Here is a 56,100-nt window from a genome sequence, read left to right as displayed (position 1 = left end):
ATCATCAACAGCCACATCGCCGCGAAGTGCCAAAGCAGGCCGCCGCCGAGCCAGCCGCCGAGCGTGTACTCGCGCGGAAAACTGAAGCCGAACAGCGGCGAGGCGTTGTAGATCTGCCAGCCCGACAGGATCATCAGGATCATGGCAAGGGCGTTGATCCAGTGCATGACCCGCACCCAGGCTGGCTGGATCAATTTGGCCGGGGTGGCCCTGACCTGCTCGTCGGTGACTGTGAGGCTCGCCATGATGGTTCCGTCCTGATCGTTCCGTCGTGATCGTTCCGTCCTGGAGATCGTGTGTCGGGAATTATACGCCGGACCGCCGGTTTTCGTTACGCCCCGCCAGCCATCGAATCGATGCCGTCAGGCTATTGTGGTCACAAAAAAGCGAGCCGGGTATCCCCGGCTCGCGGTCTAGAACCATCCTGTTCGGGGATGAAACAGGATCGCGCGGTGTTACGAGGCCGGCATCAGCACGGTGTCGACCACGTGGATGACGCCGTTGGCCTGGTTGACGTTGGAGATCGTCACCATCGAGGTGCCGCCCTTGGCGTCGACGATCCAGACCTTGCCGTCCATCTTCTTGACCGTCAGCTCCGCGCCTTCGGCGGTCTTCAGCTTCTTGCCGTCGGTGAGGTCGGAGGCCTCGAGCTTGCCGGGCACGACGTGGTAGGTGAGGATCTTGGTCAGCGTCGCCTTGTTCTCGGGCTTGACCAGATTGTCGACGGTGCCGGCCGGCAGCTTGCCGAAGGCGGCGTTGGTCGGCGCGAACACCGTGAACGGGCCCTTGCTTTCCAGCGTCGGCACCAGGCCAGCCGCCTTCACCGCCGCCACCAGCGTGGTGTGGTCCTTCGAGTTGACCGCGTTCTGGACGATGTTCTTCGAGGGGAACATCGCGGCGCCGCCGACCATGACGGTCTTTTCCTCGGCGCTGGCAGGCGCGACGACGGTCGCGGTGATGGCGAGGGCGCTGAAGGCGGCGGCAGCGAGATAGGCAATGCGCTTCGACATGGAAAGTCTCCCGATTGGATTGTGACCGGCGATGGCCGGCGTTGAGTTGGGGCAACAACCGCGACTGCGACAGGGGTGGTGCAGCAGTGCCGTCGTTGGACCGAACTACGGGAGGGTTTGGGCTGCGGTTTCGGAGAAAAATTCTTTGTGATGCGTGAAACTATGGGGCGGGATGTTCGTGTGTGAGCGCGCGCGCCACACACTCTGCCGTGGTCCCGGACAAGCGAAGCGCCGATCCGGGACCCATAACCACAGGGAGATGTTTGGCGAAAACTCGGAGTGACCAGTTTCGCGCAACCACTTCTCCCTGTGGTTATGGGTCCCGGGTTCGCGACTTCGTCGCGCCCCGGGACGACAGCGGAGAATGTGGCCCGCGCTGTGCGCCTCAATCCCTGTTGTTCGGCGTCTGGATGAAGCCGCGATTATGCGTCGGGCTGATCAGCACTTCGTTGATGCAGACTCGCGCCGGCATGCTCGCGATGAACGCGATGGTGCGGCCGAGATCTTCGGATTGCAGCATCTTCGCCTGCTCCTCCTTGCTCGGCACCACCGGGCGCAGCTTCAGGATCGGCGTCGCCACCTCGCCCGGCATCAGGCAGCAGGCGCGCAGGCCGTTGACGCACTCGTCCATGTTGAAGGAATGGGTCAGCGCCAGCACCGCATGTTTTGTCGTGGTGTAGGCCGGGCCCGGCATCTTCGAGACGTGACGGCCGGCCCAGGACGACACGTTGATGATCGCGCCGTCCTGCTGCTTGCGCATCGCCGGCAGCACTGCGCGCATGCAATAGAGCACGCCGTTGAGATTGACCTGGACCAGCTTGTCCCAGCCCTCCAGTTCCATGTCCTTCCAGCTGCGCTTGGGGACATTGATGCCGGCATTGTTGACCAGCAGGTCGATGCGGCCGTGCTTTGCGACGATCTGGTCGGCCGCCGTCTGGGCTGCAGCCGCGTTGGAGACGTCGAGCGCGATGGCCTCGGCCGCCCCGCCGGCCTTGGTGATCTTTGTCACCACGGCATCCAGGGCGTCTTTGCGCCGGCCCGAAACCACCACCGTCCAGCCGTCGGCCGCGAGTGCCTCGGCGCCGGCCTCTCCGATCCCGCTGCCACCGCCCGTTACCCAGGCCACGCGTTTCCCACCTTTGGTCATGCAAACTGTCTCCGTTGCTTCATTGGGGCGGTTTTTGCTAATCCAGCCCTCGGTTTTGACCGGCCTTGTCAGACTTGCGGTCGAGGAAATCTTGCATGAACCCAGTAGCCAACGCCAACCTGTTTTCCCGCCTGTTCGACGGCCTCGACGATCCCAAACGCCTCGCGATCGAGACGCATGACGGCGTCCATATCAGCTATGGCGACCTGATTGCGCGGGCCGGGCAGATGGCGAACGTGCTGGTTGCCCGCGGCGTCAAGCCCGGCGACCGCGTCGCCGTGCAGGTCGAGAAATCCGTCGCCAACATCGTGCTTTATCTCGGCACGGTCAGGGCCGGCGCGGTCTATCTGCCGCTCAACACCGCCTATACGCTGAACGAGCTCGACTACTTCATCGGCGATGCCGAGCCGTCGCTGGTGGTGTGCGATCCCTCCAAGGCCGAGGGGCTCGCCCCGATCGCCGCCAAGGTGACGGCCAAGGTCGAAACGCTCGGAGCCGACGGCAAGGGCTCGCTGACGGAGGCCGCGGACAAGGCCAGCTCCGAATTCGTAACCGTCTTGCGCGCGAACGACGATCTCGCCGCGATCCTCTATACCTCGGGCACCACCGGCCGCTCCAAGGGCGCGATGCTCACCCACGACAATCTGGCATCGAACTCGCTCTCGCTGGTCGACTACTGGCGCTTCACCGACAAGGACGTCCTGATCCACGCGCTGCCGATCTATCACACCCACGGCCTTTTCGTGGCGACCAACGTGACGCTGTTCGCCCGCGCCTCGATGATCTTCCTGCCGAAGCTCGATCCGGATCTCATGATCAAGCTGATGGCGCGCGCCACAGTGATGATGGGCGTGCCGACCTTCTACCCCCGCCTGCTGCAGAATCCCGTGCTGTCGAAGGAGACCACCAGCCACATGCGGCTGTTCATCTCGGGCTCGGCGCCGCTGCTCGCGGAGACCCATCGCGAATGGTCGGCGCGCACGGGCCATGCGGTGCTCGAGCGCTACGGCATGACCGAGACCAACATGAATACGTCGAATCCCTATGACGGCGCGCGCGTGCCCGGCGCGGTCGGCTTCCCGCTGCCCGGCGTTTCCGTGCGCGTCACCGAGCCCGAGACCGGCAAGGAATTGCCGCGCGACGAGATCGGCATGATCGAGGTGAAGGGCCCGAACGTCTTCAAAGGCTATTGGCGCATGCCGGAGAAGACCAAGTCCGAATTCCGCCCCGACGGCTTCTTCATCACCGGCGATCTCGGCAAGATCGACGCCAAGGGTTACGTCCACATTCTCGGCCGCGGCAAGGATCTCGTGATCTCCGGCGGCTTCAACGTGTATCCGAAGGAGATCGAAAGCGAGATCGATGCCATGCCCGGTGTGGTCGAGTCCGCCGTCATCGGCGTGCCGCACGCCGATTTCGGCGAGGGCGTCACGGCGGTGCTGGTGCGCCAGCCCGGCGCGAGCATCGATGAAGCGGCCGTGCTGAAGGGCCTGGACGGGCGCCTTGCGAAGTTCAAGATGCCAAAGCGCGTCTTCGTCGTCGACGAGCTGCCGCGCAACACCATGGGCAAGGTGCAGAAGAACATTTTGCGCGAGACGTACAAGGATATTTACGCGAAGAAATAGGGGCGCGCGGGCTTTAGGCAAAACCGCGCCACCCGTTGGCTGTCATGCCCCGCGAAGGCGGGACATCCAGTACGCCGCGGCCTCTCGTTCAATCACAATCGTCTCTGGAATACTGGATTCCCCGCCTTCGCGGGGAATGACACTAAGTGTGTCGGGCGCGTGTGCCCCATATCCTTACAGCCCGCCCACCAGGCTCAGCACAAACCTGCTGCCGACGATCAACAGATAACACCCGAACGCCATTTCCAGCGTGCGCTTCGACATCGCATGCGCGGCTTTCACGCCGAGCGGCGCCGTGACGAGGCTCATCGGCATCACCAGGACGGCGCCGATCAGCGAGACGTAGCCGAGCGCGAACGGGATCTGCAGCGCGGCGACGGCGGGATAGGTCGTTGCTGCCGGCCAGCCGGCATAGATGTAGCCGAGCGCGCCGGGAATCGAGATCAACACCGCGAGTGCCGAGGAGGTGGCGACCGCCTGGTGAATCGGGCGGCTATAGAAGGTCATCAAGAGGTTCGAGAACAGGCCGCCGCCGATGCCCATCAGCGTCGAGAGAATACCGACGCAGAAGCCGTAGACGCGCATCAAGGGGCCCTTCGGCAGATCGTCGCCGAGCTTCCACCCCTCACGCGCGAAGATGAGACGCGCGGCCGCCGACCAGGCGACGCAAACGAACACGATCTTGAACAGCCGCTCCGGCGCGAAACGCGCGATAACGCTGCCAGCGACAACGCCGATCACGATCGGCAGCCACCAGACGCGCAGGATCGCCATGTCGACCGCGCCGCGCTTGTAGTGCGCCTGGAACGAGCGGATCGAGGTCGGGATGATCACGGCAAGCGAGGTGCCGACACAGAGCGGCATGCGCACCTCGAGCGGCACGCCGGCGATGCGGAAGCATTCGTAGAACACCGGCACCAGTATTGCGCCGCCGCCGATGCCGAACACGCCCGCGAGAAATCCCGAGAGCGCACCAGTTGCAATCAGCAACAGCGCGAGCTCGAGGACCTCCTTGATATCGAGACCTGCAATCACCCTGACCTGCCCGACGACCGGCCGTAGCGCCGCCATGACGTCGCTTCCAAAACCTGCGGAGGGAGCATTAGGCGATCTGATTCCCGCGGTCGACACGCTGAACCACGCGGCTGGGGTGGAATGCAGGGTGCGCATATCCGAAGGGGAATCCAGCAGGATCGGAATTCGGATGCAGGTTAGGGCGCGTGGGCGCGGCTGGCGCGGGGATGTTGCCGCCTTCCAGCGGTTTGGACGGGATGGTCCGTTTAGAGGCGTTCCAATAGCAATTTCAATGCAACTCGGCACCCTCTCAACAGTTGAATTCTAGTTCAATTATTGGCTGGCGGACCGGCATGCTGGGATACCAAGGCCCTGATTGGGCTTGTTTCCTCAGCGCTCTAGAGCTGAATGCCAGTTCGATTTATGGCGATTTGGTGATTGCGCAGGCCAAATCGACTCCGTAAATAGAGCCGACCTTTCCGATCCCCGCGCGCCCCCCCGTTGGGCCGCAATACAACATCAAAGCCCATGACCGCACGGATCGAACGACCGCTCTCGCCGCACATCCAAACCTACCGCTGGACGCTGACGATGGCACTGTCCATCGTCCATCGCGCCACCGGCATCGCTCTCTACGTCGGCACCCTGCTGCTGGCCTGGTGGCTGATCGCCGCGGCCTCCGGCCCGGCCGCCTATGCCCATGTCCAGGCCTTCACCGGCAGCATGATCGGCCGCCTGATCGTGTTCGGCTACACCTGGGCGCTGATGCACCATATGCTGAGCGGCATCCGGCATTTCGTCTGGGACCTCGGCTATGGCTTCAAGGCCAATGAGCGGGAAGCCCTGACCTGGGGCGCGCTGATCGGCGGCATCGCGTTGACGGTGCTGGTCTGGATCATCGCCTATGCAATTGGAGGCGGACGATGAGCGCGACCGACAGCTCCAAGCGCAGCATGCGCACGCCGCTCGGCCGCGTCCGCAATCTCGGCGCGGCGCATTCCGGCACGTCCGATTTCTGGCGCCAGCGCATCACCGGCGTCGCGATGACGCTGCTGATGATTCCCGTGATCGTGATCGTGATGATGCTGCTCGGCCGCAATCAGGCCGGCGCGGCGCAGATCCTCGGCTCGCTGCCGATCGCGGTGATCCTGCTGCTCTTCATCTTCGCCAGCGCCTGGCACATGAAGATCGGCATGCAGGTGGTGATCGAGGACTACGTCCATAACGAGAAGCTGAAGCTTACCGCGATCATGCTCAACAACTTCTTCTCGATCGCCGTGGCACTGGCCTCGACCTACGCGATCCTGAAACTTTCCTCCGGAGTGTAACCCATGGTTACCGGAACATCGGCCACCACAACGAATGGCTCGGGCAACGGCGCTCCCGCCACCAACGGCAAAGCCTATCCGATCGAAGACCACACCTATGACGTCGTCGTGGTCGGCGCCGGCGGCGCGGGCCTGCGCGCGGTGGTCGGCTGCAGCGAGGCCGGCCTGAAGACGGCCTGCATCACCAAGGTGTTCCCGACCCGCTCGCACACGGTCGCGGCACAGGGCGGCATCTCGGCCTCGCTCGGCAACATGCACAAGGACGACTGGCGCTGGCACATGTACGACACCGTGAAGGGGTCGGACTGGCTCGGCGACCAGGACGCGATCGAATACATGGTGCGCAACGCGCCCGACGCGGTCTACGAGCTCGAGCATTGGGGCGTGCCGTTCTCGCGCACCGAGGACGGCAAGATCTACCAGCGCCCGTTCGGCGGCATGACCATGGATTACGGCAAGGGCCAGGCGCAACGCACCTGCGCCGCCGCCGACCGCACCGGCCACGCCATGCTGCACACGATGTACGGCCAGTCGCTGCGCCACGCGGCAGAGTTCTTCATCGAGTTCTTCGCCATCGACCTGATCATGGACGACCAGGGCACCTGCCGCGGCGTCATCGCGCTCAAGCTCGACGACGGCACGCTGCACCGCTTCCGCGCCCAGACCGTGATCCTCGCCACCGGCGGCTACGGCCGTGCCTACGCCTCCTGTACCTCGGCGCATACCTGCACCGGCGACGGCGGCGGCATGGTGCTGCGCGCCGGCCTGCCCTTGCAGGACATGGAGTTCGTCCAGTTCCACCCGACCGGCATCTACGGCTCGGGCTGTCTCGTCACCGAGGGCGCGCGCGGCGAAGGCGGCTATCTCGTCAACTCCGAGGGCGAGCGCTTCATGGAGCGCTACGCGCCGTCAGCCAAGGACCTTGCTTCGCGCGATGTCGTATCGCGCGCGATGACCATCGAGATCCGCGAGGGACGCGGCGTCGGCAAGAAGAAGGACCACATCTTCCTTCATCTCGACCATCTCGATCCCGCGGTGCTGGCCGAGCGCCTGCCGGGCATCTCCGAATCCGCAAAGATCTTCGCCAATGTCGACGTGACGCGGGAGCCGATCCCGATCGTGCCGACCGTGCACTACAACATGGGCGGCATCCCCACCAACTATCACGGCGAGGTGCTGACCAAGAAGGACGGCGACGACAACGCGGTGATCCCCGGCCTGATGGCGATCGGCGAAGCGGCCTGCGTCTCCGTGCACGGCGCCAACCGCCTCGGCTCCAACTCGCTGATCGATCTCGTGGTGTTCGGCCGCGCGGCCGCGCTGCGCCTCGCCGAGAAGCTGACGCCCAATGCCAAGCAGCCCGAGCTGCCGGCGAACTCGGCCGAGATGGCGCTCGGCCGGCTCGACCATTACCGCTACGCCTCGGGCGGCACGCCGACCGCAAAACTGCGCGAAGGCATGCAGCACGTGATGCAGAACAATTGCGCGGTGTTCCGCACCGGCGAAGTCCTCAGCGAAGGCCAGAACCTGATCGCGAAGGTCCACAGCGGCATCACCGACATCGCCGTGTCCGACCGCTCGCTGGTGTGGAATTCGGACCTCGTCGAGACGCTCGAGTTCGACAATCTGATCTCGCAGGCGGTGGTGACGATGAACTCGGCCGCGAACCGCACCGAGAGCCGCGGCGCGCATGCCCGCGAGGACTTCTCCGAGCGCGACGACAAGAACTGGATGAAGCACACGCTGGCCTGGCTGGACGATGCCGGCAAGGTCAAGATCGAGTACCGCCCGGTTCACGACTACACCATGACCAACGACGTGCAGTACATCCCGCCGAAGGCGCGTGTGTATTGATCATTGCTGTCATTGCCGGGCTCGACCCGGCAATCCATCCTTTAAAGATGGATGCGCGGGTCAAGCCCGCGCATGACGGAAGAAACCAGAGGCAGGACTAATGGTTGAATTCGCACTTCCGAAGAACTCGAAGATCACTGGCGGCAAGACCTGGCCGAAGCCCGCGGGCGCGACAGAGGTTCGCGAGTTCAAGGTCTATCGCTGGAATCCGGACGACGGCAAGAATCCGAGCGTCGACACCTATTACGTCGACACCAATGATTGCGGTCCGATGGTGCTGGACGGCCTGATCTGGATCAAGAACCACATCGACCCGTCGCTGACCTTCCGCCGCTCTTGCCGTGAAGGCGTCTGCGGCTCCTGCGCCATGAACATCGACGGCCAGAACACGCTCGCCTGCACCCGCTCGATGCACGACGTGAAGGACGGCGCGGTGAAGGTCAATCCGCTGCCGCCCCAGCCGGTCGTGAAGGACCTCGTCCCCGACCTGACCAACTTCTACGCGCAATACGCCTCGGTCGAGCCGTGGCTGAAGACGACCTCGCCGACGCCGCAGAAGGAATGGCGCCAGACCCACGAGGACCGCGAGAAGCTCGACGGCCTCTACGAATGCATCCTGTGCGCCTGCTGCTCGACCTCGTGCCCGAGCTATTGGTGGAACAGCGAGCGCTATCTCGGTCCCGCCGCGCTGCTCCAGGCCAACCGCTGGGTGTCCGATTCGCGCGACGAGGCGACCGGCGAGCGGCTCGACAATCTCGAGGATCCGTTCCGGCTCTATCGCTGCCACACCATCATGAACTGCGCCAAGGCCTGTCCGAAGGGACTGAACCCGGCCGAAGCCATCGCCGAGCTCAAGCTCAAGATGGTCGAGCGCCAGATCTGACGAGCTGCGTTGCGTGACGCCAGCGATGTGTCACGCCGTGCCCTGCCGTTGCTCGGGGTCGCGCTTCTTGACAGACCGGGCCGGCGCGCTTGCCTTCGCAGTCCCGGGCTCGGCCGCCCGGCGCAATTGGCGGTCGGTCACGCGCAGCTTGATCTCGTCCGAAGCGAGTGCGGCGAGACTGGCGAGAATCTGCTTCTGGGTGTCGTCGAGCGTGCGAGGCCTGGTGTCGATCACGCAGAGCGAGCCGAGCGTGAAGCCATCGGGATCCACCACCGGACAGCCGGCGTAGAACCGAAACCCGAGCTCTCCCGACACGGCCGGATTTTCGGCGAAGCGCGGATCGGTCGCGAGGTTCTCCGCGACCATGATGTCCTTCTGCAGGATGGTGTAGTTGCAGAACGCCCAGCCGCGCGGCGTATCGACCATGTCGAGGCCGTAGCGCGATTTGAACCATTGCTGGGTCGGGGTGAGCAGCGTCAGCAGTGCGACGGGAGTGTCGAGGCTGCGTGCCGCCAACCAGGTCAGACGATCGAAGGCATCCTCCGGCGGCGTGTCGACGAGGCCGGAGCGTTCGAGCGCCACAAGGCGCTGGCCCTCATTGGCCGGAAACGGAAAAGATGGCGGCGTCTCGAACGGGACGGGAGGCTCGATGGCGCCTCGGATCGCGGCCTCGACCGCCTCAGGCAGCGCGGATAATCCATCGATGAACCTAGTCATCCCGTTGTCGGCCGCCGCGCGACCGACAACCAGAATCTGCGTGCCTCCGAGGGCCGGATCGGAGCGCAAGCTCTCCAACAGGGTCAACCTGCCAGAACCCGAAGGTTCGTCTTCGATGACGATGGCCGCCGGGAGCCGGGAGCCGATCGCAAGCAGCGCTGCATAGACGTCGGCGTAGCGCTCGACGACACAGTATTCGATCTTCGCGAGCGCCGCTTCGTAGTCGGCTATGCGTTCCGGACGCGCAATCACGATCACCCGCGCAGAAGCGGTCATCGTCTGAGCCGGGCCGGTGATCTGCGCGAGCACGTCGCGGCGATAGACGCGTCGGTGACCGCCCGGAGTTTTCCAGGAGGGGATTGTCCCGCCTTCGATCAGAAGCTGCGCGGTGCGGATCGAGACCCCCAGGATCTTGGCAGCCTCCGCTGTCGTCAGGATGTCCTTGTCCATCGAGCCCATCTTTCCCCGCGACCATTTGCCGGCCGCGCCTGTCCCCGACCTCACAATGTCGTGCGCCCAGCCCCGTTGACAAGGGGATGTTCGTCCTATTTTGATAAATTTGATGATAGTGATAGATTTGATAAATATGATAGAGTGGCTGCGCGCTGTTTGGCAGATGCGCAGCACTCATTCCCATCCCTTCAGAAGGAGCAAGCCATGTCCTGACGCCCAAACCCCAACCCTCCGTCCTCGCCCACGCGAAGCCGCGCCTCGATCAAGCAGTCCACGACACGTCCGCTGTGGGAAAGGGGTGATCCGTGGCTCGCCCTTTCCGGTCCAGCGTGACGGCCGACAACCCGCTCCCCCTTTCCCCACCCGCGTCCGCCCGGAGCCCGCATTCCGGCCGCGCGCAACTGCCTGGAGTCATCTCATGAACGACGTCTTGCCTTCCGATCAGCCGGAGTTCGCTGATCGCGCTTCTGCCAACCAGCGCCAGCTCACCGAGACTCTGCGCCGCAGCTACGACTTCATCGTCTGTGGCGCCGGCAGCTCTGGCTCGGTGGTCGCCCGCCGCCTCGCCGAAAATCCGTCCGTCACGGTCCTGCTGATCGAAGCGGGGGGCAGCGACGAGGTGCCGACCGTGATGGATCCGGCGGCTTGGCCCGGCAATCTCGGCAGCGCGACCGATTGGGGCTTTGTCGCCGAGCCCAATCCGCATCTAGACGGTCGCACCCTTCCGATGTCGATGGGCAAGGTCGTCGGCGGTGGATCGAGCATCAACGTGATGCTGTGGGCCCGCGGTCACCGCAGCGACTGGGACTTCTTTGCCGAACAAAGCGGTGATGAGACCTGGGGTTACGACTCGGTCTCGCAGATTTTTCGGGAGATCGAGAACTGGCAGGGCACGCCCGATCCGCGTCATCGCGGCACCGGTGGCCCGGTCTTCGTGCAGCCGTCACCGGATCCCGGGCCGGCCGCATTGGCGATGCTGGCCGCGGCGAAGGAGATCGGAATTCCGACCTTCGAAAGCCCCAATGGCGAGATGATGGAAGGCGAAGGCGGGTGCGCCATTACGGACATCCTCGTCCGCAATGGCAGGCGCAACTCCATCTTCCGTGCCTACACCTATCCCTTTCTCGATCGGCCTAATCTCACGCTGCTGACCGGAACACAGGTCTCTCGCATCCTGATCGAGCACGGCAGGGCAGTCGGCGTCGCAGTGGAACGTCACGGCCGGCCCCTGCGGATCGGCGCGGCCCGGGAAGTTGTGCTCGCGCTCGGCGCGATCCAGACGCCGGCCGTGTTGATGCGCTCCGGCATCGGCGACGAGAACGAGCTCCGTGCGTTTGATATACCCCTGGTCCAGCACCTCCCGGGGGTCGGCCAGAATCTGCAGGATCACGTCTCGTTTGGATGCATTTGGGAGTACCGCGAACCGATCGCGCCGCGCAACACCGGCAATGCGGCGACGTTGTACTGGAAATCCCATTCCGCGCTCGAATCTCCCGACCTGCTGTTCTGCCAGGTCGAATTTCCAGTGCCGAGCCCCGAGACGGCGGGCAGGGCGCCTGCCCATGGCTGGACGATGTTCGCAGGTCTCGCCTTGCCGAAGAGCCGGGGCCGGGTCAGGCTTCGAAACGCCGACCCGCTTGCAGCCCCGCGCATCGAAGCCAACATGCTGTCGCATCCTGACGATCTGGACACGGCGATCGCCTGCGTCGACCTCTGCCGCTCGCTCGGCAATACAAGAGCGTTCGATCCATTGGTGGCGCGCGAGTCCATGCCCGGTCCTCTCGGCGCCGCCGAGATGGAACGCTTCGTGCGCGAGTCCGCGGTGACCTATTGGCACCAGACATGCTCGGCGAAGATGGGACGCGACGCAATGTCCGTGGTCGACAACAAGCTGAGGGTCTACGGTGTCGACCGGCTTCGCATTGCCGACGGCTCGGTGATGCCGCGGATCACCACGGGCAACACGATGGCGCCGTGCGTCCTCATCGGAGAGAAGGCGGCCCGCTCACTGCGGGAGGAGCACGAGATCTGATCGCCTGTCCCGGTCGTGCGATGGATACGGGTGTGGCGGCTCCCCGCCACACCCGCACGCGCATCTACTGCCCTCGACCGAAGAGGCGAGGGGCGGCAGTCGGCAGGCGTGAAGCTGCAACTTTATTGCGGTCAGAAACCAGCGTCTGCGGGATTTCGAAGTCGGTTCCCGTACGTCCCTTTGCTGCCGGCGAAATCAAGGCCTGCCCGGACCCGCGGTTGAATCGAGCAGGACATTCCAAGCTCTGCGTGAATTCGAGCAAAATCCTTCATATTTCGGGTGCACTTGACTCCATGACATTACAACCACTGGTTACTGCCACAAGCTGCTTCCTTCCCGGTACGAAATTCAGCTAAGTTTCGGTCTGGGACGGAGCGACTGTGCAGAGGGCGCAACGCAATTCGCTGAGACTGTTGCAGTGGATGATGGCGGCATCCCTGGCGCTGCCGGTTGCGCTGTTCGTGATCACCGCCGCGACCTCTTACACCTCGACCAGGGACGTCGCCGACCGGGAGATCGAGCGCACGCTCGACGTCGTGCATGAGCATGCGCTCAAGGTGTTCGAGACCATCGATCGCAGCCTCGCCGAGCTCAACGAGGTGGCCCGCGGCCTGTCCGACGACACCATCCGCGCGCGCGAGCCGGCGCTGCACCGCCGCCTGAAGCGGCTGAGTGATTCGCTGCCGCAGCTGAAATCGGCCTGGATCTTCGACGCTGACGGGAAAGCGCTGGTCAACAGCCTCGTCTCGCCACCGCCGGAGCTGAGCTTCGCAGACCGCGACTATTTCTATGCCCATGTCGACCAGGCCATCGGCACCTTCATCGGTACGGCGCTGACGCCCCGTCCGCCCTATCAGGGCGCCCGCTTCTTCGGGGTCAGCCGCCGCCGCGACTCCGACGACGGCCGCTTCATCGGCGTGATCCAGGCTTCGGTCCTGCCCGAATATTTCGAGAGCTTCTACGCCAGAATCGGACCCGATCCCGGCAGCTTCTTCGCGATGGGCCGCACCGACGGCGCGATGCTCACGCATCTCCCACGGCTCGACCGCGACCTGCGGCTTGATCCGACCGGACCGGTCGGCCGGGAGATCGCGGCACGCCCCGAGCGCGGCCTCATCACCGTCGCCTGGCCGTCGGACGGAATCGAGCGCCGCATCGGCTACCGGCGCGTCGCCGAATACCCGATCTATGTCAGCGCCGGGCTGGAGACCTCGGCGATCCGCGCGCGCTGGTTCGCCACCATTGGCCAGCAGCTGGTGTTCGGCATCCCCGCCACGGCACTGCTTTTTCTACTGCTGGCGCTGGCGTTCCGGCGTACCCAGCACCTCCAGGCTGAGGCCGCCAAGCGGCGCGAGGCCGAGGAGGCACTCAAGCACAGCCAGCGCCTCGAGGCGCTCGGACAGCTCACCGGCGGGGGCGCGCATGATTTCAACAATCTGCTGACCGTGATCCGCGCCTCGGTCGACCTGTTGAACCGGCCGCAGCTGACGGAGGAGCGGCGCCAGCGTTACATCACGGCCATTGCGGACGCGGTGGCCCGCGCCGCCAAGCTGACCTCGCAGCTGCTCGCCTTTGCCCGGCGTCAGACCCTCAAGCCCGAAGTGTTCGACGTCGGCGAACGGATGCAGTCGCTGCACGACATGCTTGCGCCCCTGCTGGGGCCGGCGATCGAGATCGTTATGCGCCTGCCCTCGGAGCCCTGCCTCGTCCGCGCCGATGCCGGCCAGTTCGAGACGGCGCTGATCAACATGGCGACCAATGCGCGAGACGCCATGCAGGGCAAGGGCAGGATCACCTTCAAGGTCGAGCCCGCGACGACCGTCCCGGAGACGCTGGCCGGCGTCTCGGGCCACCAGACCTCGGCAGATCATGGCTTCGTCAGCGTGACCGTCAGCGACACCGGCATCGGCATTCCGGCTGCCCGATTGGGGCGCATCTTCGAGCCGTTCTTCACCACCAAACAGGTCGGCCAGGGCACCGGCCTCGGCCTGTCCCAGGTGTTCGGCTTCGCCCGGCAATCCGGCGGCGAGGTGACGGTGACCAGCGAAGTCGGGCATGGCAGCACCTTCTCGCTCTATCTGCCGCGCGTGCCGCCGGAGCTGCTGCCGCAGCGCCAGGCGCCGAACACAGCGCCGGCGATCGCCGGCAGCGGCATGTCGGTGCTGTTGGTCGAGGACAATATCGAGCTCGCCAATTTCGCCGCCGACGGACTGACCGAGCTCGGCTACAGCATCACGCTGGTCGACAACGCCAACGATGCACTCGCCGAACTCGTCATGGACGCCGATCGCTTCGACGTCGTGTTCTCCGACGTGGTGATGCCTGATATGACCGGGCTCGATCTGGCGCAGGCCATCCGCGACCGTAGCATCGACGTCCCCGTCGTGCTGACCACGGGCTACAGCCAGGCCCTGTCGCAAGAGGGCGTTGCCGGATTCGATCTCGTGCAAAAACCTTATTCGATCGAGGAATTGTCGCGCGTTCTGCATCGGGCGGCCCGGATCCGGCGCGTGCGGGACGGCGCCGCCGAATAGGCCTTACGGAACCCCGCTGGAACCGGCTGAGTTCCCTTCGCGTTGTCCGCCCATGCACAAGCCAGCCGCGAAGCGCGAACAGGACAAGCCGCCCATCGTTGAGATCAAGGGCGAAAATGGCGACGAGGTCGCGCCGCCCCCCCCCGAGCTGGTCGAGCCCGACCCGGAGCTCTCGCCCGAGGAGGCCGAGCAGGCCCGCAAGGATTATCTGCTGACGCGGTTCTGGATCAGCGCGCGCGGTTTCTGGGGACGCGCCGGCGATCGCCTCGCTTGGCCATTCTCGATCGGCCTCGGCGCGCTGATCGTGCTCACGGTCGGCTTCCAGTACGGCATCAACGTCTGGAACAGAGCGATCTTCGACGCGATCGAGAAGCGCGATGCGGCAAGCGTCTTCCATCTCACCGCGATGTTCTTTCCGCTCGCGATCGGCAGCATTGTGCTCGGCGTCGCGCAGGTGTTCGCGCGCATGGGCATCCAGCGGCGCTGGCGGGCCTGGCTGACCGCGAGCGTGCTGACGCGCTGGCTCAGCAACGGGCGCTACTACCAGCTCAACCTGGTCGGCGGCGACCACGAAAATCCCGAATACCGGATCGCGGAGGATTTGCGCATCGCGACCGATTCGCCAGTGGATTTCCTCGCCGGCGTCACCTCGGCGCTGTTGTCGGCGGCAACCTTCATCGTCGTGCTCTGGACCATCGGCGGCGCGCTCACCGTCACGCTCGGCGGCACGAGCATCACCATCCCGGGCTTCCTCGTGATCGCTGCGATGCTCTATGCCGCGATCGCCTCGGGCTCGATCCTGGTGATCGGCCGCCGCTTCGTGCAGGTGTCCGAGGACAAGAACCAGGCCGAGGCCGATTTCCGCTACACCCTGACGCGCGTGCGCGAGAACGGCGAGAGCATCGCGCTGCTCGGCGGTGAGGAGGAGGAGCGCGACGGCATCGACCGCAACTTTACCCGCGTGCTGCGGCAATGGGCGCGTCTCGCCGGGCAGCACATGCGCACCACGCTGGTGTCGCAGGGATCGAGCCTCGTTGCGCCGGTGGTGCCGCTCTTGCTGTGCGCGCCGAAATTCCTCGACGGCAGCATGACGCTCGGACAGGTGATGCAGGCGGCCTCCGCCTTCACCATCGTGCAGAGCGCGTTCGGCTGGCTGGTCGACAATTATCCGCGGCTGGCCGATTGGAACGCCTGCGCGCGCCGCATCGCCTCGCTGATGATGTCGCTCGACGGCCTGGAGCGCGCCGAGCAGGGCGACGGTCTCGGCCGCATCAAGCGCGGCGAGACGCGCAACGACGCCATGCTCGAACTGCACGACCTCTCGGTCACACTCGACGACGGCACCGCCGTGGTCGGCGAGACTGAAGTGGTGATCGAGCCGGGCGAGCGGCTCCTGGTCGCCGGCGAATCCGGCACCGGCAAGAGCACGCTGGTGCGCGCCATCGCCGGCCTCTGGCCCTGGGGCGGCGGCAGCGTGAATTTCCATCCCGACCGGCGGCTGTTCATGCTGCCGCAGCGGCCTTACGTGCCGTCGGGGTCGCTGCGCCGCGCGGTCGCCTATCCCGGCGCGGCCGACCATTGGACCGTGGAGGAGATCGGCGAAGCCTTGCACAAGGTCGGGCTCGACCATCTCAAGGAGAAGATCGAGGAAGAAGGTCCCTGGGACCAGACCCTGTCCGGCGGCGAGAAGCAGCGCCTCGCCTTCGCGCGGCTTTTGCTGCACAACCCCGACATCGTCGTGCTGGATGAAGCGACCTCGGCGCTCGACGAGAAGAGCCAGGACAAGATGATGAAGATGGTCACCGACGCGCTGCCGAAGGCGACCATTGTCAGCGTTGCGCACCGTGCCGAGCTCGAGGCCTTCCATAGCCGAAAGATCGTGCTGGAGCGGCGCAAGGGCGGCGCCAAGCTCGTCAGCGACATCGACCTGATCCCGCGCAAGGGCAAGCGCCGGCTGCTCGGGCGATTTCTGCGGCAGCGGAAGGCGGCGAAGAAGGCGGCGTGAGGTTTTTCTCCGTCGTCCCGAACAAGCGCGCCCTAAGCGCGCGCCGATCCCGGACGACATCGGTGATGGAGCGTTGGAGTCCTCGGCAAAACCGGCTATGCATGCGCCGTCTGCAACGAGGACCGCCTGCTTGACGACCGACAACGCCCCTTCGTCCGCGCCGTTCGGCGCGTTTGCGCCAAACGCGGCGCAGGCCGCGATCATTCGCCTCGCGAGCCAATCCGGGCTGAAGCGCGGCGCATTCCGTCCGTGGATGTCGCGGCTGGTGAACCTGCTGCGTAGCGGCCCTGTCGATGTGCAATACCAGGGCGCCTCGTTCCGGCTCTATCACCAGGGCAGCGCGACCGAGCGCGGCGCGCTGTTCAATCCCGATTACAATCTCGACGAGCTCGATTTCCTGCGCCAGCACACGCCCGCGGGCGGCGTGTTCGTCGACGTCGGCGCCAATGTCGGCACGTTTGCGCTGGTGATGGCGCGACAGGTCGGCAGCACCGGCAAGGTGGTCGCGATCGAGCCGCATCCGCTGACGTTCGGACGGCTGTCCTTCAACCACGCCGCGTCGAAAGCTGCGCAGGTCCGCCTGGTGCAGGCGGCCGCCGGCGACAGCGACGGCGAGCTGATGATCGAGAGCGGCGGCGGCAATCTCGGCGCCACCCACGTCGTCACCGGCACGGCCAGCACTGAGGCGATCAAGGTGCCGTCGCTGCGACTGACGCGCATCCTCGAGGAGGCCGGCGTCGGACGCGTCGATTCGCTCAAGATCGACGTCGAAGGTTTCGAGGATCGCGTGCTGATCGGCTTCTTCCGCGAGGCGCCGCAAACGCTGTGGCCGCGCGCGGTGGTGATCGAGCACCTGTCACAAAACGAATGGCAGCAGGATTGTATCGCCGACATGGTCGCACGCGGTTATGCGATCCTGCGCAAGACGCGAAGCAACACGTTCCTGTCGCGCTGACGGGAGCAACAACGGAGGCTAGCGATGATCGATCATTTGGGCTTTTCTGTCTCCGACTATGAACGCGCGAAGGCGTTCTACGCCAAGGCGCTGGCGCCGCTCGGCTATGGCCTGATCATGGAAGTCACGGCGGAGCAGACCGGCCACGCGTCCGCTGCAGGCTTTGGCGCCGACGGCAAGCCGGACTTCTGGTTTGGTGCGGAAGGTGCCATGAACAAGCCGGTGCATATCGCGATCGCAGCCAGCGACCGCGCCACCGTCGACGCCTTCTACAAGGCGGCGATCGCAGCCGGCGGACGCGACAATGGCCCGCCCGGCATCCGCCCGCATTATCACCCGAACTATTACGGCGCCTTCGTGCTCGACCCTGACGGTCACAACATCGAGGCCGTCTGCCACCTGCCAGAGTAGGGCACGCTTCGAAACGATGCGAAACGGAACATCGGCACGGCATCGTCGTTATCGTTCTCTGGACAATGATCCCGATGATGCTGATGCCGATCGAACCGCCCGAGATTCCGCCCTCGACGCCAGGTACTCCGACCGAGCCGCCGCCGGGAATTCCGCCCGGCAATCCGCAGCCTGAAATCACGCCGCCGGTACACGAGCCCGGCGAAGCACCGCGGCCCGACGAACTGCCGGGCCGCAGGCCTGACGAGATTCCGTCGCGCGGGCCAAACGGTCCGCTGACGCCCAATCCTGCGACGGATGCGATGCCGCCGCGCAATCACAAATGAGGCGGCGCATCACATGTGAGGCGATTGCAACCCACGTCTGAATGCGCAATGAACGTCATCATAGTGAGTCGATTTCCGTGCAGAAATAAATCGGGCCGCGATCGCTTCGCCCGCCACAATCCGGCCTAACGCATAGCCGTTCATCCCAACACTTCGTCAAAGAACCTTCCGGGGAAGTTCACCATCATGACCCATCTTCGTTTCGTGCTGCTCGCGACGACGGCTCTGACCGCGATGCAATTCGTAAACACCGCATCGCATGCGCAAGGTGCGCCGCCGCTCGTGGTCGCGCAGGCCCAGCCACAAGAGACTGGCCCTGACGGAAAACCGAAGCAGCCGCCGAAGGGACCCGCTGCCGCTCCGCCGGCCGCACCCGCGCGCCCGACCGCACCGCCGCCCGCGGCTGCACCGCCTCATCCGCCCGCCGCGCCCCCGCCGGCAGCCGCACCGCCGCGGCCGGCAGCGCCGCCACCGCCTCCGCCACCACCTGCAGCTCGTCCGGCACCGCCGCCGCCACCCCCGCCGCCTGCCGCGCCGAAGCAGCCTTCGCCGCCGCCGGCTGCGGCTCCGCAGCAGCATGCCCCGACACCGCCGCCTCCGGCGCCCCCTGCAGCTCGGCCGTCACCGACACCGCCGCCTCCTGCGCCGCCTGCAGCCCGGCCGGCGCCGACACCGCCGCCCGCCGCGGCGCCGCAGCAGCACACCCCGTCCACGCCCCCGCCGCCAGCGGCTCGCCCGACTCCAACACCTCCGCCTCCACCGCCCCCGCAGCGGCTCCGTCCGCACGCCCCGCGCCAGCGCCCACGGCAACGCCGTCTCCTTCCCCTTCGGCCGCCGCGCCGGCGGCGCGACCGGGAGCGCCTGCGCCGACCACCACGCCTGCCCCGACCGCGACACCCGCACCGGGGAGCACGCCCGGCGCGCCGCCGCCGGGACGTCCCGGCGCGCCTCCGGCTGCAGGATCGCCGGCCCCGGGTGCCGCGCCCGCTCCGACCGCCACGCCGGCACCAGGCGCCGGCGCTCCGCCCCCGCCGTCCGGACGCCCGGGCCCGGCCGGCGCAACACCAGCCCCGACAGCCACGCCGGCTCCGACGGCGACGCCCGCTCCAGGCGGCACCGCGACACCCGCACCGGGACGGCAGGGCGGAACACCTCCTGCTGGCGGGCCCGCCGCAGGAACTCCGCCCGCGTCACCGCAAGCTGGCGCTCCGCCGCGGCCGCCGGCACCTCCCGCCGGCGCTGCAGCTCCGACGGTCGTCCCCGGCTCTGCGGCCGCAGCGCCGCCGCCCGACCGGGCACAATACAGACCGCCGACGGTGGCACCGGCCTTCCGCGCCGCGCCGACGGTCGCAGCACCCTTGCCGCCTCCGCCCCGTCCGCCGCAGCGTGACCTGACGCCGCTCGCGATCGGCGCGGGCGTCGTGGCCGGCGCCGTGATCGGCGCGACCATCGCCGATATGCACAACCAGCGGCGCGAGATCGTTGAGGGTGGCCGCACCGTCTACACCGAGCCGGACCGCATCATCATCCGCGATCCCGGCGGACAGGCCTACGTCCGCGGCAACGATCTCTATCGCTTCCGCTACGGTGCCCGCGACATCCGCACCGACACCGTCGGCGGCGAAACCCGCACCGTCGTGATCCGTCCCGACGGCAGCGAGGTGATCACCGTGGTCGGCCCGGACGGCTCGCTGCTGCGACGAATCCGCAGGGACCCCGGCGGGCGCGAGATCGTCATCATCGACAACAGCTACCGCGATCCGCGGTCGGTCGGCGGCTTCTATGTCGACGTGCCGCCGCCGGTCGTGAACATTCCCTATGATCGCTACATCGTCGACGCCGAGGAGGCGTCGCCGGACGTGATCTACGAGACGATGCGGGCACCGCCGGTGCAGCGGATCGATCGGCGCTACTCGCTCGACGAGATTCGCTACAGCCCCAATGTTCGCATGCAGATGCCGAGCATCGACGTCAACACGATCAACTTCGAGACGGGATCGTGGACCATCCCGCCGGACCAGGCGGCCCGGCTGCAGGTGATCGCCGACGGCCTCAACCAGGCGATCCAGCGCAACCCGCGCGAGGTGTTCCTGATCGAGGGACACACCGACGCGGTCGGCAACGAGGTCGACAATCTGTCGCTGTCGGACCGCCGTGCGCAGTCCGCGGCCGAATTGCTGACGCAGCAGTTCAATGTGCCCGCGGAAAACCTGACGTCGCAGGGCTACGGCGAGCAGTACCTGAAGGAGCAGACGCAGGGGCCGAGCCGGATCAACCGGCGCGTCACGATCCGCCGCATCACGCCGCTGCTCAACGGCGGCCAGGCCTCGCTGCCGCCGCCACCGCCCGGCACCGCGCCGCCGCGGTAACAGCACGCACAAACGCAAATGGCCGGGAGCGATCCCGGCCATTCTTGTTTTGGTTGTTACGCACGACGTTGCGGCACATCGCACCGTCGCAGGGTGGTTAGCCCTTGTCGCTCTCGAGCCGGAAGATCTGCGAGCCTTCGCTGCCCGACAGCAAACCTGTCTTTGAATAGAGACCGAGCTTGGTGCGGGTGTCGGCGATGTCGAGGTTGCGCATGGTGAGCTGGCCGATGCGGTCGGCCGGCGTGAACGCGGCGTCCTCGACCTTCTCCATGCTGAGCCGCTCCGGCGCATAGGTCAGGTTCGGGCTCTCGGTGTCGAGGATCGAATAGTCGTTGCCGCGGCGCAGCTCCAGCGTCACCTCGCCGGTGACAGCGCGCGCGACCCAGCGCTGTGCGGTTTCGCGCAGCATCAGGGCCTGCGAGTCGAACCAACGGCCCTGATAGAGCAGGCGTCCCAGGCGCATGCCGCTGATGCGGTACTGCTCGATGGTGTCCTCGTTGTGGATGCCCGTAACGAGACGTTCATAGGCGATGTGCAGCAGCGCCATGCCCGGCGCCTCGTAGATGCCGCGGCTCTTGGCCTCGATGATGCGGTTCTCGATCTGGTCGCTCATGCCGAGACCATGCCGGCCGCCGATCGCGTTGGCTTCGAGGAACAGCGCGACGGGATCGGAGAAGGTCTGGCCGTTCAGCGCGGTCGGCTGTCCTTCCTCGAAACGCACCACGACCTTCTCTGCCTTCACCGCGCAATCGTCGCGCCAGAACGGCACGCCCATGATCGGATTGACGATCTTGATGCCGCTGTCGAGGCTCTCGAGATCCTTGGCTTCGTGGGTGGCGCCGAGCAGATTGCTGTCGGTCGAGTAGGCCTTCTCGGCGCTCATCTTGTAGGCGAAGCCTTGCGCCGTCATGAACGCCGACATCTCGGCGCGGCCGCCGAGCTCGTCGATGAACTGCTGGTCGAGCCAGGGCTTGTAGATCTTCAGGCCGGGATTGGTGAGCAGGCCGTAGCGGTAGAAGCGCTCGATATCGTTGCCCTTGAAGGTCGAGCCGTCGCCCCAGATGTTGACGCCGTCTTCCTTCATCGCCGCGACCAGCATCGTGCCGGTGACGGCGCGCCCGAGCGGCGTGGTGTTGAAATAGGTGATGCCACCGGTCGAGATATGGAAGGCGCCGGACTGGATCGCGGCGATGCCTTCATGGACCAGCTGGGGGCGGCAATCGACGAGGCGCGCCTTCTCGGCGCCGAACTCCATCGCCTTGCGCGGGATCTCGTTGTAGTCGGCCTCGTCGGGCTGGCCGAGATTGGCGGTGTAGGCGTAGCAGCGCGCGCCCTTCTGCTTCATCCAGAGCAGCGCGGCAGAGGTATCGAGGCCGCCCGAAAAAGCGATGCCGACTTTCTCACCCTTGGGCAGGCTTTTCAGGATCGTGGTCATGGGGCTTCCAATCGGGTCTCAAGGGGCTGATGATGGTTGCGAACTTGACCGCGCGAATATCAAATTTCGCGAGCGTCGGCACGCATTTAATGGCTTAAACCGACGGCTCGGGGCTGGTCTTGCGGCCGAACAGGCGCTGGCGGAGCCGGTAGGCGGGCATGTTCAGCCGGGTCAAGGCGGCATCGACCGCCTCGTCCGAAAACCGCGTCCGCGGCCAGCGGTAAATAGCTGCGTAGGCGAACCAGATCACGACGAAAGTCACGAGGCCGGCGATCGAGACGTCGGTGAAGAAGTGCCCGCCGAAGGCCATGCGCAGCCCGCTGGTGACGGCCCCAAAAATCACGGCTGCGGCATAGGCGAGCGGCCGCCATGCCGGCGGCGCCAGCGCGGCCGGCGCCAGCGTCCAGAACGCGGTCGCGCCCTCGCCCGAGAAGAACGAGCAGTTGCGCGCGCAGCCGCCGCGCGGATCCCACCACGGCACGAACTGCTGGTCGCCGGCGAACTCGGTCACCACCACCGGACGCGGCCGGCCCCAATAGGTCTTGAAGGTGAGATTGGTCAGGATGCCGGCCGACAGGATGATCGTGGCCAGCAGGAACACGATCGCGCGTCCCGACACCATCAGCGGCCGGTCCGGCCTGATCATCTTGACCACCAGCGCCACGAGCGACGGCAGCACGAAGGCCCAGGCGACCCACATCGCGGCATCACGCGCAAAGCCCGCCCAGTCGTTCAGCTTGAGCGGAAACGTCTTCGTCTCGGGGTCGAAGAACAGCGACGCGAGCTTGAGATCGAGCTCGGGATAGAGGCCAAAAACGACGCCGATCACGAGCCACAACGCCAGGGCGATGAAGAGTCCAGTCCGGTTCATGGCGCGCGGTTTAGCGGAGTGGAAACGGGATGGAAACCCCAACCGGCGGTGCCCATCCTCCCCTGGAGGGGGAGGATCGGTTCGCATGTAGCGAAGCGAAATGCGAACCGAGGTGGGGTGAAGCCACGCGCACCGCTATCGCGGATAGTCTGGCACCCCACCCCGCTCGCGCTATGCGCGATCGACCCTCCCCCTCCAGGGGACGGTAAGAAACTCACCGCGCATCCGGCCGTGAATTCGACGGCAGCGGCGGAGGCGGCTTGCCTGGGCGCGGCGGAATCCGCCAGGCGCCGGCGTTACGGCCGGCGATCAGCCAGTAGACGACGCCGGCAACGATGCCCGCGCCGGTCATGATCTCCAGGTGACGCCGGACGATGCCTTCGAACTGCAACGTGTCGGAGTGGAACGGGACGAGGCCGAGATAGCAGGCCAGCCCGACGAGGCCGCCACCGACGGCATAGGCCAGCGCGCTGCGGATGTAGAGCGCCTCGGTGATCGCGACAATCACCGCCGCCGGCACCAGCGCAAAACCCGAGACGAAGATGAAGCCGAAGCCGAGCAGGATGTCGATCGTGCCCTGATCGACCGGACCGGCACCGAGATCGGAAAACTCCGGAAACAGCAGCGCGACGACGACGATCATGCCGCCGACGAAGCAGGCGGCAAGAAAGCCGACGAAGATGACGATGAGGCGGCCGATCAGGGACATCTGAGGGATCTGATGATGATCACTGTCATTCCGGGGCGGTGCGCAGCACGGAACCCGGAATCTCGAGATTCCGGGTTCGCGCTTCGCGCGTCCCGGAATGACAGTCCACAGACGCAGATGGCCGGGTCAAGCCCGGCCATGACGAGCATCGAGGACGTTGTCATCCTTAATCCGTCATCGCCATGGCGCGCAGCGCCTGGCGTTCGCGCGCCGAGAGCTTTTCGGTCTCCGACTTGAGCTGGCCGCAGGCGGCGAGGATGTCGCGGCCGCGCGGGGTGCGCACCGGCGAGGAATAGCCGGCATTGAAGATGTATTCGGAGAATTTCTCGATCTGGTCCCAGTCCGAGCATTCATAGGCGGTGCCGGGCCAGGGATTGAACGGGATCAGGTTGATCTTGGCGGGAATACCCTTGAGCATCTTCACCAGCAGTTTTGCATCGTCGAGCGAATCGTTGACGCCCTTGAGCATCACATATTCGAAGGTGATGCGGCGCGCGTTCGAGGCGCCGGGATAGTCGCGGCAGGCCTGCAGCAGCTCCTTGATCGGATATTTGCGGTTGAGCGGCACCAGCTCGTTGCGCAGCTCGTCGCGCACCGCATGCAGCGAGATCGCAAGCATGACGCCGATCTCGTCGCCGGCGCGGACGATGTTTGGCACCACGCCCGAGGTCGACAGCGTGATGCGGCGGCGGGAGATGCCGATGCCTTCATTGTCGCCGACGATCAAGAGCGCGTCGCGCACCGCGTCGAAATTGTAGAGCGGCTCGCCCATGCCCATCATCACGATGTTGGTGACGCGGCGCGTACCATCCTCGCGATCGGCCCAGTCGTTGAGGCGATCGCGCGCGACCATGACCTGGCCGACGATCTCGCCGGCGGTGAGGTTGCGCACCAGACGTTGCGTGCCGGTGTGGCAGAAGGCGCAGTTCAGCGTGCAGCCGACCTGCGAGGAGACGCAGAGCGTGCCGCGATCGGTCTCGGGGATGTAGACGCACTCGACTTCATGCGCCTTCTCCACGTTGTCGCCGCTCGGCAGCCGCAGCAGCCATTTGCGGGTGCCGTCATTGGAGATTTGCTCGGCCACGACTTCGGGACGGTCGACCGTGAAATTCTGGGCGAGATCGGCGCGGATGCCCTTCGAGATCGAGGTCATGTCGTCGAAGCTCTGGGCGCCGCGGAAATAGAGCCAGTGCCACAGCTGCTGCACCCGCATCTTGCGCTGCGCCGGCGCGACGCCGATCTCGCCGAGACGATCGGCGAGCTCGCTGCGCGACAGGCCGATCAGCGACGGCTTTGCCGGCGGCACATAGGTTTCGAGGGGAGTCTTCTCCACCAATGTTGCGTTGTGCGGCTCGGTCGTGGGGTGCATCTATCGGCCTAATTGCTGTGGTCGTTCCGGGGCAGCTCGAAGAGCTGAACCCGGAACCTCGAGACTCCGGGTTCGATGCTGCGCATCGCCCGGAATGACGGAAGAAATCTGGAACCGGCCTTATATAGCAATCGGAAGCGCCGATTGCGACCTCATGGCCCTCAGCCTTAACGACTAGGCGTTACCGCCTGCAGTCCTGGGCGATCTTGTCCAGCGCCTGGGCGAGGCCCTTCAGCGAAAACGTGTCGGTCGTCTCCGTGCCCTTGGCCGAGACGCCCTTGACCACGAGATCGGCGGATTTGCGCATGGCTTCGACCATCCGCTCCTCCTCGGCCGCGTTCTTGATCCAGAGCCCGTCGCCTTGCGTGTACATCGCGAAGGAGGCACCGCCGACCTCGATGGAGGATTCCGAGCCCGGCTTCAGCGCGTAGCCGATCATCACCGAGACCTCGTTGTTCACCTTCTCGGCCGGCCGGGTCGAGACGAAGGCATAGGCGGGATCGCGAGGCCGGTTCGGCGGATTGGTCTTCGACGACGACGGCTTGGCCAGCGCGAAGCAGACCTTCTTGCCGTTGGGCGTCGCCGAATAGGCGCCCCAGGTGCCGAACTGACCGATCAGGGTCGGCTCCGCGCCGCCTGCAACTGCCGCGGCGGGGCCCGCCGGTTTGCTCTCCGGCTTTGCCGCCGGCTTCGCAGTCGTATGAGGTGTCGGCGCAGCCGGTTTCGATGCAGACTCCTTTGGATTGGATTTGGGCGCCGGTTGCGCCGTCTGCGCCCGCGCAGAAACGGCGATTCCCCCGGCCGCCACACCAGTCATCAAAGCTAAAATCAGCCCCCGCCACATGCTGGAGTGGTTCCCTCAATATTGTGACTGGAAGATGGCCCGGCCGCGCTTTGTCCCCGGGCAGGGATAGCCGGGAAAGTCCAATTTGGGAAGGCAGTTAGCGGTATCGTTGCCGACTAGACCTTGGATCGCGCGGCACGCTGGGCGGCCCATTGCGCCTCGGTCCAGCCGAGCAGATCCTCGGCGCCGGAACTGCGCAAATGCGCGCCACCGTCGATGACGACCATCTCGCCATTGATGTAGCCGGCGCGATCCGAGACCAGGAAGCCGGCGAGGTCGGCCAGCTCGCTGTGCGCTCCGGTCCGGCCGAGGGGATTGCGCGCGGTCCAGCCTTCGTCACGGCCTTGGGGGCGGAGCTGCCCCGACGCTCCCGCGGTCGGGAACGGACCCGGCGCGATGGCGACGGTGCGGATGCCCTTCGGCCCCCATTCCACGGCGAGACTTTTGGTCATCGCCAGCAGCGCCGATTTCGCCATCGCCGACGGCACGGTGAAGGCGCGGCCGGTGATGGTGGATGTCGAGAGGATCGAGAGCACGACGCCGCCATGCTTGTTCTCGATCCAGCGCCTGCCGGCGGCAAGCGTGCAATACATCGCGCCGTGCAGCGTCGGGGCCAGGATCGCATCCGCGGCGCGGAACGAGAGGTGCTCGCTCTGTGCGATGAAAGTCGCGGCAGCGTTGTTGACGAGGATATCGAGCGGCGCCTCACGCCAGATCCGATCCATCATGTCGTCGACCGCGGCACCGTCGCGGATGTCGCACGCCATCGTCGTGACCTTGCCGCCGCTCTGTTCGCGCATCTCCGCCGCCGTTGCTTCCAACCGGTCGCGCTTGCGGCCGCAGATCACGAGCTCGGCGCCGAGGTTTAGAAAACGGCGTCCCATCGCGGCCCCCAGGCCCGAGCCGCCGCCGGTGACGAGGATGCGCTTGTCCCTGAGCAGGCTTGTTTCAAACATCGTTTGAATCCTTATCTCCGCGGAGATGGTCATTGCGAGAAGCGAAGCGAGGAAGCCGCCCAGACTATTTCCGCAGGACGGACTCTGGATTGCTTCGCTGCGCTCGCAATGACGTGAGGATAGGCCGAACAGAACGGCCAGCAAAGAATCCCGATTGTCGCCTGTTACTAAATCCGGCAGAAACGACCCAACTATAATTCACCCGAAACGCCCAGGTGCCTTCATGAAAGCCATCCTCTGTTCGCAATATTGCCAGCCCGATGATCTCGTGCTCGCCGACGTGCCGGATCCGGTGGCGGGTCCGGGCGAAGCGGTGATCGCGATCAAGGCCGCGGCGCTGAACTTCTTCGACATCCTGATGATTCAGGGCAAATACCAGATCAAGCCGCCGTTTCCGTTCTCGCCGGCCGCGGAAGTCGCGGGCGTGATCGAGAGCATCGGCCCCGGCGTGACCGATCTGAAGGTCGGCGACCGCGTCGTCGCGTCCTGCGGACATAACGGTGCGCGCGAGAAGATCGCGCTGCCGGCAGCCTCGATCGTGAAGATTCCCGACAATCTCGATTACGACCGCGCGGCCGGCATCATCATCATCTACGGCACCGCGCTGCATGCGCTAGAGGATCGCGCCAGCCCGAAACCGGGCGAGACGCTCGCGGTGCTGGGTGCGGCCGGCGGCACGGGCCTCGCCGCGTGCGAGCTCGGCAAGCTGATGGGGTTGAAGGTGATCGCCTGCGCCTCGTCGGACGAGAAGCTCGAATTCGCCAAAGCCCATGGCGCCGAGCTGACGCTGAACTACGCCAAGGAAGACCTGAAGGAAGGTCTGCGCAAGCTCACCGGCGGCAAGGGCGTCGACATCATCTTCGATCCCGTCGGTGGTGCTTACGCGGAAGCGGCGCTGCGCTCGATCGCCTGGGAAGGCCGCTTCCTCGTCATCGGCTTTGCCGCCGGCGACATTCCGAAGATGCCGCTGAACCTCGCGCTGCTAAAGGGCTGCGACATCCGCGGTGTGTTCTGGGGCGCCTGGACCCGGCTCAACCCGGCCAAGAACCGCGCCAATCTCGAGAAGCTCGTGAAGTGGACCGCGGAAGGAAAGATTTCGTCGCATGTCGATCGTACCTTCCCGCTGGCGCAGACCGCGGATGCGTTGAAGGTTCTGGCGGGACGCCAGGCTATGGGCAAGGTGATCCTGCATCCGTGAGGCTGCGTGCAATCGCGAGACGGCTTGACACACTCAACTGTCATCGCCCGGCTTCGACCGGGCGATCCAGTATTCCAGAGAGTGCAGTGATTGGACCGAGAGGCCGCGGCGTACTGGATGCCCAGGTCGGGGGCACGACAGCGATGGGTGCGGTTGGGACCGCCTGCTACGCCGCTTCTTCTTCCATCTCATCCACCCCACGCTTCAGCACGGCGCGGGCGGCTTCGCGGTGCTCATTCGTGATGTGACCGGCGACCATGCGAATGGCGGTGGCGAGCACGGCCGCGTCGTCGGCGAAGCCGAGGATCGGCATCACGTCGGCGACGAAGTCGAATGGCAGGATGAAATAGGCGATCGCGCCCAGCAGCGCGGCCTGGACATGGCGCGGGGTCTGCCGGTCGAATGCGCAGTAATAAGCGGCCAGCAGATCTTCGGCGAATGGCAGATGCGCGGCGACGCGCTTCAGCTTGCGCCAGAAGCGGCGGCGCACGCTCTCGCGATCTTCCGCGAGCCGATCAGCCGGCTCGAAACCGACGCTGTGTTCGCCAGCCATGTTCGACAAACTCCCCGTTCAGCGCGGGCGGATCACCGATCCCGGGCTGATCACAAGATGGGGATGTGGCCGATCCCTGCAAGACGCCGGCCGGCCTCAGCCGGCGATCGCGTTCATCGTCTTGGCCAGCGCGACGTCGAGCGCCGTGCCCCCGCCGGCGTCGTGGGTCGACAGCACCACCTCCACGGTCTTGTAGACGTTGCGCCATTCGGGGTGGTGATCCATCTTCTCGGCGGCCAGCGCGACGCGGCTCATGAAGCCGAACGCCTCGTTGAAATCCTTGAAGATAAAGGTCTTCCCGATGGCGTCCCGGCCCTGAACCTCGCTCCAGCCAGGTAGTCCGCCGAGCGCCTGCCTGCGCGCCTCCGCCGAGAGCCGTTCTGCCATGGCCGCCTCCGTCCTTCAGGGGAACTTTACCCTAACACCGTGCAAAGGCCCGGGTTCATACGGGATTCCCGCCATCCGCTAACCATGACGGAGATGTAACCCCGCCGGACAAGAAATTTGCTACAATTGCAGGCGTAAATCGCCGGCCAAGATGAAACTGAGCCTGAAGCGCCTGTTTGGGAGAACGATGACCGGGGGATTGGACCTGGCCGAAGCGCCCCCTCCGCCTTCGCCGCGATCCGCGGCGCGGAAGACGGCGCTGGTGTCCCTTGCCTTCGTGCTGGCAATCGTCGGCGCGCTCGCCGGTGGCTATTACTTCGCGATGCGGCCGGTGACGCTGAAGATCGCGGTCGGTCCGGCCAACAGCGATGACGTCAAGGTCGTGCAGGCGCTGACGCAGGCCTTCACGCAGAGCAAGGGCCAGGTGCGGTTGCGGCCGATCCAGACCGATGGGGCCACCGCCAGCGCGGAGGCGCTCGCCGAGGGCAAGGTCGATCTCGCCATCGTGCGGGGCGACGTCGACGTTCCCAAGAACGCGCAAGCGGTCGCGACCCTGCGCAAGAACGTCGTGGTGCTGTGGTCCGTCCCGGGCAAGGGCAAGAAGCGGGGCCCGAAGATCACCAAGATCTCGCAGCTCGCCGGCCATCGCGTCGGCGTGGTCGGCCGCACCCAGGCCAATGTGAATCTGCTCAAGGTGATCCTGCAGCAATACAACGTTGATCCCGCCAAGGTCGAGATCGTGCAATTCCCCGCCAACGAGGCCGCCGAGGCCATCAAGGCCCAGAGGGCCGACGTTTATCTCGCGGCCGGTCCCGTCAACAGCAAGATCACGGCGGACGCGATCGCCGCCTCCATCAAGGATTTCGGCGCGCCCAACTTCATCGCGATCGATTCGGCGGACGCGATCGCGCAGAACCATCCGATCTACGAAGCGTCCGAGATTCCCGCGGGCACCTATGGCGGCTCGCCTGCTCGCCCGGAGGACGAGGTCAAGACCATCAGCTTCGCCCACCACATCGTGGCGCGCAAAGGCGTGTCCGAAACCACCATTGCGGCGTTCACGCGCCAGCTGTTCGCCGTGCGCCAGCAATTGGTGACGGAATTCCCGCTCGCGGCAAAGATCGAAACGCCCGACACCGACAAGGATGCGGTGATCCCGGTGCATCCCGGCGCGGCCGCCTTCGTCGACGGCGAGGAAAAGACCTTCCTCGACAAATACAGCGATTACATCTGGTGGGGCCTGATGGCGCTCTCCGCCATGGGCTCGATCGGCGCCTGGTTCGCGGGCTATCTGAAGAAGGACGAGCGCGACACCAACAGCCATCTGCGCGAGCGGCTGCTGGACATGATCGCGACAGCGCGCAAGTGCGAGACGACCGAAGAGCTCGACCAGATGCAGGCCGAGGCCGACGAGATTCTGCGCGATACGCTGCGCTGCTTCGATCATGGCGCGATCGAAGAGGGCTCGCTCACCGCCTTCAACATCGCGCTGGACCAGTTCCACTCCGCCGTCGCCGACCGCAAGGCGGTGCTGTTCAGCCTGCCGCAGAACCTGCAACGCGCGAGCGCGCAGTTCCGGGCCGCGGGCAGTGCATAAGCCCGTGCGCGCGTTATTGCTGCGTCACATTGCCTCAATATAGCTTGCGCCGTCATTCCGGAGCGCGCGACGCGCGAACCCGGATGACGTGCCCTTCTGCGAGCGCGGAGCCATCTTCATGAACATCAGATTGTCCCGCCGCCGCTTCCTCGCCACCGGCGCCGGCGCGCTCGGCACGATTGCGATGCCCTATCTGTCGCGCGCGACCGATCGGCCGGCGGTCACGCATGGCGTCCAGTCGGGCGACGTCACCGCCAGCGGCGGCGTGGTGTGGGCGCGCACCGACCGGCCCGCGCAGATGCTGGTCGAGGTGGCGACGACCGATACGTTCAAGGATGCCCGCGCGCTGCCGCCGATCGCCGCGCTCCCCGAGAGCGATTTCACCGCAAAGATGCTGCTGGAGAACCTGCCGGGCGGCCAGGACATCTTCTACCGCGTCCGCTTCCGCGATCTCTCGCACAGCGCCGTCGAGGGCGAGCCGGTCGTCGGCCGCTTCCGCACCGCGCCGGCCGACCGCCGCGACGTCAGCTTCGTCTGGGGCGGAGACGTCGCGGGCCAGGGCTGGGGCATCAATCCGGATGACGGCGGCATGTTCACCTTCTCCACGATGCGCAAGCACCGGCCGGACTTCTTCCTGCATTCCGGCGACACCATCTATGCCGACGGCCCGATTGCATCCGAGGTGAAGCTCGCAGACGGCAAGATCTGGAAGAACGTCACCATCCCCGAGAAGGCCAAGGTCGCCGAGACGCTGGACGAGTTTCGCGCCGCGCACAAATACAATCTCACCGACGACAATCTCCGCGCCTTCAATGCCGAGGTGCCGATCTTCGTGCAGTGGGACGACCACGAGGTGACCAACAACTGGTCGCTGTCGAAGGAGTTGCCGGCCGCCTACAAGGTGCGCGACATCGCGCTGCTCGCCGCGCGCGGCGCACGCGCCTTCCATGAGATGTATCCGCTGCGCGAGAGCATCAACGAGCCCGGCCGGGTCTATCGCCAGATCTCCTACGGCCCGCATCTCGACGTGTTCATGCTCGACGAGCGCAGCTATCGCGGCCCGAACGGCCCCAATCTCGAAACCGCGTACGGCCCCGCCAGCTATTTCCTCGGTCCGGACCAGATCGCCTGGCTCAAGCGTGGCCTGCTGAATTCGCGCGCGACCTGGAAAGTGATCGCTTCCGACATGCCGCTCAGTCTCGTCGTATCGGACACGCCGAAAGGCGGCTCGGAAGCATTTGCGCAAGGCGACGGCCCGGTGCGCGGCCGCGAGTTCGAAATCGCCGATATCCTGCGCTTCATCAAGATGGCGCCGATCAGCAACACGGTGTGGCTGACCGCCGACGTGCACTATGCCGCCGCGCATTATTACGATCCGAACAAGGCACAATTCCAGGAGTTCGAACCGTTCTGGGAATTCGTGTCGGGCCCGCTGCATGCCGGCACGTTCGGCCCGAACACGCTCGACAACACCTTTGGACCCGAGGTGCGCTTCGTCAAGGCGCCAGGCAAGGACAGCCAGAACCTGCCGCCCTCCGCCGGCATGCAGTTCTTCGGTCACGTCAAGATCGACGGCGCCTCGGGCCAGATGACGGTGACCTTGCGCGACCGCGCCGACGTCGCGCTGTGGTCGACCACGCTCGATCCGAAGCCGTCCTGATGGCTCAAGCCGGATGAATTGGGAATCGATGCGCCACGGTTGAGCTAGCTAGCGCCGCGCAGCTTTAGCACCGCCTCCAGCGCCTCGCTCGAGCACGGCTTCTGCAGCCGCGGCTGGCTCGCCCATTCGGGCGGAATGCGCGCCTCGGCGCCATAGCCGGTGACGAAGACGAACGGGATCTTCAGCGCGAGCAGCCGCTCGGCGATCGCAAAGCTGGTCTCGCGGATCAGCTCGACGTCGAGCAGCGCGAAGTCGGGCGCGCGCTTCGCAATGGCGTCCAGCGCCTGGACCACCGATCCGACAGTCCGCACCCCCGTCACGCCAAACCCGAGCAGACGGTCCTCGAAATCGATCGCGATGATCGGGTCGTCTTCGACGATCAAAACGTCGGCCGGCCAGCCTGCGCCATTGGGAACTAGGGGTGCCATGATCACATCTTGAGTGGGGGGGTTTCGGATCAGGACTGCCGCGACACGATGCCTGCGCGCAGCGCATCGGAGGGTTCCCGGAACGAAACCCACCACATTGCCGTTCTCCAGTCTGTCCACTTGTGCACACAAACGGTGGACGGAACTCGTTAGGGTGGGAGGAGGATGGAGTTCACGATGGATGCGCGCATCGCCAAGACGATCGAGGTCGAGACCCGGCCGGCCAACAATCTGTTGCGACGCTTGAGCCAGGCCGACTATGCCCTGCTTGCACCACACGTGGCCGTCGATAACGCCGCAGCCAACCACTTGCTCTACAATCCCGGTGACGATGTCCAGGTCGTCCACTTCCCCTGCGGACCGGCGCTTGCGACCTTTCTGGTCCCCAACGAGGACGGCCGCGACGTCGAAACCATCCTGGTCGGCCGCGAAGGCGCGGTGGGCGGCATCGTCAGCGAGGGCTTCCTGCCGGCCTACACCCGGATCTGCGTGAAATTCGGCGGGCCGTTCGCGCGCATTCACGTCGCCAAGCTGGAAGCGGCCAAGCTGCGCTCGGCCTCGCTCCGCAACATCTTTGCCCGCTATGCCGATTGCATGCTGGCGCAGATCTTCCAGTCCACCGCCTGCAATGCGATCCATTCGATCGAGCAACGGACCGCCAAATGGATTCTCGCGGCGATGGAGCGGACCGGCGACGAGAGCAGCGTGCCGCTGACGCATGAGCAGCTCGCGACGCTGCTCGGGGTCGGGCGCAGCTATGCGAGCCGCGTGCTGCAATCGTTCAGGGCCGAAGGCGTGCTCGACACGCGGCGCGGCTCGATTCTGGTCCGCAACCGCGATGGCCTGAAGCTGCGCGCCTGCCTGTGCAACGACGCCGTGAAGATGCACTTCGAGGAGGTGCTGCGCGGCGTCTACCCGACCGAGGAGCGGGAGGCGGGGTAGCGATCCTCCTCGCCCGCGGGGGAGAAGGAGCGGGCGCGCTATCCCCCACGGCCGGAACCTGGGCTAAGATCTCCCGCATGAGCGGGGCTTTGCTTCACACCATCTTCGACATCCTGGCGTGGCTGGCGGCGGCCGCCGCCGTCTGGTGGCTGTCGCGACAGCGTCTGCAGTTTCCGGCGCAATCCTTCGAAATGCCCTACGTCGCTGCGCTGGTGTTCGGGGCGGGTCTCGGCGCCTATCTGTCCGGCTCCGCCAATCTGTGGCTGTCGGGGCAGAGCGGCATCGCGCGCTCGGTCGAGGGCGCAATCGCCGGCGGCATCGTGGCGATCGAGCTCTACAAATGGTCCGCAGGAATCACCGCGCGAACCGGTGCCCGTTTTGCGCTGCCGCTGGCGATCGGCATCGCGATCGGCCGGCTCGGCTGCTACTTCGCGGGCCTCGACGATTTCACTTACGGCACACCGACGGCGCTTCCCTGGGCCCATGATTTCGGCGACGGCATTCTGCGCCATCCCGTGCAGCTGTACGAAAGCGCGGCAATGGCTGTATTCGCCCTCATCTATGTGCTGGCCGTCGTGAACCAGAACGCCGTTGTGATCACCAATGGTTTCTACCTGGTTCTTGTCTACTATGGAGCGCAACGCTTCCTGTGGGAATTCCTCAAGCCCTACGGCACGCTGATCGGTCCCTTCACCCTGTTTCACCTGCTGTCGCTGTCCATCCTGCTCTACGCCAGCGTCATGCTGGCCACCGCGCCCAAAGCGAGACCCGTGCATGAACGCGCCGTTGCGTAAGTCGCGTCCCTATATTTTCTGGGGCCAGACCCAGTCTCTTTGCGAGACCTGCCTGAAGCTGGTGCCGACCAAGATCCAGATTCACGGCAACGAAGTCTGGTACGAAAAGCGCTGCAGAGAGCACGGCGTCCAGTCGACGCTGGTGTCGACGGATGCGGCGTATTGGCGCCTTTGCAAGGATTTCATCAAGCCCGGCGACCGGCCGCTGCAGTTCCAGCAGCGCACGGAATTCGGCTGCCCCTATGATTGCGGCCTGTGCGGCGACCACGAACAGCATTCCTGCCTGGCGCTGATCGAGATCACCGAGCATTGCAATCTCACCTGCCCGGTATGCTTCGCCGAATCCTCGCCCGCGCGTACCAAATTCACCCCGCTTGCGAAGGTCGAGAGGATGCTGGACGCGCTGGTCGCAAGCGAGGGCGAGCCCGATCTCGTTCAGATCTCCGGCGGGGAGCCGACGCTGCATCCGGATTTCTTCGAGATCCTCGACGCCGTGCGCGCCCGTCCGATCCGCCACGTCATGATCAACACCAACGGCCTGCGCATCGCCCGCGAAAAGGATTTCGTGGCGCGGCTGGCCGAGAACCGGCGCGGGCTGGAGGTCTATCTCCAGTTCGATTCGCTGCAGCGCGACGCGCTGATCAACCTGCGCGGCGCGGATTTACGAAAAATCCGCCAGCAGGCGCTGGAAAATCTCGAGCATTACGGCGTGTCGACCACGCTGGTCGCGACCATCAAGCGCGGCGTCAACGATACCGAGATCGGCGACATCGTCCGCCATGCACTGACCTGGACATGCGTGCGCGGCGTCACGCTGCAGCCGGTGCAGGATGCCGGCCGCAACGAGAATTTCGCTGAGAACACCGACCGCATCATGCTGTCGGAGATCCGCAAGCGCGTGATCGAGACCGGCGTGTTCGGCGACAAGGACATGATTCCGCTGCCCTGCAATCCCGAGAGCATCTCGATCGGCTACGGCCTGCGCAGCGGCGAGAAGGTGCTGCCGCTGACCTCACTGATCCCGCAGGAGCAGCTCGTCGCGGTGATGCCCAACACCATCAGCCCGGAGAAATATCCGGTGCTGCGGGAGAAGTTCGTCGATCTGTTCTCGCTCTCGTCGGGGCCGCTCAATACGTCCGACCGCGTCTGCGAGCTCTTGTGCTGCCTGCCAAGCTTCGAGGTGCCGGAGGGCCTCTCCTACGAGAACGTCTTCCGCGTCACCATCGTGCAGTTTCTCGACCGCTTCAATTTCTGCGTCGGCAACGTCAAGCGCAGCTGCATCCATTTCGTCACGGAGCAAGGGGCGATCATTCCGTTCGACACCTACAATCTGTTCTACCGCAACGGCAAGATCGACGGCATCCGCGCCGCGCTGGCTGTGCAGGCGACCGGAGGAGTCATGCAGGCATGAGCATCAGCGACCCACCACCGCCCCCGGGACCGCCGCCTCCTCCAGCGGAAAAGCGCAGCGGCTGCTTGACCGCGCTGATGGCGATCGCCGGGATCTTCATGCTGCTGCCGGGTCTCTGTGCGCTCCTGTTCGGCGGAATGTCGGTGGTCGAGGGTGGCCAGATCCCCTCCGACGTCGCGTCGTTGGTCTTTCTGGGACTGGTCATCGGCATCGGAGGCGTCGTCTTGATCTGGGCCGCCATCATGGGGCGAAAGGCCCCACGAGCCCGGAACGGGAGCTAAGCCCCGCAGATTCCCGGGCAAAATTCAGTCAACCAAGGCCCAAAGAACGCATTGTTTTTTGGCGGTTTTTGCATATATTGCGCCGCAACGCATAGGGTGCCCGGTCGATATGGCCGGGCTTCCTTTTTGGGCGCAAAGCGCCCTGTTTCCAGTCTTCCAGCGTTGTTTCGAGAAGAGGTCCCGGTCCGACCGGCGAGATCGCGCTTAACCCATTGTTCGACCGCAAAGAAGCTCACTCATGAACCTTCGTAACGTCGCCATCATCGCCCACGTCGACCACGGCAAGACGACCCTGGTCGACAAACTCCTGCAGCAGTCCGGCACGTTCCGCGAAAACCAGAAGGTGACCGATCGCGCCATGGACTCCAACGATCTGGAGCGCGAGCGCGGCATCACCATCCTGGCCAAGGCTGCCTCGGTGCAGTGGAAAGACACCCGCATCAATATCGTCGACACCCCCGGCCACGCCGATTTCGGCGGTGAGGTCGAGCGCATCCTGAACATGGTGGACGGCGCCCTGGTGCTGGTCGACGCCGCCGAAGGCCCGCTGCCACAGACCAAATTCGTGGTGTCCAAGGCGCTCAAGGTCGGCCTCAAGCCGATCGTCGTCATCAACAAGGTCGACCGCCCCGACGCGCGCCCGACCGAGGTCATCAACGAGGTGTTCGACCTGTTCGCGGCGCTCGACGCCAGCGAGGAGCAGCTCGACTTCCCGATCCTGTACGGGTCGGCCAAGCAGGGCTGGATGGCGGATAGCCCCGAAGGTCCGCAGGACAAGGGCATGGAGCCGCTGTTCGACCTGATCCTGCGCCACGTCGCCCCGCCGAAGGTCGAGGAAGGTCCGTTCCGCATGATCGGCACGATCCTCGAGGCCAATCCCTATCTCGGCCGCATCATCACGGGCCGCATCTCCTCCGGCGTGCTCAAGCCGAACCAGCAGGTCAAGGTGCTGAACGCCGAGGGCAAGCTGGTCGAGACCGGGCGCATCACCAAGATCCTGGCCTTCCGTGGCCTCGAGCGCACGCCGCTCGACGAGGCCGAAGCCGGCGACATCGTCGCCATCGCGGGCCTGACCAAGGGCACCGTCGCCGACACCTTCTGCGATCCGAGCGTCGAGGTGCCGTTGCCGGCGCAGCCGATCGACCCGCCGACCGTGTCGATGTCGTTCATCGTCAACAACTCCCCGCTCGCCGGCACTGAAGGCGACAAGGTGACCAGCCGCATGATCCGCGACCGTCTGTTGCGCGAGGCCGAGGGCAACGTCGCGCTGCGCGTGGTCGAATCCGCTGACAAGGACGCGATGGAGGTGTCCGGCCGCGGCGAATTGCAGCTCGCGATCCTGATCGAAACCATGCGCCGCGAGGGTTTTGAGCTCTCGGTGTCGCGTCCGCGCGTCGTCTACCAGAAGGACGAAGCGACCGGCGCCACCATGGAGCCGATCGAGGAGGTCGTCATCGACGTCGACGAGGAGCATTCCGGCGTCGTCGTGCAGAAGATGAGCGAGCGCAAATCCGAGCTGATCGAGATGAAGCCCTCGGGCGGCAACCGTCAGCGCCTGGTGTTCTACGCGCCGACCCGCGGCCTGATCGGCTACCAGGGCGAACTGCTCACCGACACCCGCGGCACCGCGATCATGAACCGCCTGTTCCACGGCTATGCGCCGTACAAGGGCGAGATCCAGGGCCGCCGCAACGGCGTCCTGATCTCCAATGACCAGGGCGAAGCGGTGGCCTACGCCATGTTCAAGCTGGAAGACCGCGGCCCGATGATGATCGAGCCGGGCTGGAAGGTTTATCGCGGCATGATCGTCGGCGAGCACACCCGCGACAACGACCTCGAGATCAACGTGCTCAAGGGCAAGCAGCTCACCAACATCCGCACGACCTCGAAGGACGAAGCCGTGCGCCTGACCCCGCCGATCCGCATGACCCTGGAAAAGGCGCTCGCCTATATCGAGGACGACGAGCTCGTCGAGGTCACCCCGAAGTCGATCCGCCTGCGCAAGAAGCACCTCGACCCGAACGAGCGCAAGCGCGCCGAAAAGGCCAAGGAAGCGGTGGCGTAAGGCCGCGGCACACACTCACTGTCATGCCCCGGCTTGACCGGGGCATCCAGTACACCGGGGCTTCTCGGCTCACCAACGATCGTCTCTGGAATACTGGATCGCCCGGTCAAGCCGGGCGATGACAGTTGTGCGTGTGGCGACTTCAGCACTCTTCACGAACGTGCTAGAGCCCGCCCATGACTTCCTTCCCCTCCTCCGTCGACGTCGCCATCATCGGCGCCGGTGCCGCCGGCCTCGGTGCGGCGCATGCGCTGGCGGGCCGCGGCCTCGCCGTGATCGTGCTGGAGGCGCGGGACAGGCTCGGCGGCCGGGCCTGGACGGTGCAGGCCTCGCCCGAGGTGACGTTCGACGTTGGCTGCGGCTGGCTGCATTCGGCCGACAAGAACTCCTTTGTCGCAATCGCGCAGCAGCTCGGTTTCGAGCTCAACAAGGACCTGCCGCCCTGGCGCGAGCGCGCCTATGGTAATGCGTTTCCGCAAGCCGAGCGCGACGATTTCATGCGCGCCATGGACGCGTTTTACGAGCGGCTGTGGGAAGCCGCACAAAAGGGCCAGGACCAGCCCGCGAGCCGGAGCCTCGAGGCGGGCAATCGCTGGAATCCCATGATCGACGCGATCTCGACCTACATCAACGGCTGCGAGCTGAAGGACATGTCGACGCTCGACTGGGACGCCTATGAGGACACCAATTTCAACTGGCGCGTCCGTCGCGGCTATGGCGCACTGGTTGCGACCTATGGCGCGCCCTGTCCGGTGGCGCTGAACTGCAAGGTCACGCTGATCGATCATTCGGACAAGCGTATCCGCATCGAAACATCGCAGGGCACGCTGACCGCGGACAGAGTGATCGTCACCGTGCCGACCAATCTGATCGCTGACGAGACGATCCGCTTTTCACCGCCATTGCCCTCCAAGGTCGGCGCAGCCGCCGGCCTGCCGCTCGGCGTCGACGACAAGGTGACGCTGGCGCTCGACGACGCCGAAGCCTTTCCCAGGGAAGGCAATCTGCGCGGCGCCACCATGCGCACCGAGATGGGCACCTATCACATCCGCCCGTTCGGCCAGCCCTGTATCGAAGGTTTTTTCGGCGGCAGCTTTGCCCGTGCGCTGGAAGGCGCCGGCGAAGGCGCCATCGCCGCGCACAGCATCGACGAGATATCAGGCTTCCTCGGCAACGATATCAGGCGCAAGCTGAAGCCGCTGTACGAGTCGCGCTGGGCGCGCGATCCCTTTGCGCGAGGCTCGTATTCGCACGCGCTGCCGGGGCATGCAGGCGACCGTGCCGTGCTGGCCGCACCGGTGGATGGACGGCTGTTCTTTGCGGGCGAAGCGACGTCGCCGACGTTCTTCACGACGGCGCATGGGGCGCGAGATAGCGGGGAGCGGGCGGCGAAGGAAGTGCTGGCGGCTTTGGGCAAGCCCTAGCCGCACACGCCGTCATTGCGAGCAGCGACTTGTCCGCCGAACCCTCGGCGGAGGCGGAAGCAATCCAGAATCTTTCCGCGGAGGGATTCTGGATTGCTTCGTCGCAAGAGCTCTTCGCAATGAGGTGATGAGAGAGTTGCCCAACTCAACTCACTCGATCACCCGCGCCCGCAAATCCGCATCCGGTACGAAGCACGCATCATACTTGCCAAAAATGCGATAGCGATTGCGCGCGACAAGGCTGTAGACGAGATCGCGCAGCGATTTCGGCACGGCGAACAACGCGCGCACCCAGCCCCAGCCGGGAAGCTGCGACAGCACTGTCAGCGCTGCATCTGACTTCATGAAGACCTCGCCGCCATGGACGACTGCGTTGGTATCGGGATCACCGGGATCGATGCCGAACGTGCGCGCGAGCTTCGCGCCGTAATCCGACTGGATCGGCGCGAACCGAAACCGCTTCGCCCTGTCACGCTTGGCGACGAACCGGACCCAGCGCGAGCAGAAGATGCAAACGCCGTCGAACAGGATCACGTCATCGTCGGGCCATCTTGGCATCAACGATGATCCCATGATTTCTTGGTGGCCATTGGCCCGCGCTGGTTCACCGCCCGCGCGAGCTCGCCGCTTGCGGCTTTCACGCCGGCTTCGGTTTCGATCATCCAATGGCCCTCGCTGCCGACGGCCGGCAGCGAGCGAAACTCGGCCTTGCCCCCACTGCCGCGAAAGGCATCGACGAGTTTCTGCGAAAACGCCGGCGCGAAATAGCTGTCATTGGCGGCAACGAGCCATGTGACGGGAATGCGCGCGGCCTTGCCGAACTCCGCTGCGGCGGCAAGCAGCGTATGGGGCGCGCAGATCCGGTTCGGCTCATCATTGGCATGGCCGCCGCGCCCGGGCGCAAACACGGCGATCGCGGAGATCGCTTTCGGATCGGCATCGGCGAGCGCCAGCGCCCCCCACCCGCCGGCGGAATGACCGATCACGATGGCGGCGTCCTTGCGAATGAAGTCCTGCTTTCGCAAATGCTCCAGCGCGAGCCGGATCTCCTCGGCCGTGACACGGCCTGAACGCGCATAATCGGCCTCGTCGCAGCCGCCCTGGTCCTCGACATAGCGGCCGCCGGTCGCGCCGTGGCCGAGCCGCTCCGGCACCAGCACGGCAAAACCGCGCGCGACAAGATAGGCGGCAAGCGCCCTGTATTCCGGCTGCGGCATTTGGGCACGACGCAATCCGTTCTGCGTCGAGGCGTGCGCGATGACCGCAAGCCGGAACGGACCTGCGCCGGCGGGACGAAACAGCAGGGCATGCGCGGCAATGTCGGTATCCGGCGACGGCACGCGCCACTGTTGTCGGCGAAGCGGCTCGCCCTCCTCGCCCGACGGGCCAAACGTGACCTGAGCGCACAGAGGCGGCGCAGTCAGCAAGGCCAGCAGAGACAGGAGCGCGATGGTGGTGAGGAGCCGCATCAATGGCCGAGGGCGAACGCGAACAGCGACAGCCACACTAATAGGAACGAATCACCATGGGCGAACTTTCTGCGTTGCCATTGCCGTCCGCTCGTTGCCGCAACAGGGGTTTTGCACCGACACACGGCACGCCAGTGCCCTCGGAGTTGGCGTCCTGTCTTTTTTCGGTACAACATGATTGAGAAACTGATGCACAAAGTCCACACGTTAACCGATAATTAACGATAGCTCTTGCCGCCGGCGCGGCGACTTGGTTTGATTGCCTCCATGAGCACAACTCTGATCGAGGTCCGGCCGGCCAAAGCTGCAGATGCAACTGCGGTGGCGTCAACTCATGACGAAGCCTGGCGCTCGGCCTATCAGGGCATCATTCCCGGCGCCGAGCTGGAAAAGCTCATCAACCGGCGCGGTCCGCAATGGTGGGATAGCGCGATCCGCAAGGGCAGCCGCGTCAGCGTGCTGGTGTTCGGCGACAAGATCGCCGGCTACGCCAATTACGGCCGCAACCGCGCCCGCAGCCTGCATTTCGACGGCGAGATCTACGAGCTCTATCTGCGACCGGAATTCCAGGGCCTCGGCTTCGGCCGTCGCCTGTTCGCTGCCGCCCGCCGCGACCTGGTGCAGAGCGGGTTGAAGAGCATGGTGGTGTGGGCGCTGTCGGACAACGACCCGGCAACCGAGTTCTACCGGGCGCTGGGCGGCCGCATGGTGGCGCGCTCGTCTGAGCGTTTCGGGCCGAAGGCACTCGACAAGGTTGCCTTCGCTTGGACCAATTGAGCTGCTGAAAGCTGAAGCGGCAGCGTTTTCCTTCCGTCGATACCGTTTGCCTTTGCGCCGGTGACTTCGGGATTCATTATTTCACAAAAACGCGATGGATCAGCGGGCCAAGCCCGCGTATGACAGCGCCAAAATCGCTGCCGGGCGCGATTTTACCTCGGCAACAACGGAGCCTTGAATGCGTATCGATGCGGTCTCGATCGGGAAGAACGTACCTCATGAGGTCAACGTCATTATCGAAGTCCCCGTGGGCGGCGAACCGATCAAATACGAGATGGACAAGGAGGCCGGCACGCTGGTGGTCGACCGCTTCCTCTACACGCCGATGCGTTACCCCGGTAACTACGGCTTCATTCCACACACGTTGTCGGATGATGGCGACCCCTGCGACGTGCTGATCATCAACACCCGCGCCATCATTCCGGGCGCCGTCATGAGTGTGCGCCCGGTCGGCGTGCTGTTCATGGAGGACGAGGCCGGCGGCGACGAAAAGATCCTGGCGGTGCCGTCGTCGAAGCTCACGCAGCGCTATGACAAGGTGAAATCGTACTCCGACCTGCCCGACATCACGCTGCAGCAGATCCAGCACTTCTTCGAGCACTACAAGGATCTCGAGAAGGGCAAATGGGTGAAGATCCTGCGCTGGGGCGGCCCGGAGGAAGCACACAAGCTGATCCTCGAAGGCATGGATCGCGAGAAGAAGAAAAAGGGCTGATCCCTACAGTCATTCCGGAGCGCGCGTCAGCGCGAACCCGGAATCCAGAGGTCGGGGCGCGAGATTCTCAGGTGCGCAATTGCGCACCATAGTTCGGCTCTGCGAGCTCCGGAATGACCCTCAACTACACCGCCGGCTTCGGCAGCCCTGCGATCGCACAGGCGGCGCGGAGCGTGTTCACCAGCAGGCAGGCCACCGTCATCTGGCCGACGCCACCCGGCACCGGCGTGATGGCGCCGGCCACCCCAAGCGCTTCCTGATAGGCGACGTCGCCGACGAGGCGCGTCTTGCCGTCTTCCCTGGGGATGCGATTGATGCCGACGTCGATCACGGTCGCACCCGGCTTCAGCCACTCGCCGCGCACCATCTCCGGCTTGCCGACGGCGGCATAGACGAGATCGGCCTTCTTCACGAGCCCGGGCAGGTCGCGCGAGCGCGAATGCGCGATCGTCACCGTGGCGTTCTCGTTCAGCAGCAATTGCACCAGCGGGGGGCCGACCAGATTGGAGCGGCCGATGACGATCGCGTTCATGCCCTCCAGCGAGGCGTGCACGCTTTTGGTCAGGATGATGCAGCCGAGCGGCGTACAGGGCGACAGCGCCTCGAAGCCGCCGGCGAGCCGACCGGCATTGCTCGGATGCAGGCCGTCGACGTCCTTGGCGGGGTCGATGGCGTTGATGACCGCTTCCGTGTTCAGCCCCTTCGGCAGCGGCAGCTGCACCAGAATGCCGTGCACCGCCGGATCGCGGTTGAGCTTTGCGACCAGCGCCAGCAGGTCTGCCTGCGAGACGTCGGCCGGCAGCTTGTGCTCGAACGAGGCCATGCCGGCGCCTTGCGTCTGGGTGTGCTTGGAACGGACATAGACCTCGCTGGCGGGGTCGTTGCCGACCAGGACCACCGCAAGGCCGGGCACCAGTTTGTGCTCGCGCTTGACCCTTGCGACCTCGTCGGCCACGCGCATACGGAGTTCGGCGGCAATGACTTTTCCATCGATGATTTTGGCGGTCATGTCAGTTCCTCAATCTGTCGATTTGGCGTCTGCCGCTTTGACTTGGACGAGCTGGCGCAGGGCTTCGCCGAGCCGCGCCGGAGCGCCGTCGACCGCGACCTGCTTCAGCCGCGAGGTGGCACCGGATAGCAGCTTTACGCTCGCCTTGGACACGCCAAGCGATTTGGCCAGCAGGACCAGAACAGCCTTGTTGGCCTCGCCGCCATCGGCAATGGCACGCACCCGCACCTTGAGCACGCTGCGGCCGTCGGCCAATTGCTCGATCCCGTCGATGTCGTCGCGGCCGCCGCGCGGCGTCACCCGCAGCGCGATGCTGATTCCTGTGGCCGAGTAGCGCCAGGGTTCCCTGAAGGTCTCGTTCGCGACCAAGGCGCTCCAGCCCGCTCAGATCACGTTCGGGTAGATGTAGTACAGGATCACCCGCTCGATGAACATGATGATCAGGATCAGGATGATCGGCGAGATGTCGAGGCCGCCGAGGCTGGGCAGGAAATTGCGAATCGGGGCCAGGACCGGCTCGGGGATCCGGGACAGGAACTCCGCCACCGCCGACACGAACTGGTTGCGGGTGTTCACGACGTTGAAGGCGATCAGCCAGGACAGGATCGCAGAGGCGATCAGCAGCCAGACGTAGAGGTCGAGCACGATGATGACGATGTCGAGAACGGCACGCATGATTTTGAAGACTCTGGCTTTTGAAGACTCTGGCTCCGGTCGGGATTGACGCCTTTTGCTAGATATCGGTTCCGTTAGGCCCAAACAAGGGAAGTCGTGCCGGGGATAGCTAAAACCGCCTTACACCCGTCCTTGACTTGACCTTGGCGGGGACTTAAATGGCGCCCGGTTGTCGGCCGCGTTGACCAGAGCGGCCAGCAAAGGGGCCATAGCTCAGCTGGGAGAGCGCGTCGTTCGCAATGACGAGGTCGGCGGTTCGATCCCGCCTGGCTCCACCAGCCTTCGCTCGCTTCGCGACCTACGGCTGGCAAGCCAGCCCTGCTCTCTCGTAGCGAAGTGAGCGAAGGCTGCCCCGCCATAGCCCGAAGGGCGACGGCTGACTTCCCCCCAGCCTCTCCCTACCTCCCCGTAAACCGCGGCGGCCGCTTCTCCATAAAACTCGCCACGCCTTCCCGGAAATCGCTGCCGGCCAGCGCCACCATCATCTCGCGATTGGCCTCGATCGTCGCCTCGGCCAGCGTCTGGAACGGCACCTCGTAGAGCTGGCGCTTGATCACGGCCATCGCGCTCGGCGAGACGAAATCGGCGAGATCACGCGCATAGGCATAGGTCTCCTCGCGCAGCTTTTCGGGCGGGCAGAGCCGGTTGACCAGACCGATCCGCAGCGCCTCCTCGCTTCCCACGCGCCGGGCCGAGAGCAACAGATCCATCGCATTGGCATGACCGACGATGCGCGGCAGCATCCAGCTGATGCCGTGCTCGGCAATCAGGCCGCGGCGCGCGAAAGCCGTGGTGAACACGGTGTTGTCGGCGGCAAAGCGCTGATCGCAATAGAGCGCGTGCACGAGGCCGATGCCAGCCGTTGCACCATTGAGCATGGCGATGACCGGTTTCTTGATCGACGGATAATAGCCATAGCGCGTCTGCCAGTCCGGCCGGCGGTTCATGTCGAAAGGCGGCAGGTTTGATGCGCGCCTGACGTCGTCGGGATCGAGCCCTTTCAACGCGTCCATGTCGGCGCCGGCGCAAAAGGCGCGGCCGGCGCCGGTGAGCACGATGACGCGGACATTGTCGTCGGCGCTCGAGGCCTCCATTGCATGACGCACGTCGCGCTCCATGGTCGGCGTCCATGCATTCATGCGATCAGGGCGGTTGAGCGTGATGGTCGCAATCTTGTCGCTCACCTCATACAGAATGTGCTCGTAGGCCATGGCGCTCTCCCTTTGTCTGCCGGCACGCGTTCGCGCGCTCGTTGGCAACAAGCCTAACATATCCAGAGCAGAGGGAGAGACTTGCGCCAAGAACCTGCGCCAAGAACCTGCGCGCAGGCGCGATCACTCGGCGGCTTGCGCGAGCACGGGCCGGCGTGCCAGCCAGCCGTCGATGAAATGGTCAAGCCAGGCGCGCTCCGCGGCATCGTAGACGGCACGATCGGCGAAATGGTGGTGCCGCTGCCGCGCTCCCGGCGCGCTGAAGCCGTCATAGCCGCGTGTGGTCCAGCGATGCATCATCGCGTAGGTCACATCGGGGTGGAACTGGACGCCGAAGGCATTGCCGGCGCGGAATGCCTGCACGGGAAAATCATCGCCTTCTGCCAGCAGCTCGGCGCCGACAGGCAGCTCGAATCCCTCGCGGTGCCAATGATAAACCTGCGCCGGCCAATGCGGGCAGAGGGCATGGCCCGCGGCGGTCGGCCTGATCGGATAGTAGCCGATCTGGGTCAGCGCCTGCGCATGCGGCGCGACGCGCGCCCCGAGCTGCATCGCGAGCATCTGCGCGCCCAGGCAGATGCCAAGGAACGGCCGCTGCTCGCGCAGCGGAATTTCGATCCAGTCGATCTCGCGGCGGATGTAATCATCGGGATCATTCGCACTCATCGGGCCGCCGAAGACCACGGCGCCGGCATGCTGATCGAGCGTCTCGGGCAGGGGATCGCCGAAACGGGGACGGCGAATGTCCAAGGGATGGCCAAGCGCGCGGAGTGCGTTGCCGACGCGGCCGGGTGTCGAACATTCCTGGTGCAGGATGATGAGAACTGGCCGCTTCGTTGCGGAGGCGGTCGCACCCGGCGTCCTTCTCGGGAAGGGCACCACCTCTGCGCCACCAAACCTGTCCGTCCGGAACGACATGGCCTCTGCGAGTGCTATCGATTCAGGCTGTCAGCATAGCTAAGCGAAGGTTAACATCGTGTGAGTTTGCGCACACACGCCCCCAAACTGAAGCAAGCTCCGGGCCACTACGGGCGCCGCGCGCTGAGTTCAGTGCCGCTGCCGCTGGAACCGGCTGGTGGCCGACAGGATGAAGCCGCGCGGAAAGAACCTCAGCGCGAATGGCACGATCTTGATGCCGAGACCGGGCAGGACTGCCCGTTTATTGGCCATCAGGCCTCGATAGGCCTCTTGTGCGACAACGGCGGCGGGAACATTGAGCAGGGCCGTATCGTGTCCGGACCCAACGCCGGCGCGCGCCTGGAATTCGGTCGGCACCGGACCCGGGCAAAGCACGGTGACACGAACGCCGCGCGGCGCGAGCTCTGCCCGCAGCGCCTCGGTGAGGGAAATCACATAGGCCTTGGAAGCGTAATAGACGGCCATGCCGGGACCGGGCAGATAGCCCGCGACCGATCCGACATTGAGCAGGCCGCCCTTGTTCCTGATCAGCTGGTCGGCGAAGCGCAGCGACAGATCCGTCAATGCCCGCACGTTGACGTCGACAATGCCGACCTGATCGGCGCGATCGCACTCGATGGCGTCGCCGAACACGCCGTAGCCGGCATTGTTGACGAGATTGTCGAGCTCGACGCCTTCGGCGGCGAGCGCCGCCGCGATGGTGTCGCCGGCATCCGGCTGCTGGAGGTCGCAAACGATGATAATGGGCTTCTTGCCGCCCCTGGCGGCGAGTTCGGCGGCCAGCGCCTGGAGCCGGTCCGCGCGCCGCGCCGTCAATGCCAGGCGGTGTCCATTCGCGGCGAATACACGCGCCAGCTCCGTGCCTATGCCCGCCGAGGCACCGGTGATCAAAGTTACCCGCTCAGTCACGATCCAGGTCTCTTGCCAAGTCTCTTGGTCCAAGTCTCTTGAAGTGAAGATTTTTGGCCTCGCAATTCCGGGACGAGAGCATAAGCCATGCGCGACAGGCAAGCTGCGTTGGCAGCATGGCCGCGTGAGCGGAAATCAGGGAGAGCGAGAAAAACCGTGGATTTGCCGGCAAATCCGGCGGCGGGGCGGAGGGCGGCTACATTAAAGTTTCGTCATGTGATCCGTACAACCGGGCATCGGCACGGCTCGCGCGGGGGCAACCACCGACGGCGCTGTCCTTCAGCTGGCCGCCAGCGCGCTCCGCGACGGCGTGCTTGAGGTCGATCCGGTCGCGCTGGGATATGCCGAGCAGATCGGAGGCGCGCCAGACCACGTTGTCCTCGAACTCGCTGACCTGGCCGTCGGCATAGACCAGCTCCCACATCATCTGCACGATGCGCTTGCGGCCTTCTTCGTCGAGCGAGCGCATGATGACACTGGTGAAGTGATAGAGGTCCACCGCCTCGCCCTCGACCTGGGTGGCATCCGTGATCAGACGGTCCGCGGTGCCGCGATCGAGCCCGAAATGGCTTTCGATCAGGCTGTGCAGCTTACGCTGCTCGGCCGCGCTCGGCTGGCCGTCCAGCGACACCACATGGACCAGCAGCGCAGTCGCCGCCAGGCGATAATCGCTATCGCCGAATGCGCGATCCCCGCCTTGGGGAGCAACAATGTCGGCGATAAATTGGCGCAGGCCGTCGAGCATAGGGTCCTACCGTGATCGAGGACGCCGCAAGGTGGGCGGCTGTTACCGGTACTATATGAGCGGGAAACTCAACCGGCGCAACGTGCGTCAGTTCCGCGCGCGCATTACGTTTACGCAATCTGGCCATTCTTTATGCCGTCACGCTTCGCTGCGCTCGCAATCACGGAGCTTGAGGCTGCGGCCCGGCCACAAGCTCAGGGAATCTCGTACACCACCATCTTGTCGGCGATGCCGCGCAGCGCGGCCTGTTTCTGGATCGGCTTTATCGCGCGCTGCTCCAGCACCTCGGCAACCGCGGGTGCGTCGAGCACCGGGCCGGTGATGTGGATCTCCTGCGCAGTCGACAGGCTCTGCACGCGGGCGGCGATGTTGACGGTCTGGCCGAAATAATCCTGCCGCTCGTTCAGCATCACCGCAAGGCAGGGACCTTCATGGATGCCGATCTTGAGAACGAGGTCATTGGCGCCGCGCTGCTTGTTCAATTCGTCCATGGCTGCACGCATGCGCAGTCCCGCGTTGATGGCGTGCTCGGGCCTGACGAAGGTCGCCATGACGGCATCGCCGATCGTCTTCACAACCGCGCCCTTCTCGGCGGCGATGATCTCCAGCAGCGCACGGAAGTGCGCCCGCACGAGATCGAAGGCGTTGAGATCGCCGACGCGCTCATACAGCGCCGTCGAGCCCTTCAGGTCGGTGAACAGAAACGTCAGCGACGTGATCTTCAGCCGCTGGTCGACGTTGAGATTGTCGGCCTTGAAGACGTCGCGGAACGTCTGATTGGACAGCATCCGCTTGGCGGTCAGGATCGGCTTTCGCTTGCCGATCATCTCATGCAGAGCGTCCGCGGCAATCCAGACCGACGGCAGCACGCGATTGCCCGACTGGTTCTCGAGCGTGAGACGCAGCGGTCCGGGGCGCATCACGGTGGTCCCCGTCGGCGCCTCCAGCTTGTTGAACATGATCGAAAGCTGCTGACGCTCGCTCGTCGGCTCGCCCTGAACGTCCAGGAAATGGGCGGAATGGGTGACCGGCTCGAAGACGATGATGAACTGGCTGGGCAAGTTCAGCGACAGGATCGCCTTATCGCCGGCGGGCAATTCGAGTGCTTCGAGCGTCACTTCGTTGATCAGGCGGGAAAAGGATTCCTCGTTGATGTCGACGCCTGAGCTCCAGAACATCTGCCGCACATACTCCCAGATCGGCAGCGTGTCGGGATCATGAGCACCGATCCGGCGGACCCGCGGACTGACGGTGAAGGCCACTTCGACCATCTCGTCGACGGACGCCTCGTATCCGGCCGCGCAGAGGGCGCAATTGTAGTCTTCGTGCTTCAACGACTTCAGCGTCGCGTGCGCGCCCAACCCCCCGCCGCAGCCGGGACACAGCACGTTCCAGCTCATGTCGAACAGCCCGAGCCGCGAGGCGTGCAGGAATCCGGAAATGACCTTCTCCTGGTCGAGCCCGGTACGATCGGCAAAGTCGAGCGCATTGATCCGGTTGAGCTCGCGATCATGACCGTTGGCGATCAGCTGCGCGATGGCCTCCACGACGACGGGATCGGCGGTCTGCTTCAGAATTGAAAACTGGGCCTGGATGTCGCTCATGGCGGGACTCTACCTAAATGGATCACGCCGCCGGTCCAGGCAATCGCCTGTCACCGACGCGTGATGCGGAACATGGGCGAGTGATCCGGCTGGGTCGTGACGACACCGAGCGGGACCACGGGGCTCGCCTGATCGGCAAGCTCGACACGGAACGCGCCGATCAGCCGGGCCAGCGCCAGCACGGATTCGGCTTGCGCGAACGGCGCGCCGATGCAGACGCGCGGACCCGCGCCGAACGGCAGATAAGCGAAGCGATCGGGTGCCTCCTTCGACATGAAGCGCTTTGGAACGAACGCGTTCGGCTGGTCCCACAGCTTCTCGTGCCGGTGCAGCAGCCAGGGCGCGATCATGATGATGTCGCCCTTGTCGATCTCGATGCCGGCCGCATTGTCCTTCTCGCGCGCGGCACGCGCGACCAGGAACGCCGGCGGATAGAGCCGCATGGTCTCCTCGATCACCGCGCGGGTGAACTTCTGCCGGTCGATGTCGGCGATGCTGTCGAGATGCTCGCCGCGCGTCTCGGAGGCGACCTCCTCCTGCGTCTCCGGATCGAGCGCGAGCAGATAGAGCGCCCAGAACAGCGCCGTCGCCGTCGTCTCGTGCCCCGCGAGGATCATGGTCGCGACCTCGTCGACGAGCTGCTCGTCGGAAAAGCCCTCGCCGGTCTCGGGGTCGCGCGCGGCGTCCATGAGGTCGAACAGATCGCGCGGCGGCGCCCCGTCCTTCTTGCCGGCTTCGCGCCGCTCGGCGATCAGCGTGGCGACGAATGCGGTCCAGCGTTTGCGGAAACGGGCGCGGGCGAAATCCATCGGGCTCGGCCACGACACCGGCAGCAGCATGTCGAGGAAATACGGCCGTCCCAGCCGGGCAGCATATTCCATGATGAAATTGCGCAAAGTCGCGCCATGGCGCTCCATGCCGAACGAGAACATCGTGCGCCCGGCGATTTCGAGCGTCATGTGCTGCATGATCTCGCGCAGATCGACGTCTTCGCCTGCGCGGGCGTCCAGCTTCGCGATGGTCTCGTCGAGCACTGCCGTCATGTGCGGGACGAGATTTGCGGTGGCGCGCGGCGTGAAGGCCGGCGCAAGGGTGCGGCGCTGAAACGTCCAGGAATGACCTTCCGCGATCAGGAGACCGTCGCCCAGCACGGGGCGCAGCATGCGGATGCCCGCCGGCGTGCGCGAATAGTTCTCGTAATTGGTGAGCAGGACGTGCCGGATCGCGTCGGGCTGGTTCAGGATGAAACTGTTGCGGAGAAAGAAGCGGCCCTTGATGACGTCTTCCTCGTAGGCGCGCTGCCCCCAGGTGGCGATCATGTTCTGCCGGATCACGGCAAGCCGGCCGAAGAACGACATGTCATCGGGCGCACGCGGGGGAGCCGGAGGGATGATGGGCCGACGCACGCTGGCGATGTTCATGACTCTCTCCCGAGAGATGTGACGCAGGTCAATAGCTAGTAAGTCAGTTCGGCAATCGCAATCCTGTTCTCCAGTGCGGGCCAAGTGCGCGCCACAATTCGTTCTTCGCCGAATTGAGCCACGATGTTACGTCCAACCTCGCCGGCTGCAAGCCGCAATGTTGCTGCCGAATCCGTCGGCACGCCCGGCTTGACGTCGGCCGGCTCCTTGCCGTCCAGCAACACCACGTCTCGCGGCAGGCCGAAGTAGCCGCGCGGCCGCGACATGATCACGACCGCGCCGGCGTCCTTGTCGGCTGGGCCGAGCGGCCGTGCAGCGCGCAGATGGACGACGTCGGACGAGCGCGGGAACGGCGAGCGGTAGATGTGCGTAATCGGCGCGCCCGGTGACGTCAGCACGAATTCGAGCGACCAGGCGGGATCGACCTGCGCCGGGCCCCAGCGGCCATCGGCGCCGGTGTTCGCGCTGTACACCGCGCCGCCCTTGCGCTCTCCGGTGTCAGGATCGACGCGGAAGATATCGACGGTTGCACCCGCCACCGGGCGGTTGGTCGACACGCCGCCCGGCGTCCCCGTGACCAGGCCGCTCAACCGGACACTCGTCTCCGGCACGATCGCGATGCGTGTGGGCTCGCGGCCGGCGATGAACTTGTAGATTTCGCGGAACGCGCGCGGGTGGAACGCCACCTCGCGGTGGTCGAGCGCCCCGAGCACGAGGTTGGTGGCGCCCTTCAGCTCCGGCCCTTCATGGGTAACACCGGTCGGCGTGCCGGGCTTGCCGATGAAACGTCCGTCGGCCTGGGCGTATTTGTCCATGCCGTCGCTGCGCAGTGTGAGAAAGGCAACTCCCGGCGTCACCTCGCTCTCGCCTTCGTTCAGGCTGCGCAGGAACGTACCGCGGCCGTTGAATTCGTTGTTCGGCTGGTCGTCGGTCGCAAACACGCCGTGATTGGGGGTGCCGCACAAGACGGCGTGGCTGACATCGCCGGCGCCGCCGTTCTTGATGACATTGCGGATCGCATAGCCGCCGCGCGAGCTGCCGACCAGCGCCACGCGGGCCGCTCCGGTGCGGCGCTTGAGCTCGGCGATGGCAGCGGTGAGCTCGCGGCGTTGATCCTCAGTCGATGAGCGGTTCGCCTGCTCGACCTTGTCGTCACTGCGTGCCACCGGATCGGTGAAATTGATCGCCATCATGCGGTCCCGCGCAAAGCCGTTGGACTCCATCCGCCACAGCGTCGTCATCCAGAGCGCGTCGTAATCCCCATTGCCGTGCACGAACAGGATCGGCGGCAGCTCGGCGTTCGGCGCAGCGGCGGGCGCGGTCTGGGCAAGCGCGCCCGTCCGCAAGCTCGCAATTGCGAAAGGCGCGCTCGCAGCCCCCTGCAGGATCGTCCGTCGCGACACCTTCATCTGTTCCTCCCCGCAAACCGCCTCTTTGCACCGCTTATAGCGGCCTAACCACTGGACAGCGAAGGACTTTCACGGGCATCACTGAATTTGCCGGAATCGCCCAAAGACCATTCGAAGACCACTCTGCCAGCCCATATGGAAGGGGATATGACCGAGCAGCCAACCCGTCAGAAAATGGCCGCCGACGGCATCACCGCGCCGCTGCGGTACACCGTATTCCGGCGCATCTGGCTCGCCAGCCTGCTCTCCAATCTCGGCCTCTTGATCCAGGGCGTGGGCGCAGCCTGGGCAATGACGCAGATGGCGGCCTCGGCAGACAAGGTGGCGCTGGTGCAAACCGCCTTGATGCTGCCGATCATGCTGATCTCGATGCCGGCCGGCGCCATCGCCGACATGTATGACCGCCGCATCGTCACGCTGATCTCGCTGTCGATCGCGCTGATCGGCGCGAGCGCGCTCACCGTGCTGGCCGGCTTCAACCTGATCACGCCCGAATTGCTGCTGGCCTTCTGCTTCGTTGTCGGCAGCGGCAACGCGCTGTTCGGCCCGGCCTGGCAGTCCTCGGTCAGCGAGCAGGTGCCGCCCGATGCGCTGCCGTCGGCCGTCGCGTTGAACGGCATCAGCTACAACATCGCGCGCAGCTTCGGCCCTGCAGTCGGCGGCGTCATCGTCGCCGCACTCGGCGCAGTGGCCCCCTTCGCCTGCAACGCGATTCTCTATCTGCCGCTGCTGGTGGTGCTGCTGCTCTGGCGCCGCTCGGTCGAGCCCTCGCGGCTGCCGCGGGAAAAGCTCAATCGCGCCATGGTCTCGGGCTTCCGCTACATCACCAATTCGCCGCCGATCAAGATCGTGCTGTTGCGCACGCTGGTGATGGGCCTGATCGGCGGCGCCGTGATGGCGCTGATGCCGCTGGTCGCGCGCGACCTGCTGCATGGCGGCGCGCAGACCTATGGCATCATGCTCGGCGCCTTCGGCATGGGCGCCGTGGTCGGCGCACTGAATATCCATGAATTGCGCAAGCGCATGAGCGGCGAGGCCGCGATCCGCGCCTGCACCATCTCGATGGCGTTCGCGATGGCTGCGCTCGCGCTGAGCACGGAGCCGGTGCTGACGGCAACGGCGCTGGTGCTGGCCGGCGCGGTCTGGATGGCCGCGATCGCACTGTTCAACATCGGCGTACAGCTCTCGGCGCCGCGCTGGGTGGCGGGCCGCTCGCTCGCGGCGTTCCAGGCCTCGATTTCCGGCGGCATCGCCATCGGTGCCTGGGGCTGGGGCCATCTCACCGACTTTGCCGGCGTCGAGATCGCGCTGCTGACAGCGGCCGGCCTGATGCTGATCTCGCCGCTGCTCGGGCTCTGGCTCGCGATGCCGCGCGTCGGTGCCCGCAACGAGGATGCCGATGTGCTCGCCGATCCCGAGGTGAAGCTGTCCCTGACGGGGCGCAGCGGCCCGCTTGTGGTCGAGATCGAATACCGGGTGTCCCAGGAGAACGCGCGCGCCTTCCACAATGTGATGCAGGACGTGCAGCTCTCGCGGCAGCGCAACGGCGCCTATGGCTGGTCGATCGCCCGCGACATCGCCGACCCGGAACTATGGACCGAGCGCTATCATTGCCCGACCTGGTTCGATTACTTGCGCCAGCGCAACCGCTCGACCCAGTCCGAACGCGCGCTGCATCAGCAGGCGATCGATTTCCACATCGGCGCCGAGCCGGTGCGGATCCGCCGCATGCTGGAACGCCCGTTCGGATCGGTGCGCTGGAAGGACGACACGCCGGATCGTGCGAGCGCCGAGGTGCTGCCGGTGGTGGCGACGGCGGCGGGAAGCAGCACGTAGGTTTCTGGTCATTCCGGGGCGCGCCATCAGGCGCGAGCCCGGAATCCATTTCTCTCAGCGGATTGCCGCTCGATGGATTCCGGGTTCGCGCTTCGCGCGCCCCGGAATGACAATCACTGCCCGTGCTCGGTCAGCACCTTGTCGCAGGCTTTGCTGAGGCGGGTGCGGTTTTGCTTCAGGCAGGCGAGCACCGCGCCGTCGCCATTGTTCATCACCGCGCGGCAGAAGCGGCTGACATCGCGTGCGCAGGCATCGTGGCCGGGCTGCTGCGCTGACGCGACTGATGCGCACAGCAGCAAAGGAAGAATGAAAAGAAATCTGGTCATCGCGTAATGCCTCTACCCGGAAAAGAGTGCGGGCGAAGCTAGTGCGACGATCCCGAGGCTGCAACGGCTTTATTGCCGAGCGGGAGGCGAGCCGCCGCGTTGCCCTCGGCATGACGCCGGCGCACATCGCGAGGGGGGACCGACCGGCGCGATGATCGTGCGCGCTCTTACTGGCTGTCCTGGGCGTCGGCGACCTTGCGTGAGGCGCCGCCCTTGGCGAGGTCCTTGTCCATCACCGCGCGGCAGCCGGCGCTCAGATCCGAGCGATGCTTGATCATGCACGCCGTGATCTTCGGGATGTTGGGGATGTCCGCCGAGCACAGACGGAAGGCATCGCCGGTGCACATCTGCTGCGCCTCGGCCGAGAAGGCGAAGCTCGAGGTCGTCGAGACCAGCGAGACGATGGCGGCAAAACCGAGGGCCAGGCTGGTGTCGCGGATACTGGCGGAGAAGGACTTGGTCATGTGAGGCTCCCATTGGCACCGCGCAGAGCGGGCCCGTTGTTGATGGGAGCTATGATGCTCCGGCAGATCCGTTTCCACTGTGATGACGGTCACGGGAGATGCCCCCTCTGTGAGGTCGGTCACGTTGGCGCACCGCCCTGAAATTCCTCCACAACCGCCGTCGTGTTGGTGTCACGTTAACTGTTACTTCGCATTAATGGCTCCTCGCGCGGGGAATTCCGCCGGTTTGGTTGCGTAATTGGAAAGAGTAGCGATGCGTAATGCGTTGGGCCTGATGCTGGCCAGTGTAGTTGCGGCGGTCGTGATCGCCGCCGGCGGTTGGTTTTATTATTCCGCGCGCGCCGACCAGGCCGCCCCCAAGACAGTTGCCGCCCGTGCCGCCGATCCATTGCCGGCACCGGCGAAGCTCGCCGCCAGGGATGACGTCGAGACCACCGCGGCAATCGCGGCGAAGCCGACGGCCGTTGCCCAGGCGCCCGCCCCCGCCCCGGCCGCGCCAGTTCAGCCGAGACAGGCCTGCGCCAATCCGAATGCGCTCGGCGTCTCCCGCGTGGTCGAGATCGACACCACCGGCGGCCCCGGCTTCGGCTTCGATCATTTCAAGCAGTTCGACTTCCTCACCGACAAGGAGGTCGTGCTGACCTTCGACGACGGCCCGTGGCCGGTGAACACGCCCGCGGTGCTGAAGGCGCTCGCGGACGAATGCACCAAGGGCCTGTTCTTCTCGGTCGGCAAGCACGCGACCTATCATCCGGAGATCCTGCGCCAAGTGCTGGCCCAGGGCCATACGGTGGGCACGCATACCTGGTCGCACGTCAATCTTAACGGCAAGAAGATGACCGAGCAGATGGCCAAGGACGAGGTCGAGAAGGGCATCAGCGCGGTGAGATTCGCACTCGGTGCCAACCCTGCGCCGTTCTTCCGCTTCCCGCAGCTGCAGCACAATCCGGCGATCGTGAACTATTTCGGCACCCGCAACGTCGCGATGTTCTCGACCGACGTCGACTCCTTCGACTTCCGCAAGG

The 56,100-nt window shown here is 65.3% G+C and carries 54 protein-coding genes and 1 tRNA gene (2 of these 55 cut by a window edge); 26 read left to right on the top strand and 29 right to left on the bottom strand.

What is annotated here, in order from left to right; all coding sequences use genetic code 11:
- The 3 genes from X268_RS33475 to X268_RS33465 all read right to left on the bottom strand — a co-directional run.
- A protein-coding gene (locus X268_RS33475) for a cytochrome b/b6 domain-containing protein (protein WP_128928903.1) crosses the window boundary here: on the bottom strand, positions 1-245 show its beginning. 385 nt of this gene lie to the left of the window's left edge; the window shows 245 of its 630 coding nt (coding positions 1-245); the start codon lies at positions 243-245; the stop codon falls past the left edge of the window.
- Between the two features lie 210 nt (positions 246-455).
- Positions 456-1,010: a fasciclin domain-containing protein gene (locus X268_RS33470; RefSeq protein ID WP_128928902.1), complete on the bottom strand. Its 555-nt coding sequence runs from the start codon at positions 1,008-1,010 to the stop codon at positions 456-458.
- A 385-nt stretch (positions 1,011-1,395) separates the two neighbouring features.
- Positions 1,396-2,157, bottom strand: coding sequence for an SDR family oxidoreductase (locus tag X268_RS33465; RefSeq protein WP_128928901.1), 762 nt, complete (start codon positions 2,155-2,157; stop codon positions 1,396-1,398).
- A 95-nt stretch (positions 2,158-2,252) separates the two neighbouring features.
- On the opposite strand from X268_RS33465, the gene X268_RS33460 reads away from it, so the two are divergent.
- Complete coding sequence (locus tag X268_RS33460) at positions 2,253-3,782, top strand: malonate--CoA ligase (RefSeq protein ID WP_128928900.1); 1,530 nt, start codon at positions 2,253-2,255, stop codon at positions 3,780-3,782.
- 174 nt (positions 3,783-3,956) lie between these two features.
- On the opposite strand, the gene X268_RS33455 is transcribed toward X268_RS33460, so the two are convergent.
- Positions 3,957-4,817: a sulfite exporter TauE/SafE family protein gene (locus tag X268_RS33455; RefSeq protein WP_164938212.1), complete on the bottom strand. Its 861-nt coding sequence runs from the start codon at positions 4,815-4,817 to the stop codon at positions 3,957-3,959.
- Positions 4,818-5,324: 507 nt separating this feature from the next.
- Between X268_RS33455 and sdhC the strand changes: the two genes are divergently transcribed.
- From sdhC to X268_RS33435, 4 genes are all read left to right on the top strand, one after another.
- Entirely contained in the window at positions 5,325-5,723 is a 399-nt protein-coding gene (gene sdhC, locus X268_RS33450) for a succinate dehydrogenase, cytochrome b556 subunit (RefSeq protein ID WP_128928898.1), read from the top strand.
- Positions 5,720-6,124: a succinate dehydrogenase, hydrophobic membrane anchor protein gene (gene sdhD, locus X268_RS33445; RefSeq protein ID WP_128928897.1), complete on the top strand. Its 405-nt coding sequence runs from the start codon at positions 5,720-5,722 to the stop codon at positions 6,122-6,124. Before sdhC ends, sdhD begins: the two co-directional genes overlap by 4 nt.
- A gap of 3 nt (positions 6,125-6,127) precedes the next feature.
- Positions 6,128-7,978, top strand: coding sequence for a succinate dehydrogenase flavoprotein subunit (sdhA, locus tag X268_RS33440; protein WP_128928896.1), 1,851 nt, complete (start codon positions 6,128-6,130; stop codon positions 7,976-7,978).
- Between the two features lie 100 nt (positions 7,979-8,078).
- Complete coding sequence (locus X268_RS33435; RefSeq protein ID WP_128928895.1) at positions 8,079-8,861, top strand: succinate dehydrogenase iron-sulfur subunit; 783 nt, start codon at positions 8,079-8,081, stop codon at positions 8,859-8,861.
- A 30-nt stretch (positions 8,862-8,891) separates the two neighbouring features.
- Here X268_RS33435 and X268_RS33430 read toward each other — a convergent pair whose 3' ends face one another.
- Positions 8,892-10,028, bottom strand: a complete 1,137-nt coding sequence (locus X268_RS33430; RefSeq protein ID WP_208764406.1) for a GAF domain-containing protein — start codon at positions 10,026-10,028, stop codon at positions 8,892-8,894.
- 421 nt (positions 10,029-10,449) lie between these two features.
- Between X268_RS33430 and X268_RS33425 the strand changes: the two genes are divergently transcribed.
- From X268_RS33425 to X268_RS33400, 6 genes are all read left to right on the top strand, one after another.
- A complete protein-coding gene (locus X268_RS33425; protein ID WP_128928893.1) occupies positions 10,450-12,063 on the top strand; it encodes a GMC family oxidoreductase in 1,614 nt (537 codons plus the stop codon).
- 380 nt (positions 12,064-12,443) lie between these two features.
- Positions 12,444-14,597, top strand: coding sequence for a hybrid sensor histidine kinase/response regulator (locus tag X268_RS33420; RefSeq protein ID WP_128928892.1), 2,154 nt, complete (start codon positions 12,444-12,446; stop codon positions 14,595-14,597).
- Between the two features lie 52 nt (positions 14,598-14,649).
- Positions 14,650-16,602 carry an ABC transporter ATP-binding protein/permease gene (locus tag X268_RS33415; protein ID WP_128928891.1) on the top strand — a complete coding sequence of 651 codons (1,953 nt, stop codon included), beginning with the start codon at positions 14,650-14,652 and terminating at the stop codon, positions 16,600-16,602.
- Between the two features lie 130 nt (positions 16,603-16,732).
- Complete coding sequence (locus X268_RS33410; RefSeq protein WP_164938061.1) at positions 16,733-17,557, top strand: FkbM family methyltransferase; 825 nt, start codon at positions 16,733-16,735, stop codon at positions 17,555-17,557.
- A gap of 24 nt (positions 17,558-17,581) precedes the next feature.
- A complete protein-coding gene (locus X268_RS33405; RefSeq protein WP_128928889.1) occupies positions 17,582-17,968 on the top strand; it encodes a VOC family protein in 387 nt (128 codons plus the stop codon).
- Between the two features lie 83 nt (positions 17,969-18,051).
- Complete coding sequence (locus X268_RS33400) at positions 18,052-18,294, top strand: hypothetical protein (RefSeq protein WP_164938060.1); 243 nt, start codon at positions 18,052-18,054, stop codon at positions 18,292-18,294.
- Positions 18,295-18,478: 184 nt separating this feature from the next.
- On the opposite strand, the gene X268_RS40145 is transcribed toward X268_RS33400, so the two are convergent.
- The gene (locus tag X268_RS40145) at positions 18,479-19,042 is read right to left on the bottom strand and encodes a hypothetical protein (RefSeq protein ID WP_245478014.1); all 564 of its coding nucleotides are present in this window, start codon (positions 19,040-19,042) and stop codon (positions 18,479-18,481) included.
- A 568-nt stretch (positions 19,043-19,610) separates the two neighbouring features.
- On the opposite strand from X268_RS40145, the gene X268_RS40140 reads away from it, so the two are divergent.
- On the top strand, positions 19,611-20,663 hold the full coding sequence (locus X268_RS40140; protein WP_245477724.1) for an OmpA family protein: 1,053 nt from the start codon (positions 19,611-19,613) through the stop codon (positions 20,661-20,663).
- A gap of 97 nt (positions 20,664-20,760) precedes the next feature.
- Here the strand turns inward: X268_RS40140 and argG are convergent, their stop codons facing one another.
- The 6 genes from argG to X268_RS33365 form a co-directional block, all read right to left on the bottom strand.
- A complete protein-coding gene (argG, locus tag X268_RS33390) occupies positions 20,761-22,098 on the bottom strand; it encodes an argininosuccinate synthase (RefSeq protein WP_128928887.1) in 1,338 nt (445 codons plus the stop codon).
- Positions 22,099-22,192: 94 nt separating this feature from the next.
- Positions 22,193-22,969, bottom strand: coding sequence for a phosphatase PAP2 family protein (locus tag X268_RS33385; RefSeq protein WP_128928886.1), 777 nt, complete (start codon positions 22,967-22,969; stop codon positions 22,193-22,195).
- 214 nt (positions 22,970-23,183) lie between these two features.
- Positions 23,184-23,678 carry a hypothetical protein gene (locus X268_RS33380; protein WP_128928885.1) on the bottom strand — a complete coding sequence of 165 codons (495 nt, stop codon included), beginning with the start codon at positions 23,676-23,678 and terminating at the stop codon, positions 23,184-23,186.
- A gap of 166 nt (positions 23,679-23,844) precedes the next feature.
- Positions 23,845-25,047: a dual-specificity RNA methyltransferase RlmN gene (gene rlmN, locus X268_RS33375; protein WP_128928884.1), complete on the bottom strand. Its 1,203-nt coding sequence runs from the start codon at positions 25,045-25,047 to the stop codon at positions 23,845-23,847.
- Positions 25,048-25,228: 181 nt separating this feature from the next.
- On the bottom strand, positions 25,229-25,891 hold the full coding sequence (locus X268_RS33370) for an invasion associated locus B family protein (protein ID WP_128928883.1): 663 nt from the start codon (positions 25,889-25,891) through the stop codon (positions 25,229-25,231).
- 116 nt (positions 25,892-26,007) lie between these two features.
- Positions 26,008-26,847, bottom strand: coding sequence for an SDR family oxidoreductase (locus X268_RS33365; protein ID WP_128928882.1), 840 nt, complete (start codon positions 26,845-26,847; stop codon positions 26,008-26,010).
- 223 nt (positions 26,848-27,070) lie between these two features.
- Here X268_RS33365 and X268_RS33360 point away from each other — a divergent pair, with 223 nt between their 5' ends.
- Entirely contained in the window at positions 27,071-28,045 is a 975-nt protein-coding gene (locus X268_RS33360; protein ID WP_128928881.1) for an NADPH:quinone oxidoreductase family protein, read from the top strand.
- Between the two features lie 166 nt (positions 28,046-28,211).
- Here X268_RS33360 and X268_RS33355 read toward each other — a convergent pair whose 3' ends face one another.
- A complete protein-coding gene (locus tag X268_RS33355; RefSeq protein ID WP_128928880.1) occupies positions 28,212-28,598 on the bottom strand; it encodes a YkvA family protein in 387 nt (128 codons plus the stop codon).
- A gap of 96 nt (positions 28,599-28,694) precedes the next feature.
- Positions 28,695-28,985: a 4a-hydroxytetrahydrobiopterin dehydratase gene (locus X268_RS33350; protein WP_128928879.1), complete on the bottom strand. Its 291-nt coding sequence runs from the start codon at positions 28,983-28,985 to the stop codon at positions 28,695-28,697.
- Between the two features lie 151 nt (positions 28,986-29,136).
- Here X268_RS33350 and X268_RS33345 point away from each other — a divergent pair, with 151 nt between their 5' ends.
- Both X268_RS33345 and X268_RS33340 read left to right on the top strand, forming a co-directional pair.
- Positions 29,137-30,582 carry a TAXI family TRAP transporter solute-binding subunit gene (locus tag X268_RS33345; RefSeq protein WP_128928878.1) on the top strand — a complete coding sequence of 482 codons (1,446 nt, stop codon included), beginning with the start codon at positions 29,137-29,139 and terminating at the stop codon, positions 30,580-30,582.
- 118 nt (positions 30,583-30,700) lie between these two features.
- Positions 30,701-32,242: an alkaline phosphatase D family protein gene (locus X268_RS33340; protein ID WP_128928877.1), complete on the top strand. Its 1,542-nt coding sequence runs from the start codon at positions 30,701-30,703 to the stop codon at positions 32,240-32,242.
- A 44-nt stretch (positions 32,243-32,286) separates the two neighbouring features.
- On the opposite strand, the gene X268_RS33335 is transcribed toward X268_RS33340, so the two are convergent.
- Positions 32,287-32,670 (bottom strand): response regulator, encoded by a 384-nt coding sequence (locus tag X268_RS33335; protein WP_128928876.1) that lies wholly within the window; start codon positions 32,668-32,670, stop codon positions 32,287-32,289.
- 177 nt (positions 32,671-32,847) lie between these two features.
- On the opposite strand from X268_RS33335, the gene X268_RS33330 reads away from it, so the two are divergent.
- The 6 genes from X268_RS33330 to X268_RS33305 all read left to right on the top strand — a co-directional run bounded on the left by X268_RS33330 (position 32,848) and on the right by X268_RS33305 (position 39,587).
- Complete coding sequence (locus X268_RS33330) at positions 32,848-33,612, top strand: Crp/Fnr family transcriptional regulator (protein ID WP_128928875.1); 765 nt, start codon at positions 32,848-32,850, stop codon at positions 33,610-33,612.
- 77 nt (positions 33,613-33,689) lie between these two features.
- Complete coding sequence (locus X268_RS33325) at positions 33,690-34,406, top strand: prolipoprotein diacylglyceryl transferase family protein (protein ID WP_128928874.1); 717 nt, start codon at positions 33,690-33,692, stop codon at positions 34,404-34,406.
- The gene (locus X268_RS33320; RefSeq protein ID WP_128928873.1) at positions 34,387-35,817 is read left to right on the top strand and encodes a radical SAM protein; all 1,431 of its coding nucleotides are present in this window, start codon (positions 34,387-34,389) and stop codon (positions 35,815-35,817) included. The genes X268_RS33325 and X268_RS33320 overlap by 20 nt, the downstream gene beginning before the upstream one ends.
- Entirely contained in the window at positions 35,814-36,098 is a 285-nt protein-coding gene (locus tag X268_RS33315) for a hypothetical protein (RefSeq protein ID WP_128928872.1), read from the top strand. Before X268_RS33320 ends, X268_RS33315 begins: the two co-directional genes overlap by 4 nt.
- Positions 36,099-36,336: 238 nt before the next feature.
- Complete coding sequence (gene typA / locus X268_RS33310; protein ID WP_128928871.1) at positions 36,337-38,163, top strand: translational GTPase TypA; 1,827 nt, start codon at positions 36,337-36,339, stop codon at positions 38,161-38,163.
- Between the two features lie 176 nt (positions 38,164-38,339).
- Positions 38,340-39,587: a flavin monoamine oxidase family protein gene (locus X268_RS33305; RefSeq protein ID WP_128928870.1), complete on the top strand. Its 1,248-nt coding sequence runs from the start codon at positions 38,340-38,342 to the stop codon at positions 39,585-39,587.
- A gap of 150 nt (positions 39,588-39,737) precedes the next feature.
- Here the strand turns inward: X268_RS33305 and X268_RS33300 are convergent, their stop codons facing one another.
- Together X268_RS33300 and X268_RS33295 are read right to left on the bottom strand one after the other, a co-directional pair.
- Entirely contained in the window at positions 39,738-40,145 is a 408-nt protein-coding gene (locus X268_RS33300) for a thiol-disulfide oxidoreductase DCC family protein (RefSeq protein WP_128928869.1), read from the bottom strand.
- Positions 40,145-41,056 carry a dienelactone hydrolase family protein gene (locus tag X268_RS33295; RefSeq protein ID WP_128928868.1) on the bottom strand — a complete coding sequence of 304 codons (912 nt, stop codon included), beginning with the start codon at positions 41,054-41,056 and terminating at the stop codon, positions 40,145-40,147. The genes X268_RS33300 and X268_RS33295 overlap by 1 nt, the downstream gene beginning before the upstream one ends.
- Before the next feature lie 267 nt (positions 41,057-41,323).
- Between X268_RS33295 and X268_RS33290 the strand changes: the two genes are divergently transcribed.
- Both X268_RS33290 and ppa read left to right on the top strand, forming a co-directional pair.
- Positions 41,324-41,833 carry a GNAT family N-acetyltransferase gene (locus tag X268_RS33290; RefSeq protein WP_128928867.1) on the top strand — a complete coding sequence of 170 codons (510 nt, stop codon included), beginning with the start codon at positions 41,324-41,326 and terminating at the stop codon, positions 41,831-41,833.
- 178 nt (positions 41,834-42,011) lie between these two features.
- Positions 42,012-42,548: an inorganic diphosphatase gene (gene ppa / locus X268_RS33285; RefSeq protein ID WP_128928866.1), complete on the top strand. Its 537-nt coding sequence runs from the start codon at positions 42,012-42,014 to the stop codon at positions 42,546-42,548.
- A gap of 124 nt (positions 42,549-42,672) precedes the next feature.
- On the opposite strand, the gene folD is transcribed toward ppa, so the two are convergent.
- The 3 genes from folD to X268_RS33270 are packed head-to-tail and all read right to left on the bottom strand — an operon-like array spanning position 42,673 to position 44,232.
- Positions 42,673-43,557, bottom strand: coding sequence for a bifunctional methylenetetrahydrofolate dehydrogenase/methenyltetrahydrofolate cyclohydrolase FolD (gene folD, locus X268_RS33280; protein WP_128928865.1), 885 nt, complete (start codon positions 43,555-43,557; stop codon positions 42,673-42,675).
- A 9-nt stretch (positions 43,558-43,566) separates the two neighbouring features.
- On the bottom strand, positions 43,567-43,926 hold the full coding sequence (locus X268_RS33275) for a DUF167 domain-containing protein (RefSeq protein WP_128928864.1): 360 nt from the start codon (positions 43,924-43,926) through the stop codon (positions 43,567-43,569).
- A 15-nt stretch (positions 43,927-43,941) separates the two neighbouring features.
- Positions 43,942-44,232: a YggT family protein gene (locus X268_RS33270; protein WP_128928863.1), complete on the bottom strand. Its 291-nt coding sequence runs from the start codon at positions 44,230-44,232 to the stop codon at positions 43,942-43,944.
- A gap of 202 nt (positions 44,233-44,434) precedes the next feature.
- Between X268_RS33270 and X268_RS33265 the strand changes: the two genes are divergently transcribed.
- Positions 44,435-44,510: transfer RNA gene (locus tag X268_RS33265), tRNA-Ala, on the top strand.
- Positions 44,511-44,630: 120 nt separating this feature from the next.
- Here X268_RS33265 and X268_RS33260 read toward each other — a convergent pair.
- The 7 genes from X268_RS33260 to X268_RS33230 all read right to left on the bottom strand — a co-directional run bounded on the left by X268_RS33260 (position 44,631) and on the right by X268_RS33230 (position 52,449).
- Positions 44,631-45,443 carry an enoyl-CoA hydratase gene (locus X268_RS33260; RefSeq protein ID WP_128928862.1) on the bottom strand — a complete coding sequence of 271 codons (813 nt, stop codon included), beginning with the start codon at positions 45,441-45,443 and terminating at the stop codon, positions 44,631-44,633.
- A gap of 123 nt (positions 45,444-45,566) precedes the next feature.
- Positions 45,567-46,361: a glutamine amidotransferase gene (locus tag X268_RS33255; protein WP_128928861.1), complete on the bottom strand. Its 795-nt coding sequence runs from the start codon at positions 46,359-46,361 to the stop codon at positions 45,567-45,569.
- 129 nt (positions 46,362-46,490) lie between these two features.
- Positions 46,491-47,270, bottom strand: coding sequence for an SDR family NAD(P)-dependent oxidoreductase (locus tag X268_RS33250; protein ID WP_128928860.1), 780 nt, complete (start codon positions 47,268-47,270; stop codon positions 46,491-46,493).
- A gap of 196 nt (positions 47,271-47,466) precedes the next feature.
- A complete protein-coding gene (locus X268_RS33245; RefSeq protein WP_245477722.1) occupies positions 47,467-48,015 on the bottom strand; it encodes a tellurite resistance TerB family protein in 549 nt (182 codons plus the stop codon).
- 194 nt (positions 48,016-48,209) lie between these two features.
- Positions 48,210-49,619 (bottom strand): adenylate/guanylate cyclase domain-containing protein, encoded by a 1,410-nt coding sequence (locus X268_RS33240; protein ID WP_128928859.1) that lies wholly within the window; start codon positions 49,617-49,619, stop codon positions 48,210-48,212.
- Between the two features lie 50 nt (positions 49,620-49,669).
- On the bottom strand, positions 49,670-51,040 hold the full coding sequence (locus tag X268_RS33235; RefSeq protein ID WP_128928858.1) for a cytochrome P450: 1,371 nt from the start codon (positions 51,038-51,040) through the stop codon (positions 49,670-49,672).
- A gap of 35 nt (positions 51,041-51,075) precedes the next feature.
- Positions 51,076-52,449 carry a hydrolase gene (locus X268_RS33230; RefSeq protein WP_128928857.1) on the bottom strand — a complete coding sequence of 458 codons (1,374 nt, stop codon included), beginning with the start codon at positions 52,447-52,449 and terminating at the stop codon, positions 51,076-51,078.
- Between the two features lie 147 nt (positions 52,450-52,596).
- On the opposite strand from X268_RS33230, the gene X268_RS33225 reads away from it, so the two are divergent.
- A complete protein-coding gene (locus X268_RS33225) occupies positions 52,597-54,285 on the top strand; it encodes an MFS transporter (RefSeq protein ID WP_128928856.1) in 1,689 nt (562 codons plus the stop codon).
- A 113-nt stretch (positions 54,286-54,398) separates the two neighbouring features.
- Here X268_RS33225 and X268_RS33220 read toward each other — a convergent pair whose 3' ends face one another.
- Both X268_RS33220 and X268_RS33215 read right to left on the bottom strand, forming a co-directional pair.
- Positions 54,399-54,611, bottom strand: coding sequence for a cysteine rich repeat-containing protein (locus X268_RS33220; RefSeq protein WP_128928855.1), 213 nt, complete (start codon positions 54,609-54,611; stop codon positions 54,399-54,401).
- Between the two features lie 167 nt (positions 54,612-54,778).
- The gene (locus X268_RS33215; RefSeq protein ID WP_128928854.1) at positions 54,779-55,075 is read right to left on the bottom strand and encodes a hypothetical protein; all 297 of its coding nucleotides are present in this window, start codon (positions 55,073-55,075) and stop codon (positions 54,779-54,781) included.
- A 253-nt stretch (positions 55,076-55,328) separates the two neighbouring features.
- Between X268_RS33215 and X268_RS33210 the strand changes: the two genes are divergently transcribed.
- Positions 55,329-56,100 carry the 5' portion of a polysaccharide deacetylase family protein gene (locus X268_RS33210; protein WP_128928853.1) on the top strand. It continues 284 nt past the right edge of the window, so 772 of the gene's 1,056 nt are visible here — the first part of the coding sequence; its start codon is at positions 55,329-55,331; its stop codon lies off the right edge, out of view.

The sequence above is a fragment of the Bradyrhizobium guangxiense genome, from assembly GCF_004114915.1.
Taxonomy (GTDB): Bacteria; Pseudomonadota; Alphaproteobacteria; order Rhizobiales; family Xanthobacteraceae; genus Bradyrhizobium; species Bradyrhizobium guangxiense.
Note: the sequence above shows the minus strand (reverse complement) of the source record. Positions and strands in the feature narration are given on the sequence as shown.

What these genes read in the sequence shown, in the direction of transcription:
- X268_RS33470 (WP_128928902.1), bottom strand. Translation starts at nt 1,010, where the DNA reads ATGTCGAAGCGCATTGCCTATCTCGCTGCCGCCGCCTTCAGCGCCCTC.
- X268_RS33465 (WP_128928901.1), bottom strand. Translation starts at nt 2,157, where the DNA reads ATGACCAAAGGTGGGAAACGCGTGGCCTGGGTAACGGGCGGTGGCAGC.
- X268_RS33460 (WP_128928900.1), top strand. Translation starts at nt 2,253, where the DNA reads ATGAACCCAGTAGCCAACGCCAACCTGTTTTCCCGCCTGTTCGACGGC.
- sdhC (WP_128928898.1), top strand. Translation starts at nt 5,325, where the DNA reads ATGACCGCACGGATCGAACGACCGCTCTCGCCGCACATCCAAACCTAC.
- sdhD (WP_128928897.1), top strand. Translation starts at nt 5,720, where the DNA reads ATGAGCGCGACCGACAGCTCCAAGCGCAGCATGCGCACGCCGCTCGGC.
- sdhA (WP_128928896.1), top strand. Translation starts at nt 6,128, where the DNA reads ATGGTTACCGGAACATCGGCCACCACAACGAATGGCTCGGGCAACGGC.
- X268_RS33435 (WP_128928895.1), top strand. Translation starts at nt 8,079, where the DNA reads ATGGTTGAATTCGCACTTCCGAAGAACTCGAAGATCACTGGCGGCAAG.
- X268_RS33430 (WP_208764406.1), bottom strand. Translation starts at nt 10,028, where the DNA reads ATGGACAAGGACATCCTGACGACAGCGGAGGCTGCCAAGATCCTGGGG.
- X268_RS33425 (WP_128928893.1), top strand. Translation starts at nt 10,450, where the DNA reads ATGAACGACGTCTTGCCTTCCGATCAGCCGGAGTTCGCTGATCGCGCT.
- X268_RS33415 (WP_128928891.1), top strand. Translation starts at nt 14,650, where the DNA reads ATGCACAAGCCAGCCGCGAAGCGCGAACAGGACAAGCCGCCCATCGTT.
- X268_RS33405 (WP_128928889.1), top strand. Translation starts at nt 17,582, where the DNA reads ATGATCGATCATTTGGGCTTTTCTGTCTCCGACTATGAACGCGCGAAG.
- X268_RS33400 (WP_164938060.1), top strand. Translation starts at nt 18,052, where the DNA reads ATGCCGATCGAACCGCCCGAGATTCCGCCCTCGACGCCAGGTACTCCG.
- argG (WP_128928887.1), bottom strand. Translation starts at nt 22,098, where the DNA reads ATGACCACGATCCTGAAAAGCCTGCCCAAGGGTGAGAAAGTCGGCATC.
- X268_RS33385 (WP_128928886.1), bottom strand. Translation starts at nt 22,969, where the DNA reads ATGAACCGGACTGGACTCTTCATCGCCCTGGCGTTGTGGCTCGTGATC.
- X268_RS33380 (WP_128928885.1), bottom strand. Translation starts at nt 23,678, where the DNA reads ATGTCCCTGATCGGCCGCCTCATCGTCATCTTCGTCGGCTTTCTTGCC.
- rlmN (WP_128928884.1), bottom strand. Translation starts at nt 25,047, where the DNA reads ATGCACCCCACGACCGAGCCGCACAACGCAACATTGGTGGAGAAGACT.
- X268_RS33370 (WP_128928883.1), bottom strand. Translation starts at nt 25,891, where the DNA reads ATGTGGCGGGGGCTGATTTTAGCTTTGATGACTGGTGTGGCGGCCGGG.
- X268_RS33365 (WP_128928882.1), bottom strand. Translation starts at nt 26,847, where the DNA reads ATGTTTGAAACAAGCCTGCTCAGGGACAAGCGCATCCTCGTCACCGGC.
- X268_RS33360 (WP_128928881.1), top strand. Translation starts at nt 27,071, where the DNA reads ATGAAAGCCATCCTCTGTTCGCAATATTGCCAGCCCGATGATCTCGTG.
- X268_RS33355 (WP_128928880.1), bottom strand. Translation starts at nt 28,598, where the DNA reads ATGGCTGGCGAACACAGCGTCGGTTTCGAGCCGGCTGATCGGCTCGCG.
- X268_RS33350 (WP_128928879.1), bottom strand. Translation starts at nt 28,985, where the DNA reads ATGGCAGAACGGCTCTCGGCGGAGGCGCGCAGGCAGGCGCTCGGCGGA.
- X268_RS33345 (WP_128928878.1), top strand. Translation starts at nt 29,137, where the DNA reads ATGAAACTGAGCCTGAAGCGCCTGTTTGGGAGAACGATGACCGGGGGA.
- X268_RS33340 (WP_128928877.1), top strand. Translation starts at nt 30,701, where the DNA reads ATGAACATCAGATTGTCCCGCCGCCGCTTCCTCGCCACCGGCGCCGGC.
- X268_RS33335 (WP_128928876.1), bottom strand. Translation starts at nt 32,670, where the DNA reads ATGGCACCCCTAGTTCCCAATGGCGCAGGCTGGCCGGCCGACGTTTTG.
- X268_RS33330 (WP_128928875.1), top strand. Translation starts at nt 32,848, where the DNA reads ATGGATGCGCGCATCGCCAAGACGATCGAGGTCGAGACCCGGCCGGCC.
- X268_RS33325 (WP_128928874.1), top strand. Translation starts at nt 33,690, where the DNA reads ATGAGCGGGGCTTTGCTTCACACCATCTTCGACATCCTGGCGTGGCTG.
- X268_RS33320 (WP_128928873.1), top strand. Translation starts at nt 34,387, where the DNA reads ATGAACGCGCCGTTGCGTAAGTCGCGTCCCTATATTTTCTGGGGCCAG.
- X268_RS33315 (WP_128928872.1), top strand. Translation starts at nt 35,814, where the DNA reads ATGAGCATCAGCGACCCACCACCGCCCCCGGGACCGCCGCCTCCTCCA.
- typA (WP_128928871.1), top strand. Translation starts at nt 36,337, where the DNA reads ATGAACCTTCGTAACGTCGCCATCATCGCCCACGTCGACCACGGCAAG.
- X268_RS33305 (WP_128928870.1), top strand. Translation starts at nt 38,340, where the DNA reads ATGACTTCCTTCCCCTCCTCCGTCGACGTCGCCATCATCGGCGCCGGT.
- X268_RS33300 (WP_128928869.1), bottom strand. Translation starts at nt 40,145, where the DNA reads ATGCCAAGATGGCCCGACGATGACGTGATCCTGTTCGACGGCGTTTGC.
- X268_RS33295 (WP_128928868.1), bottom strand. Translation starts at nt 41,056, where the DNA reads ATGCGGCTCCTCACCACCATCGCGCTCCTGTCTCTGCTGGCCTTGCTG.
- X268_RS33290 (WP_128928867.1), top strand. Translation starts at nt 41,324, where the DNA reads ATGAGCACAACTCTGATCGAGGTCCGGCCGGCCAAAGCTGCAGATGCA.
- ppa (WP_128928866.1), top strand. Translation starts at nt 42,012, where the DNA reads ATGCGTATCGATGCGGTCTCGATCGGGAAGAACGTACCTCATGAGGTC.
- folD (WP_128928865.1), bottom strand. Translation starts at nt 43,557, where the DNA reads ATGACCGCCAAAATCATCGATGGAAAAGTCATTGCCGCCGAACTCCGT.
- X268_RS33270 (WP_128928863.1), bottom strand. Translation starts at nt 44,232, where the DNA reads ATGCGTGCCGTTCTCGACATCGTCATCATCGTGCTCGACCTCTACGTC.
- X268_RS33260 (WP_128928862.1), bottom strand. Translation starts at nt 45,443, where the DNA reads ATGGCCTACGAGCACATTCTGTATGAGGTGAGCGACAAGATTGCGACC.
- X268_RS33255 (WP_128928861.1), bottom strand. Translation starts at nt 46,361, where the DNA reads ATGTCGTTCCGGACGGACAGGTTTGGTGGCGCAGAGGTGGTGCCCTTC.
- X268_RS33245 (WP_245477722.1), bottom strand. Translation starts at nt 48,015, where the DNA reads ATGCTCGACGGCCTGCGCCAATTTATCGCCGACATTGTTGCTCCCCAA.
- X268_RS33240 (WP_128928859.1), bottom strand. Translation starts at nt 49,619, where the DNA reads ATGAGCGACATCCAGGCCCAGTTTTCAATTCTGAAGCAGACCGCCGAT.
- X268_RS33235 (WP_128928858.1), bottom strand. Translation starts at nt 51,040, where the DNA reads ATGAACATCGCCAGCGTGCGTCGGCCCATCATCCCTCCGGCTCCCCCG.
- X268_RS33230 (WP_128928857.1), bottom strand. Translation starts at nt 52,449, where the DNA reads ATGAAGGTGTCGCGACGGACGATCCTGCAGGGGGCTGCGAGCGCGCCT.
- X268_RS33225 (WP_128928856.1), top strand. Translation starts at nt 52,597, where the DNA reads ATGACCGAGCAGCCAACCCGTCAGAAAATGGCCGCCGACGGCATCACC.
- X268_RS33220 (WP_128928855.1), bottom strand. Translation starts at nt 54,611, where the DNA reads ATGACCAGATTTCTTTTCATTCTTCCTTTGCTGCTGTGCGCATCAGTC.
- X268_RS33215 (WP_128928854.1), bottom strand. Translation starts at nt 55,075, where the DNA reads ATGACCAAGTCCTTCTCCGCCAGTATCCGCGACACCAGCCTGGCCCTC.